Raw genomic sequence first — 51,149 nt, 5'->3', positions numbered from 1 at the left:
ACTGGTTACGCTCTCTTTTTGTCTTTTTTTGCTATATGGTTTTACTTACGTCTTCAAGAAAAAAATAGTCTACCAAGAAACTTAAATTGAGCAAGTTAAAACTTAAAAAATGAAACTTTTTCAGCAAACCCTAAATAGGCCCGTATCAGCTTCAGGACACGCTTGTCCTTTACCCGGCGTGCCACCCGGCTCATCAGGATGTCATGGTGAACCCGGTCAAAGAATTTCTCCAAGTCAATGTCCACGACGTATTTGTACCCCTCATGGGTATATCGTTGGGCTTGCCGGACGGCATCATGGGCCCGGCGTTGGGAGCGAATCCATAACTGTGGGACGAAAAGTGAGGGTCGAAGATGGGTGTGAGTACTTGGAGAATGGCTTGTTGGATGAATCGGTCTATCACGGTAGGGATACCCAGCAACCTGACACCTCCGTCAGGTTTCGGGATTTCGACCCTTCGGACAGGTGCTGGCTGGTAGGTCCCCTCCAGCAGCTTTTGTTTAATGGCTGGCCAGTGCTCCCGGAGATAATCTCGGAGGTGTTCAGTTGAAACCCCGTCGATGCCGGGAGCGCCTTTGTTAGCCTCCACACGTTTGAGAGCTTTGGTTAGATTTGACCGTGATAAGATGTTCTCCAACAAAGCCATCGAGATATTTCTCCTTTCGCGGGATGAGGTGTCAGGTCTTACCGGGCAATGCTCAGCCCTCATTCCAAGGCCCTCCGGGCTTCACCCATCTTTCCTTGGAAGAGTTCCGTCAGGAATTCTGCTTCAGCGCATTGCGTCTCGAAAAAGTCTGATTCATCCCTGAATTGACGTTCGGTCCTTCCCTTTTCAGGCGTCCCTTACTCAGGTACTATGACCTCTGCTGACTCCTGTACGTTCAGCAAAACCTTTCGGTTTTGGTTACCATCTTCAGATGGCGTGCCGTACAGGCCTCCCCGGATAAGAGCACGGACTTTCCACCCATGTACCTGCCCAATATACTGCCACAACCCTTGGCGGCTTTGGACTTCGTCTTGTTTGGCAGACTCATCCGATTGTGACAGCCTCAAATTGGGTTCGTGTACCTCAGGTCGAGTGTTTGCCTCCAGCAACACCAGATTCCGCCTCACGGCGGACACCCTTGCTTTCAGCTAACGGTAGGCGCTTGATGAGCCCCTGTTCGGGACTTTCACCCTATAGTCACGCACCCATGCCGGGCGTACCAAAAAAGACAGAAACCTGAGTGGCTTCTGCCTCAATATAAGCTTATTATATTATAAACTGAGCGCCCGCAGCATAAACACATCAACGTCATTTTCCGGCCCAACAAACTCAATATCCGTCCCAATTGCTTCAAAGTGTTTGCGGGCAAACTCGATTTTTGCCGATTCGCCCGGACGCAAATCTCCTTCCCATTCCTGTCCTTTGGTCTCAAGGACGAAGTACAGCTTTTCTTCCCCGTCTTTCTCAATGACAAGCGCCCAGTCAGGGTTGTAGGAGCCAATTGGCGTGTCAATTTTAAACCAGCTTGGTAGCTTCACATATACTTTTACTTTTTCGTTGTTTTCAAAGCGTTTGGCAAAACGCTTTTCCACATCTGAATCATAGACGACATGGTCAAACAGCGATTTTTCACTCGGAATTGCGTTGTCATTCAAGTAGGCAAGCAGTTCTTCGTTTTGGAATAGTTCCACCGCATAATACGCATCGTCGCCGATTTTATAATATTTCACCCCGTCTTTTAACAGTTGCTTCATTTCACGCTGGATGATCTTTGTCACTTCTTCGATAAATTTTTGCGGATTGTTTTTGAAATCGTCAAGCCGCTTGCAGCCGGTTAAGATGCGGACGATCGTCTTACGTGTTAAATTCGTGCGGTTTTGCAGCTCGGTAATGACGTCTGGAAGCGTATGATGCAAGCTGACGTAATCTTCGACGCTTTCGCTTATCGTTTGCGCCTGTACTCCTGTCACGCGGTCGATTTCCACTTTTCCCTTGCGGCTTAAAATTCGAATTTTCTCTATGCGCGGCATCGTTTGAATGCTTTCGATGCACTTTTGAATCAAATGTTCGCTGTCGAAATCGACGGAATAGACCGTTTTATACTTGATTTTGTCCCATAACTGTCTGAATTCTTCCTGATTGAATACCGAGATATTTAATTTTACTTTTTGCTTTTTGGTCGCGTCTTTGATCGGCAATGCTTGTAAGTGGCGTTTTATTTCTTTGACGATTGCCGGAAGCCATGGCTGAAACTCCGTGCTTAAGCACAAGTCATAGTTTTCTATTGCTTTCTTTAATTCAGAGGTAACCATGCTATGCTTGTCAATATAACCGTTTTGCTTCAATTCATCATATAATTTTACCGATAAGTCATAGCCCATTTGCACCGGCTCTTCCGTCTTCTCGTCGATATAAATAAGTTTGGCAAATATATGTTTTTCAATTTTGCCGAATTTGACTCCTGTTTGTTCTTCGATTTCTTTTTGCAGCGTCGCAACAAACTCTTCGTACGATTCGTTCGCCATGACCGTTAGCGTGTTGATATGATAGTCCTGCACACGCTCCCCGTTTTGGTTGACAGCCAGACGCAATCCGCGTCCGATTTCTTGGCGTCTCGATACGTACGTTCCCGCGGAGTCTTTCAACGTGCAAATTTGAAAGACGTTCGGGTTGTCCCATCCTTCACGAAGCGCCGAATGGGAGAAAATGAAGCGAAGCGGCTCATTGAGGCTAAGCAGCCGTTCTTTGTCTTTCATAATAAGGTTGTACACATCGGTGTCCGCTTCTGTATTTCCTCTTGTATCTTTCAGACGCCCCTTTTTATCTTGTGCGAAATACCCGTTGTGCGCTTTTTCCACGTCCTTATCAATGCCTGGGTCATCCCACAGCTTTCGGTATTTCGGTTTTTGGATCAAATCCTTATATTCTTCCTCAAACATCACCGCATATTTTCCTTTAATCGGATTGCCATCTTTATCATAATCACGGTAATGGGCGACTTTGTCGATAAAGAAAAGGCTTAACACTTTAATTCCGCGCGGGCGAAGCTGCAGCTCTTTGTTCAAATGCTCTTCGATCGTTTTGCGGATTTGATACCGCTTTATCGCATCATCGTCAATATCGCCGATCGCATCACCGACCCGCAGACGATAGCCATTTACTTCAATTGCTTCGTTTCCTTCCGTCCAATCAATCTGCTCGACGATATAGCCACGATACAATTCTCGTTCCCCGGAAATATCGTATAAATCGTCTCCGTATTTCACCGTTTTCGTCGTCCGCTTCACCTTTCCGCGCGATTTGACATCCAGTTCGATCTTCGCTTTTCTTTCCTTTACCTCGATTAGTTTTATGTACGGTACGTTAAAAGACGGCTCGGAACGAACGGACATCACTTCGATTTTTTTGACGAGTTTTTGATTATACGCGTCGACCGCATCGAGGCGATACACCATGTTATATTTATCTACATGCGTCGCAGAATAACGCAACGTACAAAGCGGGTTGAGCGAGGCAATCGCTTCTTTTGATTTCGGCGTCGTATCGACGCTTTGCGGCTCGTCAATAATAACAATCGGGTTCGTCTGTTGAATAAATTCGATCGGGCGATAGCCGTTCAAGCGATCGTTCGGACGGTGAATGACGTTCGCTTTATTTTCTTTTTCCGGATCTTCAAAGCTTTTACGGAACGCGTCAATATTAATGATCATGATTTGGATTGTTGTCGCTGTCGCAAAGTTACGGACTTGATCGAGTTTTTGCGAATCGTAAATAAAGTATTCTACTGGCGTATGGTCATACAGTTCATTGAAATGGTCTCTCGTAATTTGCAGCGACTTGTATACCCCTTCACGAATCGCCACGGACGGAACGACAATGACAAATTTCGTAAATCCGTAATGTTTATGCAATTCGTAAATCGTCCGTAAATAGACATATGTCTTCCCCGTACCTGTTTCCATTTCAACGGTAAAATGCATGCCATCAAGCCGCTCACTGCGCGGCAGGCCGTTTTTCATTTGAATGTCCTGCACGTTTTTTAAAATTTCTTCCGGCGTAAGGTCGAGCCGATTCCCTACGCCTAAATCCGTTTGAATCATTCCCGCGTTTGGTCCATACGAAACGGTGAAGTTGGACTGGATCATTTCTTGCCCTTTAAAAATTTGCACAACGGAATCAATCGCCCGTTTTTGATAATCCAAGTCCGCGATAAACTTCAGCTTCATCGGTTACACACTCCTAACATCCATGATTCCGTGCTTTTTCAATGTTTGAATCGCGTTCGTTTTCACGGCGTCGCTAATAAAGCCAGACTCTTTGAAAATGACTTTCGGCGGCATATGCTCGGATTGATATTTCAACATCTCCTGAACGATATCCAAATCGATGTCATCTTCTAAACATACCAACACGGAACCATAGGCAACGTTATAAATCGTTTTGCCGTTATAATCAATTTCTTCAATCGGTGTGGTGAGCGGCAGGCCGATTTTCAGTAAAATCTCATACAACAAATCTTCTTTCGTGCGGTCTTCTTTAATGTTATCCTGCAAATCGAAAAGGGTTTGCTCCAAGTTGTCGAAATCAGGATCCCATGTTTTTACGTTAGAAGAATCAAGTTTAAATACTTTAAAGCCAATATCCAAATCTGTTTTCCCTGTTTCTTGAACGATTTTTTCACCAGCGCGGCGGATGCGTTCTTTGCCGATTTCACAAATGTTTTTATATCCCGCTTTATACGCCTCTGATTTTTCATCAGTTAACTCAGGCAATTGCACCATGATAAACTTACGATTACCGCCGTCTTCTGCATTTAGCTGCATAACGGCATGGGCGGTTGTTGCTGAGCCAGAGAAGAAATCAAGAATGATGTCATCTTGGTCCGATACCATTCGAATAAACTTCAAAATAATCGTTTCATCTTTAGGAAAGTCAAACACTTTTCCACCAAGCAAATCTCTTAATCGTTTCATCGCACCCCTGCTGTCTTGATAAATCACACTGTAAGGAACTTGGTACTCTGTTTCTTTTAAATATCTTTTAAGGCATGGTACTTTTGATTCATCTTCTCCAAAATGAATCATATTGTTTTTTAACATTTCTTTCATGCGTTCTTCACTAAATAACCAGCCACGGCTTGGTATTTTTACTGGCTTACCTGTTACTGGATGTAATACATTATAAACTGGTCCCCCGCCACCAGGCCAAGATATATTATCAGGAAAATATACACCTTTCTCATCAATATGGTTATAATGACTATGCTGTTTAGAAGGATGATTATCAGGCAGAGATTTAAACCATTCTTTTAAGCACAGTGACGCTTCTTCATAATTAAAATTATGTTTTTTTACCAACTCCTCTGCTTTACTGTAAATCTCATCTAGCCCTTCTTTTCTTTCTCTCCATGTAATCTTATTTTCAATAAGACTATGTATGTTTTTCACATAAACTAAAACATATTCATGTGAGATAGAAATGTATTTCGAATCATTTTTTCTTCCACCAGCCCAAATAAATCTACCAACAAAGTTATTTTCACCATATATTTCATCACAAATCTTCTTTAAATTGTCTACCTCTGAATCATCTATAGAAATAAAAATAGATCCATCTTCCCTTAAAAGGTTCCTCGCCAACTTTAATCTCGGATACATCATATTCAACCAATCGGTATGAAATCTCCCGCTCGTTTCTGTATTCGCCTTTGTCATTTGCTGCGTGATTTCTTTGTAATTTTTGATATTATCACGGAAATCATCTTTGTACACAAAATCCTTCCCTGTATTATACGGCGGGTCGATATAGATCATTTTAATTTTTCCGAAATACGATTTTTGCAACAGCTTCAATACTTCAAGGTTATCCCCTTCAATATAGAGATTTTCAGTCGTATCCCAGTTTTTGCTGGATGCTTTATCCGGCCGCAGCGTGCCGGTGGATGGCGTTTGTGCGAGTTTCATTGCCTGTGTTTTGCCGTGCCAGGTGAATTCATATTTTTCATTGCGTGTTTCGATCTCTTCCCCAAGAATCAGTTTTAGTTTTTCAAAATCGATTTTTTCTTCGGTGACCACTTCTGGGAATAGTTGCTTTAACGCCTCGATGTTCGCTTTTACAATATCCATCGATTTTCCATCTAGTTTTTCCATCGTGCTTCCCCTCTTTCATCGCAATTGTTGTTTCCACTGCTCGATTTGCTTCGTTAATTGCTGAATTTTCATGTTGTACTCTACTTTCCGGTTAAACTGCGTTTCTTTCTTAATTTGATTTTTCCATTTCGCGATTTCCGCTTCCGCCTGTTCAATTTGCGCAATCAGTTGGCGCGATTCTTCATCGGTAGCGATGTAAAACGCGCCAACCGCTTTCGCGTGTTGAAACGCCTGTACCGCGATATGAATGTCTTGATAAAACCGGAAGAAGTTAGAAAAAGATAACGCTGTTATGTGAACCGCATCAATAAATTGCCGAACCGTTTCATCGTCACTGTCGGATGAAAACCACGGAGTATACGCAAATTCCTCCAAAACAACTTGCGTTTTATCGATTTTGTTTAATCGCTTTAAACACGTACCAACCTGAACGTTTCCTTCTTTTTCAAATACGATGACGACAGGGTTTGGCAACGATCCTTGAATAATCTCTCCAATGACAGGAAGGCAAGCGTCTTTTGTTTCGTTTCTTAATCGAATCGTGATAAACATAACTCCTTCATAATGATAATCTTCATTAATAAATGGCTGGATATTAATCACACTTGGAGTTAATAAATACGTTAGCTCAATCCGATCGACGTATTTCGTAATATAGTCTTTTTCCTTTTTCGTTAAATCAGCGAAATCGTAAAACATTTTTTTATCCAACTTCTTATGTAAAGGGCGGACTTTATCGTCCAGCCCTATTCTAGCATAAAATGTGAATCCAGCCACCGCTCTCACCCTTTAATGATAAGATAAGAGATAATTTCAAAGTCTTGCAAACTCGTATTCGCGTTCGTCACTAAGCTGTCCAAGTTTCCGAGGCTAAATATGTTCAGCGTTATTTGCTGATCGATTTTGCCAACGATATCTTCTACCGCTTTTTCCAGCAGCGCCTTATATCGCCCCATGTCTTTTCCGTTTTTCGTCTCTTGGTAAAACGTTTCGTATAAATCCCACTCCACTTCTTTTTTTCCGTTGCATAGCGAACGGTATAAATCCAAAATTTTCTTTACGTGGACATGGTTATACAACACCGTGCCGTCTTCCCGCACATACACTAAGTAATATGGATGGAGCGCGTTTTGTTCGTTCGATGATGTGACGTGATCGATTTGTTTTAGACAGAAAATAACCCCAGGCTTAATTTCGTCTTTTAGTTTTTCATTTTTGTTCACGGTAATGCTAAAAAGCCCTAGCGGCGCTTTTTCCACCGCTTCTTTATGTTCCTTCATAAAATTTAATAAATCCATGCGGAAGTCGTCTAACGTAAAATCGGTTAAAGAAATATTTCCGGAAATGTCCTCTAAATCAATGACTTCGTTTTGCAGTTTTTCGAGTTGTTTGCGGCGGTATTCCAAATCTTTCATTTCATTGCTGTTGTCGGCAATAACATTTTCTTCCCCGGTGGAAGAAATATCGAGAATCGTCATTCGGTCTTTTACCCTGTTGACGAGATTAATATATTCATCGAGTTCCAGCGACGGCCAAAAGTTAACTAGTTGAATCCGTTCATTTTTGCTGCCAATCCGGTCGATACGGCCAAAACGTTGGATAATGCGAACCGGATTCCAATGGATATCATAGTTAACGAGATAATCACAGTCTTGCAAGTTTTGCCCTTCGGAAATACAGTCAGTAGCAATTAGTATGTCAATTTCCTCTTTCATCTCCGGCATTACTTTTGCCCGCTCTTTCGAAATAGGTGAAAAGTTCATTAAGACATTATTGAAGTCGACTTTCTTCATTTTTAATGTAGTTTTTGGGTGATCCGAGCCAGTTACTACGGCAGAGTGCAAGCCAAATTGACGATAAATCCATTCATGCAAGTTTTCATACAAGTATTTCGCCGTATCCGCAAACGCAGTAAAAATGAGCAATTTCTTGTTTTGGCCGTTAATCGGATTCTCGATTTTGTTTTGAATGACTTTTTTCAATGCCAATAATTTTTTATCGCGATCTGACGTTATCCTTCTCGCTTGCGCAAGCAACTTCGCCAAAATTTCGCGGTCATATAATAAATCTTGCTTCCAGCGGATTAAGTCCATATCTTTGATGAAAATTTTCACTTTCGAGCCGATTAACGCGTCTTCTAAGTCAGGATCTTCGATGTCAATGTCGTTAATATCTCCGATCATTTCGTTTTTCGGATCATAGTGATCTATTTTTTGAATGTGCGAATCAATCTGATGAATGATGTTTTCCAATGTTAAAGAAAAGGAATGAATGCTGCTTTCTAATCGTTTCAACAAGTTAGATTTCATTAAATAGACAAGGTTATTTTCCCGGTCGGTTTGTTTAAAAATTCTTCCGTTTGCCACTTTCGTATCGTACTTTTCGTTATAAATAGCCCTTTTATGAGGCAAAATATATTGCATCGGCGAATATACCGCCAACCGCAACCGCAATATTTCATTATTGATCTTCTCCAGCGGCGGAAATTCGTCTTTAGCGTCAATTGTTTCTTTAATATTGATTGGCTTCAGGCGGATCGGAAACGAACCGATCGCATTCACATTGTAATATTTTTCAATATGGCGGCGCGAACGGGCGATTGTTAATGAGTCAAGCAAGGTGAAATAATCCCAGTTTAGCATATCTAACAACCGCTCAGTAGTCCGCTCTTCTTCAGGAAGATTGCTCCATTTGTTGAACTGGGACTGTGCGCGGCGAATCGTTTGGCTGATGCTTTTGATGTTCGCCGTTTCCGCTAGCGCTTTGTCATTTCCTTCCGTAATGAAGGCAATCTGGTTCTTTAAGTCATCGAGCTTGTTATTGACAGGAGTGGCAGAAAGCATTAACACTTTCGTTTTCACTCCCGCTTTAATAATGTCGTTCATCAAGCGGGAATATCTCGTCACCCGGTCGTTGCGCGGATCGTTGTTACGAAAATTGTGCGATTCGTCGATAACAACTAAATCATAATTTCCCCAGTTCACATGTTCCAAATTAATATCGCCGCTATATCCGCGCTCACGCGATAAATCGGTATGGTTGAGCAAGTCATAGGAAAAGCGGTCTTCCGCTAAAATGTTGCGCTTATCGTTTAAACGGTAAATCGCCCAGTTTTCCCTCAATTTTTTTGGCGCCAGCACGAGAACGCGATGATTGCGCAGTTCGTAATATTTAATGACCGCTAACGCCTCAAACGTTTTTCCGAGCCCGACGCTGTCGGCGATAATGCATCCTCCATACGTTTCGATTTTATTGATGGCGCCAATTACCCCATCGCGCTGAAAATCGTAAAGTTTGTTCCAAATGACCGTATTTTCAAATCCCGTTCTTGTTTGTAGCGATTCATAGTTATTCGCGTCTTGCAAGAAGCCTTTAAATAAATTGTAAAGCGTCACGAAGTAAATGAACTCTGGCGAATTTTCTTTATACATCACTTCTAAGCGCCGCAATATTTCGTCTTTCACATCTTGCAGTGCTTGTTCATCTTGCCAAATGGCGTCAAACTGACGAAGCAGGTGGGTATTTGAATGCTCATCGTCGACAATATGGTTAATATAAATATTGGAAGAGTTGCTGTAGCCTAGACCTGGGCTGGAAAATGGCGCACCGCCGATTAAGCCGATTTGCGTTCCATCGTTGTTTTTGACATGATACAAACCGCCTTGAATGCGCTGGTTGATGACTGATTTAATTTGTGCTTTTCGTTTCAGCCATTTCGCTAATTCTTTGGCTATGTATGCTTGACTCAACTCTACTTTATATTTTCGTTCTTCTTCCACTCCATACAGTGCCGCTTCATTTTTCTCCATTAGTCCTTTTAACGAACGGTTTCCACGCACAAAGGCAGGCTCTGTGAAAATGAAACGGAATTCATCGAGTTGTGACAGCTCTTTTTTCAGCTCCACAAACGCATATAATGTCAAATGTGCCGCGGCAATCGACAGCTTACTTCCTTTAGTTATATATTCTTTTAAAACATCCCCCACTAAACCACTCTGCTTATTGTCAATCATTCCTTTAGATCCCATGCGTCCATGCTCCTTCAACAATTAATGACATAATCCTATTTTACTAAACAAAAAAGAATGTTGTCTAATTTTGTCATAATATAATCAAATCTTCCTAACCTATCCAAAGTAACAAAAAAACAAGCCGGCTCCCGTTCAGCCGTTCAGTGAACGGGAGACAGCTTATCTGGGCAAAGATAAATTCACAATGCCCCTTTTAGTTGATTAATCCAAGGCTTTCTTCTTATTTTTTGAATGGTTTAACTCATGATCTATTATTGTATACCTTTATTGTCTGAACGCGTTGCAAAATGCATAACGAATGTATATTTTTCCACATCAATCCCTAATTCATGTGATAGCAGGAGTGCTTGACCACTCCCCATGCCTAAAGGCAGGGGATTCTTAGGTTTTTGACTTCTTTGTTTTGATAGCCACATTCAGAGCAAAGTTGTGAAGATGGAAATTGCTTTGTTCCAGTTAGATCCGCCTTTTTGGCGGCGAGATAGGATTCATTGCCACCTAGCTAGCTTCTTTTCATACTTTCTAAAGTATTTCGGAGCATTGATTTTTTTGCCAGTAGAGAGGATTACAAAATCTTTTAATCCTGGGTCAACACCCACTGCCTTTTCGGAAGTTGGTAACGATTTAATCTCCGTTTCACAAGAAATAGCTACAAAATATTTGCCTGATGGATTGCGGCGGATCGTAGCAGAAATGATTTTTCCTTTGACTTCTCTTGATTTTGCAAATGTTACCTATCCTAACTTGGGTAGTTTAATTTGATATCCAACTACTTCGATCATTGGTCTTCCTTTTTTTGGATAATTGCATTGGCTAGTGTAAGATTGGACAGGATTTTTCTTGCTTTTGAAGCGTGGACGGTTATTCTTCTTTTGAAAAAATCGTTTAAATGCGTCATCTAAATGTTTCAATACATTTTGCAATATTGTAGAATTTGCTTCTTTTAACCATTCCAATTCCTTTTTTAATTGGGTTAACTGGTTGGCACAGGCGTTATAGGTTAATCCTTTGCCTGTTTGTTCAATGGATAGCGGGAGATTCTCCAACAGCTCTACAAAAGAGGCGTCAAGGAAGTGCTTATGGGCGTATTCGATGGACTACCGGGGTTGGAGGAAGCCTTTAAGGCGGTGTATCCGCAAGCCGATGTGCAGCGTTGTGTCGTTCACAAAGTCCGTAATACCTTAAATCGTGTTCGGAAAAAAGATCAATTCGAAGTGGCAGAGGACCTCAAGCTGATTTATCGCGCGCCGAATAAGGAGATGGCATTACAGATGTTTCAACAGTTTGAGTCGAAATGGTCAAGCAAGTATCCGAGAGAAGTTCAATCTTGGGCCAATGAGTTGGATGTCCTCCTTACATTTATGGATTATCCAAGCAGTATTCGAAGTGTGATTTACACGACGAATGCCATTGAACGCACGATCAAGGAGATTCGGAAACGTCTAAAGCCGATGAACAGTTTGAGCAGTTTAGAAGCTGCGGAAAAAGTCGTGTATTTAACCATTCAAGATTTTAATGAGAAATGGGCAGGGCGAAAGTTAAGAGGATTTGCCGAAGCGCATGAAGCCCTCGAGCGAATGTTTGAAGAACGTTATCATCAACCAAATACTGTAAATAAACAAAATAGGGGGATTCTCCCTTTCCACACAAGAGACTGAATATTCAGTCTCTTGTGTGGAGGAAATATCCCTCCTCTATTCTAAATCCATTTCAGAGATACCCCATTTATCTTACATTACACAAAATTCTTGGATTTGAGTCAATATCCTGGACACAAAAAAGTTAAGTTCGTCAGCGATTTGGCAAAGGAATAGCCAACGATTTTTTGGGTATGTAAATCCATCTCAGAAGCTAAATAACACCATCTATCTTTAAGGATATGAATGTAGGTGATATCGGCGACCCACTTCTCATTGATGGTGTTGGTGGTGAAATCCTGTTTGAGCAGATTGTCCCGTTGGATCACCTTTTCCTTGCTTGGATAGGGTTTGTATTTCTTTTTCACAATGGAACGAATACCTGACTTCTTCATTAAACGCTGTACTCTCTTGAGGCTGACTTGAAATCCTTCCTGCTTCAACAGATGATGGATTTTGGGAGCGCCACAGCGCTGTTTGCTCTTTTGATGAATGCTGATAATTCTTTGGGTGATCTCCCGGTTTTCACGTTCGCGGTTTGACTCTTTATGATTCAGTCTTTGATAGTACGTGCTTCGGGGAATCCCCAGCACTTTACACAGGGTATGAACTGGAATAGACTCATCTCCAGAACCCACTGGAGTAAACTGCTTAATCCATCTGTAAACCGTCACTTCAGATACGCCATATTCGCCGGACAGATCTTTAACAGAAGTTCCTGAATGGTAGAGATCCACAATCATTTTTTTAAAGTCGTCATTGAATTTCTTTCGGTTCATATTGGACACATCCTCTCCCAATTTTTATTGTAAGGGACTTAACTAAAATGTGTCCATGAAACTATACTAACACCATAAACTATTAAAATGAACTGCCATGCCTCTGTCGTGATAAGCTCCCATCTCCCCCATGTTAAACATAAGCTCGTTGTCGTTACACAGATCGTCTCTTCTCTTCTCAGTTCCTCTTTTCATCAGCGCTCCTGATTTCAAGGCAGTCAATGGTTTTCTCACGGCGGGCTTTGATAAGCATGATAAACCCAATGACAAGCAAGAAGAAGTAAAATTGCCGGGGCTCTATCAGTCCCAAAAGTGGCATCTGTTCACGCGCGGCAGTGCTGATCAACAGTTGGCCGCTGCTGAATCCGGTCAAGGCTTGGCCCAACCAACGGACGGATTGGGGATGAAAGCCTTGCCAGACAATCCACATCAGCAATAAGACATGCCAAAACATTTGATAAAGATGCACAGGATGTGCTTCTAAGGACAACAGGTCTGCTAACCAGGTCCATTCTATCTGGTTTCCTCTCTGGCGGGTCAACACTGATTGGATGAAACCCGCCACAATTGTGATCAGGATCAACAGATTAAGCTGATTGACAAGAGGGAGACTTTGTTTTTTCGTTTTAAAGAGCAAGTAAACACTGAAAACCAGAACAGCCACCCACAGCTCTTTGTACCCACCCCGGTAAAATAGCAGGAGTACTGGATCTTGCAGAAAAAACAGAGGTCTGAACAAAAGCGGACTTAGCTTCCAGGCCAGTAAAGCATAGAAAAACGCACTGAGCAAGATATCAGTACTCAACCTCTTCTCCCTGTCTGCAACCGCTGTGTGCCATTTGAGATAATAGAGCAGGACAGCAAAAATAGCTAAACCATAACTCACAAAGTTGACGGGTATTACCAGCGGACCGATAATCACACTCTCATTCATTATCAAAATCTCACCTTCTGTATCTCAAATTGCCCCAGTTCTTAACGGCTCTTCACCAGCAGTTGAATCGCTTCTTGAATTATCTTGTCTGCGCTTTCGCCCTTTTCCATCTGCTGCAACATGCACTGTTCCATATTCTTTGGGCGAAGTTTTTTGCTCATCTGCTTCAAATCCGTAATCGTCCGTAGCAGCAGCTCTTCCATTTTCTCGTAAAGACTGCAATATTGCGTTTGATTAATAACTGGTCTTAAACTTTGTAATCCTAAATAAATGCTGAACACATTTTGCCCGATGACATCGTGTAATTCCTGCGAAATACGTTTTCTTTCAGCTTCTTGAGCCAATAGTGTTTCTTGAATTAACAATTTTCTAACTTGCCGTGTCTCTTTTTCAGACGGGTCCTTAATCATTAACACCATCATTTTTTTTTCCATCTTGAAGATGCATCGATGATAAACGCATTTCAAAAGGCATGTACTTCCCTTGATATACGGGCATTTCTGCTTGAAAGTAATCCATTGACTCTTCAGTCGCTAATAAACAACGTTCTTGGCCATCCAAAACAGTACGCGATTGACAATATGTGCAGTAAGGGACCTTTTCCCCAACCTCCCAGCCGGTCATTCTTTGCCCTTTTTCATTTACGTAATGAATACGCCTGTCTTCGTCCATGATGACAATACCAACTTTTAACTTATTGAGAAGATGTCGATAAAAATCGATATGATGAAACGTCATTTCCTCTAGCCTCTCCTTGTTACACCTAGATAGCTATTATAGTAGTCTACATCACATGTAAATGCCAGTAAATCAGGCATTTCCCTCAAAAATAGTGCTTAATCACGATTGTCGGTTTTTCGTCAAAAGATTTCCACACATTGTTCAAAGCGAGCATACTCTAAAAACATTTGACGGTGTTAAGATAATCACAGATAGATATGATTTTCTGTATAAAGCTTAAATCGTGTTTACCTGCTTGAAATTGAACTGCATAGGAGGGAAAAACCATGTTGCTCTTTGAGGATCCCGTATTTGCCAGCAGGATGCTCTCCTTATTAACGCTTTCCATTCACGCCATTTTTGCCACCCTGGGCGTCGGCTTGCCCTTGATGATCATCATTGCCCACTGGCTGGGCATTAAAAAGAATGATGAACATTATCTGTTGATGGCTCGGCGCTGGGCCCGGGGGTTCGTCGTTTTAGTGGCGGTTGGGGTGGTGACCGGCACAGCCATTGCCTTGCAGCTGGCCTTGTTGTGGCCCAACTTTATGGAAATGGCTGGTCATGTCATTGCGCTGCCCCTGTTTATGGAAGTGTTCGCCTTTTTCTTTGAAGCGATTTTCTTGGGCATTTATCTGTACACGTGGAACCGGTTTGATGATCAGCGCAAGCATCTGTTACTCCTTATTCCCGTCGCCATAGGGGCCACGATGAGTGCCTTTTTTATCACCACAGTTAATGGCTTTATGAACGCCCCGACCGGCTTTCAAATCATCGATGGCCAAATGACGGGAGTGAGCCCCATCGAAGCCATGTTTAATCCGGCCACACCGACGAAAGCGGCTCATGTGATCAGCACGGCGTTTATGACCTCTGCCTTTGTTTTGGCCGCTCTTGCCGCTTACCGGCTTTTGAAGGGCGCTCAACATGTTTACTATAAAAAGGCGCTCCATCTCATGATGGTCGTCGGCTTGATTTTCGCCATCGCCACCGCTGTAATTGGTGATTTTGCCGGCAAATATTTGGCCAAGCATCAGCCGGAAAAACTGGCTGCTGCCGAATGGCATTTTGAAACGATGGAAGGCGCCCCGCTCGTTTTGTTTGGCATTTTAGATGACGAACAGAACGTGCGCTTTGGCCTGGAGATTCCTTATGCCCTAAGTATTTTGGCCCATAACCATCCCCAGGCTGAAGTGATTGGATTAAACGAATTTCCTCAGGAATGGCATCCGCCTTTATTCATTCACTATCTCTTTAATCTGATGGTCATCATCGGTGTGTGGCTAGTGCTCTTCTCCTTTGTCTACTGGTGGGGTATGCGGCGAAAGTGGACGATCGTCACCAGCCGCTGGTTCCGCCGCTTGATCGTGGCCAGTGGACCCTTGGCCATGCTGGCTATTCAAGCGGGCTGGTGGATGACCGAGTTCGGTCGCCAACCGTGGATTTTACGAGGCGTGATGACCGTTGAAGAAGCAGCCACCCAAAGTCCCTATGTCGGTCACTTGTTCTTCTTTTTTCTGGCCCTGTACCTGATCTTAGTCATCGGGGTTGTTGTGGTGTTGCGTAACATTAATCAGCGTTTTCCGCTGGAGCAAGATCTGGCTCATGAAGGGGGTGAGCGTCCATGGATTACGAAGTGATCGGCATGACCGTATTGTGGACCTTTTTGTTCGGCTATGTGATCGTCGCTTCTATCGATTTTGGCGCTGGTTTCTTTAACGCCTACAGTTTATGGACCGGACAGCATCAGGTGCTCTCCAATGTGATTCAGCGCTATCTGTCGCCCGTATGGGAAGTGACCAATGTTTTTCTCATCTTTTTCTTTGTCGGCATGATCGGTTTCTTTCCTTCCACGGCTTACTATTACGGCAGCGCGCTGCTCATTCCGCTGAGCATTTCCATTATCTTGCTGGCCATTCGTGGGTCGTACTATGCGTTTGAAACGTACGGCAGCAAAGGACACCGGGGTTACGCTTTCTTGTACGGGGCCACAGGCCTGGTTTTGCCCGCCTCGTTGTCCGTGGTGTTCACCATTTCTGAAGGCGGGTTTATCCAGCTGACCGAACGGGGACCGGTCCTTGATTACTGGACTTTGTTCACCAGCCCCTTATCATGGAGCATCGTGGTGCTTGCTGTTGCCGCCGTGCTGTACATTTCCGCCGTTTTTCTGACCTGGTACGCGGACCGCGGGGGTCACAGCCAAGCGACTGCCCTGTTTCGCCGCTATGCCCTCATTTGGGCTTTGCCAACCATTGTGACGGCGATGGGCATCGTATACGAGCTGAGAAACCATAACCCGGATCACTTTGCATCACTGTTAAACTTATGGTGGATGTTTGCCATCAGTCTGCTGTTCTTTGTGGCCAGCGTCTGGCTGATTTGGCAAAAAAAATACTACGGCACTGCCTTTTTGTTGCTGGTCGGCCAGTTCGCCTTTGCTTTTTATGCGTACGGCATATCCAAATACCCGTACTTGTTGTATCCCTATTTAACCGTCTATGACGGCGCCACCAATGAAGCGATGGCCATCGCCTTGATTGTGGCCTTTGTGGCTGGGCTGTGCCTGTTGGTTCCCTCCTTGTACCTGTTGTTACGCTTCTTCGTCTTGGATGACCAGTATGTGGCGGGAAAAAAATAATGCGGGGGGATGCAGATGAATGATGTTCTCATTTATTATGCACCGTTTATCGTCTTGGGCTTGAGCATCGTTTTCGCCTTTTATGCGGCTTTAAAACAATCACCTGAAGATTAAGGCTGGCAAGGAAGCATACAAGCACACGGTTCTCTCTGCAAAATGTATTGGGTGGCATTGACGCCAAACAGTGAGGACCTGTCCCGCATATGAGACAGGTCCTGTTCTATGTCTGCTTTTTTTATGTCTGCTTGAATAAGGAGATGTCGTTTAAATGTCCTCATCTTTAGTGGGCACAAATTTAACGCTATCATAACGGTAAATTTGCGCTTCCTCCACGGGTTGAGCACCGATAAAATGCTCACGGACGATTCGGTTCTGAATTTTTAATTTTTAGGCGGATAGAGTCCTTGTTCATACGCATAGCGCGTTAATTGTACGCGATTATTGAGATGCAGTTTTTGCATGATGTTCTTCAGATGATTTTTCACCGTATATTCAGAAAGGTGAAGCTTCCCGGCGATCTCTTTGTTTGTCAAACCTAATGCTACCAGATGCAGCACTTCCCGCTCCCGGTGGGTTAAGGGCTGTCGCTCCTCACTCGTCCCTTCTTTTTTTCGGTTAAATTCATTCAGAATTTGGCTGGCCAACGTCCGGGACAGAGGGACTTCGTCACGGATAAACGCTTGTAAACATTCATACCAGGTCGATGACGTCAGGTGTTTGAGGAGATAGCCTTGAGCACCGCATTTGAGGGCCTCCAGCAAATTGGCGGCATCATCGGAGACGGTGACGATCACCACCTTGATTGCTGGAAAATGTCCTTTTATGATACGCGTGGCGTGCAACCCATCGATATCAGGCAGATGAATATCCATGAGAATCAAATCGGGCATCAGCTGTTCAGCCAAGGTGATGGCTTCTTCCCCGCTTTTGGCTTCCCCGATCACGACCATATCGTCATGCATGTCGATGATGTTGCGCATCGCTTCCCTGGCATGTTTCGCATCATCCACGATCAGGATGTTTAACGGACTGTCTCTGTTTGGACGCATCGCCTTTTCCTCCTTGACCCTCTTTTCTGATGATCACTTCAGTACCGGTCTCACGGGAATGCCAGGTGATCGTCCAGCCCATTTCAGCGGCCCGGTCACGCATAATTTTCGTTCCAAACCCCCGTTCCGATTCAAACGGCGGATTAACGGACAGCCCGCGCCCGTCATCGGTCACACGACACAGCCAGTTGCCATCCTCCTCATAAGCCTCGATATTGACCATTGAGGCCTGAGCATGCTTGTGAATATTGACCAGTGCCTCCTGCAGACAGGCATACAGTTCAACTTTCTCCTTGGCACTGAGATGCTCCTCTGCCAAGCGCCAATCGAGCTGCACGGTCAGGCCGGATTCCCGCTCAAACCGTTCAATTAATTCATGTACTGACTGGGTCCATGGCCATTCTTCGACAGATATGCCTTGCCGCAGACTGACGATGGCTTGACGCACATCATCATGGATGTGCCGGATGAGCTGGCGGATGTGACAGTAGGTTTGATCACCAGAGAGCTCCGGCACACGCGCTTGCCACTGTTCGCATTTGACACCAAGCAGAAACAGCGATTGGGCGACGCCGTCATGCAGTTGTCTGGCCAGCTTCTCCCTTTCCTCCAACATCGCTTTTTTCGTTTTTTCTTCTTCCAATTTGTGTTGTAACGTTTCCAGGGCCTGAAACAGCCGGCGCACAAAGATCATCGTCACGGCGAAGACAATGACGGGAGTCAGCCAGTTTCCTGCTTCCATCGACAACCGTTCCAACATGTACGGCGTGTGTCGCACCAGTTCCCAAATACCTACCGTGATGGTCGGGATGAGCAGGATCAACCATTTAATGCGTTGATAGGATTTGAGCTCATGATTCATCATTTTCCCACTTTCTGCACCGGTTTATTTTTGCTGTTCCAGATCAAGTACCATCGTCTGGAAAATCTCATACAAGTCTTCAGTTCCATACTGCTCAGTAAAATACTTCACCGTTCCGTCGTCAATAATATTTCCTTTGTGTATAAACACGATCCGGTCAGCGATCTCTTTAGCGATGTGCAAATCATGGGTGGAGAAAATAACCGTATGACCGTCTTCTTGCAGGTGGAGACAACATTCAGCAAAAAAACGGGTCCACAGCGGATCAAGTCCGTTCGTCGGCTCATCAAAGAGGAGGAGCGGCGGTGAAGCGAGCAATGACTGAGCCAACAAGAACCGCTGGCGCATTCCTTTTGAAAGCTGAGTAAATTTTTTCTGTTTATGTTCCGACAATTCCACAAGGTCAAGCAAGCCGTCCGCTTTATGCTCCGGTTCTCCGAGCAAGCGGGCGTAGAAGTGCAACAGTTCGCTCACTGTTAGGGGAATGTTGGCCTGGAAATCATCGGGCATGTAGCCAATCTGTTTCAAGTATTGCTTTTTACGGTCCGGTTGGCCGACTTGGGAACGGCTCAGTCCATTGACGATGACATCGCCCTGTGTCGGCTGAAGTATGCCAGCTATCATTTTGAGCAAGGTGCTTTTTCCGGCGCCGTTGCCTCCGCACACCGCTACAATTTCCCCACGGTCAAGCTCCAAGTGCGGAATGTTGAGCACCGTTTGTCCCCCGTATACTTTTTGTAAATGGTTGATGGAGACAAAAGATGGCATCATGATCACCTATTCATGAAATCTCTGCTATGGCCGGACGGCCTATAGCCAAGTCCTACTTCGCGTTTCGCTTTTTCTCCCAAAAATATATCCCAACGCCTAAATGGATGCCACACCATAATAGAGCAATACCGGCAAACTGCAACGTACCGAATGGTGAGTGTATCCATGACATCCAGTCATAATAGTGTGGACCGAACATATATCCGCCACCATGGTGAACAGTGGTGTACAGACGCACTAGTTCAGCCGGGTTTAACATTGTCAAGATTTCGAGAGCCGGTTGTGTCCACAAATACGGCAACTGATTGACCATGGCTAGCACTACAACAGGCCAGGCAATGATCAACACAAACCATAATCCAACGCTCATACTGAAGGCTTGCCAGCGGTTTTTGGACACGGCACCGACCATGATCGCCAGCGCTAAAAACAAAACCGATAGCAAAATGGCAAAAATAATGGCCGCCATAAATAATGTTGAGGCGACAGGCCGGTCGAAGATGACGCCGAGCAAGCTAAACAAACCGAGAACGAGCATGCTGTAGGCTGACAGCAACAGGCTTAAGGCGATAAACTTGCCCAGTAAAAAGGAGAACGAGGAAATCGGATAGGAGGCTAATAAAGACCATCTCCCGTCTTCCCATTCACCGGCCACAGAAAACGAACCGGTTAATAAGGCAAACAGGGGGACAATGTACAGGAGTAAATTGATCATCGCCCCTGCTGCCTGCGTATAGGAGGCAATCGCTGCGTCTCCTATCCCAAGTTGAATCAGCCAGATCGCCAGCGCAAAGACAAGCATGATGGCTACAAACATATATCCCCACATCTGGCGCAAAGCAATTTTTAATTCATAGAGAATAAACGTTTTTAAAACCAACGCTTGCCATCCTTACCCACGTTTAGTTTTGATCCTCATGATCATCATCATGGTCATGTGCATCATGTTCGTTAGGCTCGTCATGGTCGTGGCTGTGGCTGTGATCGTGATGTTCGTCTTGATGCTTTTTCTCCATCATTTCCCCGTGTTCACCGTGCTTGTGGTCTGTATGACCATGTTCCTGTTTTAACTGTTTCATCATCTCCATGTTGCGTTCCCAATGATGGTTATACAGATCGTCAACAGTCAACAGGACGCCAGTGCCTTGTTCCTCTATAAATTGCTCCGCTTCATCTTGATGTTTAAACGATAAAACGTTGTAGGCCATTGCAGTTACAAAGGATGAATCATAGGCAAAAACGGCTTCTTCCAGCACGATCCATTCCTCGGTCAAATAATCACGCACATAGCGTACGGCGATATCATCATCACCATGTGTTTTTTCCCATTCAAACATACAGCCGATGTCGTCAAACTTAAGCACGCGACCGTTTTCTAAAATGATTTGTGTCGTGTTATAATCGTCAGGCACCATCATGTGGCAAACTTCACATTGATCCAGCTCAGTGATCGCTTGTGGCTGTGGTAATTCCTTTTCCTGACAGGCGGCTGTAACCAGAATCAATGCTAGTAAACTAAGTACAAGGACTGCTTTTTTCATTTCCGCCAACCTCCTAAGTAAATAATAAGCATCCCGGATAATACAAATATGATGCTGTACAACCAAGGCTTATGGTTCCATTCGCCGACGGATGGTTCAGCCGATCGGGCAGGAAACTCAAGATTAGTCGGTTGAGTTAAAGGCTGTTCATCACGCAACCAGCCGCTCGTATCCGTTTTGAACAGTTGCTGCAAGAAAGGCAATCCGGGTGAGCCGACCAATATTTGAGCTGCCGGGTGTTGATCCACCATTTGCTGCAGAAACGGATCAGCTTCAAAGGGCACCTCACTCAACCCATCGCCGGTTATATCGATGCCTTGAACATCCCAATAATTGGCGTACACCACATTGTTTGCACTTTGCTGCGCTTGAGCGGCAGTGACATTAGCCATAATCGTATTGTTGAAGATCTTGTTGTCGTTAGCGCCGTCTAACTGTAAACCAATGACGTTGGAGGCAATTTGGTTGCTGTGAATGGTGTTGTGCTGCGAATCATCAATGAAGAGGCCGACAAGATTGTGTTCGATAAAGTTATGGCTCACTTCTGTTTCCGTTTCGTCGTAGAGCAATAGCCCCTTTGCATTGACATGAAAGTAGTTCCAGCGAAACTCGTTGTGTGTGACTTTGGAGCGTTGGGTTCCCATGATCATTCCGCCGACAATGTTATGGTTGGCCCGGTTGTGAGAAACGACCGTATCCTGAGTAAACATGAGATGGATACCGTATCGGGACCGCTCGATATCGTTGTTTTTAATTTTTACAGCTGAGCTACGTTCCACATACACCCCGTCACGCACCCAGCGAAGAACGTTGCTGTGCACGTGTGTACCGTGTGAGAACCAAATTTCAACGCCATGTCCACGCCGGCTCATGTCACTCGATTTTTCGCCAACGATTTCATTATGAGCGATAACGAAGTTCTGTGTGCCTTCTGCCCTAATACCTGTGCCTTGCGTTTCAATCCGCAAATGATGGAACCTGTGATTATTTCCGTAGGCTAAAATGGCCGTGGCATCAGCAGCAGTAACCGGTTGAATCAGCACAAGACCGGTCACCTCAACGTGATCCGTTTCAATTGTCATGACGGGTTGTTTGTCCACGGCGGTAATAATCACTTCCCCGTCTCCTTTGAGCGTCAGCGGTTTCGTAATGACAAGCGACTCGTTGTAAGAGCCGGCCGGTATGCGCACCGTGTCATAAGGTTCAGCCGCATCAATCAGGGCTTGGATACTTGAAAGTCCCGCATGTTGTTCAGCGCTAACGGTGAGCCGTCCGAGCGTAAGCAGCGCGCCAGCGATCATGAGTACAACACATATAGTCCGCAAGTCATGGCACATGATGACAAACAACCTTTCAAACGCTGTTTAATCATAAGTGGTCTGAATAAAAACTGGTGCACCCATTCACGTTCGACAGCACAAAACATCACATGGATGAACCTAAAAGAGCTAGCCCTAAACAAAAGTATAGACAAAGACCAATCTCTTTAACATGACTCTTTCGGGCTATGACTGTAACGAAACTGTGAACAAATCCTGGTTAACGGTCATTCAGTGCATCCTGTTCCACTTGCTTCAGCCGATAAAACATTCCTCTTTTGTTCATCAATTGCGCATAGGTGCCTTGTTCTTGGACGGAACCTTCGTCCATAACCACAATCTGATCCATCATGTCCAAGTTGCTTAAATGGTGACTGACGTAAATAAAGGTTTGGTCTCGAGCGGCATCGAGCAGCTGAGCCATCAGCTTTTGGGCCCTCGGGTAATCCAAGGATGAGAAGGGTTCATCCAGCAACCACAACTGGCCCTGACGCAAAAGCACTCTGGCGATGGACAAACGCTGTTTTTCACCCCCGGATAAGTTAGCCCCTTGATCAAAGACAGGCTGATCGAGCGAAAAAGTATCAAGCCCGGCCTGGCGTAAAGCGGCGATTAATTTGTCGTCCTCCACATCAGCCAGCAAATTATCCCGTATTGTGCCGCTAAAAAAGTGCTGCTCCTGCAGAACGGCATTCGTTTTTTGCCAGATGACCTCCGGTTGGAGCTGGTCAATCGGTATGTCGTTCAACAAGATCTGGCCGGAAGAAGCCTGTTCCAAGCCCAGGATTAAGTGCAAAACGGTCGATTTCCCCGATCCGCTGGCCCCTACAATAGCTGTTTTTGAACCAGCCGGTACTTCAAAAGTGACGTTGTTTAAAGCGGGACGCCCTTCCCCTGGATAAGTAAACGAAACCGCTTCAAAACGAATAGCGACCGGCCCCTCAAGAGACACATGTGCCGGTTGGGATACCTGCACAACGTTATCCGGTTTGCAGGTCTCTTCTTCCTGCTTCCGCTCTTCTTCTTTTTGCTGGCCAATGCTGAATACCCGCCTGGCTGCTTCTTTATTTTCCCGAAAGTAATTGGGAAAGGCGGCCATCGGTGCCGTATGTTCAAACAAAGTTAACGTCAAAAGCAAAAACATGGCCAAATAGACACCTTCCAGCTGACCGTTGGTGATGAGCCATCCCCCCACTGCCAAGACCGCAAAACCCGTCACCATGCCGACCCACTTGTCTGCCACTTGTTGAAGCAGTTCGTGCTTTTGTATCTGGGCCTGGGTTTGAATCAGCGTGTCATTGGCCTGCTTAAACTGCCTCTCTTTTTCCGCCAGTTGACGATAAATCTTAAGCTCCTGAAAGCCGAACAACAGCTCCGTCGCTTCTGCCGACAATTGACTCTGCTGTTCTAGAGCCGTTTGCTCCCTCTTTTGGCGCAAGACATGAAAGAGAGCAGGCAAGATCACCGTTGTCATGATCAGTCCGACCAAAAGCAAGAGTGCCAGCCACCAGGAAAAGTAAAGGGTAAACGACACAGTGGCCAGGAAAATGAGCACCAAGACAACGGGTGGGTAAAAGATTCTTAAAAAAAAGTGTTGCAACGCTTCCACATCGGTCACCACCCGGGACAGCAAGTCTCCGGAGCGCAACCGTTGCAGACGAACGGGAGAGAGGCGTTCCAATTGTGCAAAAAAGTGTGTGCGGATGCGGCTCAAAATGGTAAACGTGGCCCGGTGGGAAACGTAGCGCTCCAGATAGCGGGCAATAGCCCGGATAAAACCCAACAACTTCACCGAGGCAATGACCACCATTAAAGCGTAGACAGGGACGCTTAAAGCCGCTTGGGAAATCAGGTAACCGCTGGCTGTAAATAAGCCGACGGCCGCCAGTCCAGTGACCCAACCAAACAAAACCGTCAAGAGCACATCCCGCTTTTCTTGCCAGATGTGTCGCAAAACGGGCTGTAAGTCTCTCATTCCTTTCTGCCCCCCTCAACACGAACTTCTTCTAAACCCAATAACTGCCGATAATGGGGACTATGCGCTTCTAAATCAGCATGGGTTCCTTGAGCAACCACTTCACCTTGATCCAAAACGAGTATCCAGTCGGCTTGTTTGACGGTGTGAAGGCGGTGGGCCACCGTGATCACCGTGGCCGTTTTAGCCAACTGGGACATGGATTGCAAGAGGATTTGCTCTGTTTTCAGATCCAGCCCTTTGGTCGGTTCATCAAAGAGCACCAGGGATGGTTGTTTGACAAAGGCCCGGGCCAGCGCGAGGCGTTGTTTTTCTCCGCCAGATAAACCCCGTCCCCCTTCACCGATCGGTGTCTGGATCCCTTGTTCCAAGAGAGCGACGAGCTCAGCCAGACCCGCCTGCTCAATGGCCTTGAGCACCTCTCTCTTGGAGGCACCCTTTCTGTTGGCCAGGGCGACATTGTCATAGATGGACCCGGAAAAAATGTACGGATGTTGAGCAATATAGCTCAGTTGATCAAACCACGCTTCTTCCCGGACGTTTTCCCGGGACTGACCATTGATCAAGATCTGACCGTCTGTGACGGGAACGAGGCCGGCGATCACCCTTAAGAGCGTGGTTTTCCCCGCTCCGCTCGGACCAACAATGGCTACCATACGGCCGGCAGCAATGGTTGCGGTGATGTTTTTTAAAACCGGCCGTCCTTGATAGGCTACGCTCACCCCTTTCAATTCCAGCTCTGGAGGTAAACGATCCAGTGGCTGATCCCCCCAGCGGACCTCCTCCTTGGCTTCACCCAGTTTTTCTTCCAAGGTTTTGGCCGCAGTGATACTTTCCCGCCCGGTGTGAAAGGCACTGCTTAACTCTTTTAAGGCCAGATAAAACTCAGGGGCCAACAATAAGACAAAAAACGCGTTTTGAAAGCTGATGGTTTCAAACATGATCAGACTGATGGCCAGTTGCAGGGCAATGAGCCCCATGCTGAGCATGGCAATCAATTCCATCATGAACGCAGATGTAAAGGCGACCGAAAGCACCCCTAAAGTGGCCTCGCGGAAGCGGATGCTGTGGGCCTTAATTTTCTGTTTTTCCTCTTTAGCCCGGCCGAACAGCTTCAGCGTGGGCAAACCTTGTAACGAATCGAGAAAACGGCCGGAGAAAGCAGCTAAAGCTTGCAATTGTTGCTCTGACTGTTCTTTGGTCCTCTGGCCGATAATGGCCATGAAAATGGGAATAAAAGGGGCGGTGATGACTATAATCAGGGCAGAGGGCCAGTTAGCCACCGTGATGGCGGTCAACAGGCACAAAGGCACAACAGTGGCCCGAATCAGATTGGGCAAATAATCCCGGTAGTAAGGGTCCACTTTGTCGACGACGCTTAAGAGCACACTCACTTTTTCTCCGGTCCGGCCTTGGCCGGCCAGTTCAAAGGGCGTTTGCAACAGGTGCCGAAGCACATGCTGGCGCAGGCCTGTTTTGGCCACCTCCGCCAACTGGATACCCACCCGGCCGTTAAGATAGGCGAGCACCGCACGCAGGGTGATCACGACAAACAGCAAGAGCAACAACGAACCGAGCGCTTGAACAGGAGCACCATCTAAGAAGAGTGCGCTGATGATCCCCACGATCAGATACGCCTGGCCAATGATCACTAAACTTAAGCCCAAGGAAAGCATCCCCATCAGAATGACCTGGCGCCGGACAATAAAGGTTTTGATCAAGGACATAGAAAACCACCCCTTCTGCTGCCCCATGCACAAAGATCAGACCTGTCCCCGGGGCACGAGTGAAACGTTCAGCTTGCTATTAGCTATAGTTTAGCTCAATTGTGTATGATGATGATCACTTTTGCTGAGTTTTTCACACAATCCTCATTTTCTGGACAAAATAAGTTCACGAATTCTCACATGTATGACGTGAAGCGTTAGTGTGTACATTTAGGGGTTTTCCCCGATAGTATCTCGTTGCCACCCCGCTTATACTGGTATTGGGCACTCGTGTTAGTCCTAACTCACTAGACGAGTGAGGTGGATGACAGCAGCTTTTTTTGAAACCGTTTACTACTTGAAGGAGGTGACAACATGCCTGTGCAAACAGGATACGAAATCGTCATTGTCGGTGGAGGAACTGCCGGCATTTCAGTCGCCGCCCGACTGAAAAAGAAAATACCCCACGGTAAAATAGCGATTATTGATCCTGCTCATAAGCACTATTACCAACCATTATGGACGCTCGTAGGAGGCGGTATCTATCCAAAAGAAGCGAGTGTAAAAGATCAGCTGAGCCTCATTCCATCCGGTGTAAAGTATATTCAAGAGGTGGTTACTGAAATCGACCCTGATCGACAACTCGTTTTGACGAATGAAGATTCTCAAATCAGTTACGACTATTTAATTGTTTGTCCCGGCCTAAGTATCAACTGGGATGGCGTCAAAGGTCTGAAAGAAGCGATCGGCAAAGACGGGGTCGTTACCATTTATTTTTACGATTTTGTGGATAATTCGCAATTTCAAGGGGGGTAATGCTGTTTTTACCTTTCCCAATACACCGATTAAGTGTGGAGGGGCTCCGCAGAAAATTATGTATCTCGCTGAAGAGCATTTTCGTAGGGCGGGCATTCGTTCAAAATGCAGCGTCAAGTTTTACACGGCGAAACCTGAGATGGGACCAGTAGCATTCTTGAAGAACAGTGCTATCGTTGATCAGGCGGGTTGGGTCGATGTCGATCCGCATACCCTTCAACATAAAAAATACGAGACGATTTTTGCCCTCGGTGATGCGGCCAATTTACCGACGTCCAAAACAGGCGCTGCGATCCGCAAACAAGTACCCGTCGTCGTTCATAACCTGCTCGCTCTGAAGCAGGGGCGTGAGTTAACCGCCAAGTATAACGGTTATACGTCTTGCCCGATCGTGACTGGACGTGGAAAGCTCATCATGGCAGAGTTTGATTATGCGAAACAACCGCAAGAGACGTTTCCGTTTGATCAGTCGAAAGAGCGTTACAGTATGTTTCTTGTTAAGAAACATGTCTTACCACGCTTATATTGGTACGGCATGTTAAAAGGTAGAGCGTAATTCATGAGTGAAAACATAGCGGGGGGTATGGTAAATGCTACTGCGTTACTTTTATGATGAAAAGCTTGCGCAGGCTTCTTATCTGGTAGGATGTCAAGCAACCGGTGAGGCCGTCGTCATCGATCCTTCTCGCAATATTGATCCTTATCTCGAAACAGCCGCTAAGGAAGGAATGAATATTGTCGGCTCTCTCGAAACGCATATTCACGCGGATTTCCTTTCCGGTACACTGGAACTTGTGACACGTACGGGGGTTGTCGCCTATTTATCCGATGAAGGTGGGCCGGACTGGAAATATCAATTTGTTGACCACATTGATCATAGGCTGTTAAAAGACGGTGATACGTTTACGATCGGGAACCTTCGTTTTGAGGTGATGCATACACCTGGTCATACACCAGAACACATTTGCTTTTTGTTAACGGATAAAGAAGGCCAACAACCGGTAGGCCTCTTTACCGGGGACTTCGTTTTTGTCGGTGATGTCGGACGGCCGGACTTGCTTGAGAAAGCTGCTGGCGTGAGCGGGACCGCTGAGAAGGGAGCCCGTCAAATGTTCCGTTCATTAAAAAGGTTTAAAGAGTTGCCGGATAGCGTGCAAATTTGGCCCGCTCACGGTGCAGGCAGTGCCTGCGGAAAAGCATTAGGTGCTATACCTACAAGTACTGTTGGTTATGAAAAACAACATAACTGGGCGCTTCAATACACCGATGAGGAAGCCTTTGTCCAAGATTTACTGGACAATCAGCCTGAGCCGCCAAAATATTTTGCGATGATGAAAAAAATGAACAAGGATGGACCCGCTTTGCTTCAACAACAAAACGTTGTGCTTCCTTTATGGCCAACGAAAAAAACCTTTGAAAAGTGGCTGAATGATGATCATGTCGTCATTATTGATACCCGCCCTTTCCAAAGTTACGCCCAAAGCCATATTCCGGGAACGCTGAACATCCCTTTTGAAAGCTCGTTTACAAATTGGATCGGCTGGCTGGTCAACTATGAGCAAGAGGTGTATTTGATTGCCGAGCAAAAGCACATTCAGGATCTGTTACTGGCATTTTATTCCATCGGGCTCGATACGGTAAAAGGTTACATGCCGCCATCGATCATTACTAAACTTAATCGTGAAGGACTAAAGGCTGAAAAATATGCTCAGGCGTCTCCTAAAGAAATAGCCGAGCAAATTTTAAGTGGTCTTATGCCGGAGCGGTTTAAGAGCGGGTATAGCCGCTAGTATTCTAAAAGCCAAGGGTATTCAACAAATCATTCATTTAACCGGAGCTTATCAAGCCTGGATCGCTGAAAATTTACCGATTACAGCAGAAAAATAAAGGCCTGTTGAATTAGGGCTTGTTGATTGATCCTCAAATAAAAACAGAGGCTGCTTTTTGGCGGCCTCTGTTTTTATTGGTAACGATTTCTGTACGCCATTTGTCACTGCCCTTAAACTTTATGATCTTCTTCGGGACTATCTGCTTCTAATTGATGGCTGTCTGATTGATTTTGTTTTTTCTCACGGGCTATCACAGCCAAAAAGAAACAAATAACTGGGATCAGATAATAGTACCAGGGTATGATTTGTAGCCTAAGATCATTCAAATGGACTTGGGTCTATATCCTGACATAAAAAGCGAGATGTTCCACTTACTGAGATGTTTTTGTAGGCCATATAACCTTGATCAGGTGCCACAAAATGTTCGGTAAGGTTTGTCGGAGGGCTCTGGCAAGGTGGCATATTCATCTTGATCAGGAGTATAAGCGTAAGGTTGGGACAGAACCTGAAGCAATTTCTCCATCACAGTGTAGTCTCCGTCTTTGACCGCTGCTTCCAGCGCCTCTTCAACCCGGTGATTACGCGGGATAATGGCAGGATTGGTGGTGCACATCAGCTCGTGAACCGCTTCAGGCGACGCTTGTTGGCTGTCTATGCGCTGCTTCCAGCGCACATACCATTGTTTAAAACCCTCCGTCTCAAAAAACGGTTGGTCATTTAACTGTCCTGTCGTCAGCGCGCGAAACGTATTGGTATAGTCTGCCTGATGTTGACGCATTAGCTGCAGCAAATCATTGATCAACGATTCATCTTCCGGCTCTTCATTGATGAGACCTAATTTCGCTCTCATGCCCTTTAGCCACTGGTCATAAAAATATCTGGGAAAATCTTCGAGCACATCTTCGGCCATCTGCACAGCTTGATTCTGATCATCAGCAAGAAGCGGTAATAAAGATTCTGCGAACCTGATCAGATTCCATAAGCCTATGTGCGGTTGATTGCCGTAAGCATAACGCTCTTTGGTGTCGATGGAGCTAAAGACAGTGGCCGGATCATAAGTATCCATAAAGGCACAAGGACCGTAATCAATCGTTTCCCCGCTAATGGTCATATTGTCGGTGTTCATCACACCGTGAACAAAACCAACCAACTGCCAGTGGGCAATCAATCTGGCCTGGCGCTTGACCACTTCTTTAAGCAATAAAAGATATGGGGATCCGTCAGTTATGATGTTTGGAAAGTGCCGATTAATCGCATAGTCAGCCAGGTTTTTCAGTTCTTCTGCACTGCCCCAGGTTGCCGCATATTGGAATGTCCCTACACGCAGATGACTGGCAGCAACACGGGTCAAAACAGCACCGTCCAGCGGGGTTTCACGGATGACCTTTTCCCCTGTCGTAACCACCGCTAAACTGCGGGTCGTGGGGATTCCAAGCGCATGCATCGCTTCACTGATGATGTATTCACGCAACATCGGCCCTAACGCCGCCCGGCCATCACCACCGCGGGAATATGGCGTTCGCCCCGAACCTTTGAGTTGAACATCAAATCGTTCACCCTGGGATGTAATCTGCTCACCTAATAAAACTGCCCGCCCGTCTCCCAACATTGTAAAATGCCCGAATTGGTGGCCGGCATAAGCCTGAGCAAGCGGTTGGCTGCCTTCAGGAACTTTGTTTCCAGCCAGCATGGCAACATGATCAAAGGTCCGCAACACATCAGGCTTTAATCCCAATTGGACTGCTAATGGATCATTAAGGATGATCAAGCGAGGCGCAGGCACAGGTGTTGGCTTGACAAAGCTGTAAAATGATTTCGGCAAACGGGCATAACTGTTATCAAAGTGCCATCCTGCTTTGGTCACAGCATGATTTGTCATGGCCATCTCCCTTTCATGACTGACGCAACCATTTCCATATTTCCCCCACTGTCGCATTTTTCCCATACATCAAGATATAAAAAAAGGGCTTAATAACAGTGAACATCATTTTTCCATGTTATTAAGCCCCGTTGTCACAAGATTTAGCTTGCTGTTAAACGATGACAGGCTCTTTCGCTTTGAGATTGAGATCAAAGCGGTCGGCATTCATCACTTTTACCCAAGCAGCAATAAAGTCGCGTACAAACTTCTCCTGATTGTCATCCTGGGCATAGAATTCAGCGTATGAGCGCAGCACTGAATTGGACCCGAAAATGAGGTCGACACGGGTTGCCGTCCACTTCACCTCACCACTTTTACGGTCGCGCAGCTGATAGATGCCCCCTTCTGTTGGCACCCACTCATAATTCATGTCTAACAGATTGACAAAGAAATCATTGGTTAACACACCGACACGATCTGTAAACACGCCGTGTGGCAGATTTTTGTAGTTGGCCCCAAGCACCCTTAAACCACCGATCAAGACGGTCATTTGCGGTGCGGTCAGATCAAGCAGCTGTGCTTTGTCCAACAATAACTCTTCCGGACCGACGCTGTATTCTTGCTTTTGATAATTGCGGAAGCCGTCAGCATACGGCTCCAGTACCTCAAAACTTTCTACATCAGTCTGTTCCTGAGTTGCATCTCCTCGGCCGGGAGCAAAAGGCACTTTGATATCAAAGCCGGCGTCACGGGCCGCTTTTTCCACCGCAGCGCTTCCCCCAAGCACAATAAGGTCGGCGATACTGACAGGTTTAGGCAGTTGTTTCTGGATGTCTTCATAGACCGCTAACACTTTGGCCAGCTGTTCCGGTTCATTCACTTCCCAATCTTTTTGCGGAGCGAGACGGATGCGAGCCCCGTTGGCCCCACCTCGCTTGTCCGAATTGCGGAAGGTGCTGGCTGAAGCCCATGCCGTTTTCACCAGTTCACTGACCGTTAAACCAGAGTTTAAGATGATTGCTTTAATCTCTTCGATCTCAGTGTCACTTAACTCATAGTCCACGCTCGGAACCGGATCTTGCCAAATAAAGTCTTCCTCCGGTACTTCGGGACCTAAATATCTTGATTTAGGCCCCATGTCACGGTGCAACAGTTTAAACCAAGCGCGGGCAAAGGCGTCAGCAAATTCATCCGGATTCTCGTAGAAACGGCGGGCAATTTTGGCAAACTCCGGATCTTCCCGCAAAGCCATGTCCGCAGTGGTCATCATCGTTGGCACTTTAACACTGGGATCTTCCGCATCAGGAGCGAGATGCTTCTCTTTCGGGTTAACCGGTCTCCACTGATAAGCACCAGCCGGACTTTTAGTCAGTTCCCAGTCATATTCAAACAGGAGTTCAAAGTAGGTGTTATCCCATTGAGTCGGTGTTGGTGTCCAAGCTCCTTCTATACCGCTGGTGATCGTGTCACGCCCTTTTCCTTTGCCATAGGTGCTCTGCCAACCCAGACCTTGAGCTTCGATCGGTGCTGCTTCCGGTTCAGGACCAACATGGGCAGCGTCACCGGCACCATGCGCTTTACCAAATGTGTGTCCCCCAGCCGTTAAGGCCACAGTTTCTTCATCGTTCATGCCCATCCGTCTGAATGTTTCCCGGATATCACGGGCAGCTGCTTTCGGATCAGGTTTGCCATCCGGTCCTTCGGGGTTGACATAGATCAGACCCATTTGCACAGCGGCCAACGGATTTTCCAGCTCGCGGTCTCCGCTGTAACGTTCGTTCCCCAACCATTCTTTTTCGACACCCCAGTAGGTATCTTTTTCAGGATGCCAGATATCTTCCCGTCCAGCACCGAAACCGATCGTTTTACCACCCATAGATTCAATGGCCACATTTCCAGCCAGAACCAACAGGTCCGCCCAGGAAATTTTGTTGCCGTATTTTTGTTTGATGGGCCACAACAGACGGCGCGCTTTATCCAAGTTGGCATTGTCCGGCCAGCTGTTTAAAGGCGCAAAACGCTGTGCACCTGTTGAGGCACCGCCACGCCCGTCACCAATCCGGTATGTACCGGCAGCATGCCAGGACATGCGGATGAACAACGGACCATAATGGCCATAGTCGGCAGGCCACCAATCCTGACTTTCAGTCATCAATTTCTTCAAATCTTCTTTCAGTGCCCAATAATCCAGTTTTTGAAATTCTTCAGCGTAATTAAAGTCTTCATCATGAGGATTGGTTTTCCTGTCGTGCTGGTGCAAGATGTCCAGATTAAGCTGGTTAGGCCACCAATGTTCATTTGTCGTTGCCTTGGACGACTGGTTCGTCACACTGCCATGAGAAAAAGGACATTTGCCAGTGTTTCCGTTGTTTTTATTTTCCATCACGTTTCCCCTTCCCTCATCATTTTTTTTAATCATTATCCTAGCTCTTGCTCACATGATTTAGAGCATCACTAGTTGATAATGATTATTACATTATAATTATACTAAATTAGATGGTGGAAGTAAAGTGTCTGATTGACCAGCAAGCATCATCAATCGCCTTGACTCACGCTCATGACTGTGATGACAAAGCCTGACGAACTGCTTGCAAAACGGCATCGTAGTCTGGCTGTTCGGTTACCTCGGGCACGTATTGGGCATGAATGACAGTGTTTGTTGTATCGATGACAAAAACCGCCCGAGCGAGCAAGCGAAGATGTGGAATCAGCACGCCATAAGCCTTGCCAAAAGACAATTCCCGATGATCCGACAACAGAACCACACGGTCAATACCTTCCGCTGCACACCATCTTTTTTGGGCAAAGGGAAGATCGACACTAATGGCAACCACAGTCACATCATCCAGTTGGGAAGCTTCTTCATTGAAGCGGCGTGTTTGTTGTTCACAAACAGGCGTGTCAATAGATGGCACCGCATTGATGATTTTGATTTTGCCATCCAGTTGGTCAAGCGTCACTTCGGATAAATCATTGGCCACAACAGTAAATGACGGTGCTTGGTCACCAACTTTGACCTCATTTCCTTTCAGGATGACCGGTTGTCCTTTAAACGTGACTTGAGGCATACAAATCCCCTCCCTTAAATCTTTCTTTTGACTATTTATGCTTGGTTTGATCAGTGTATATCACCTACTAAATAGTCTAGCAAAATAATAATTTTCAATCTACAATAAAGCATATCTATACATAATATTTAAAAAATTTTTATAATAAATAATAGAAACACTTCTGTTCGATGACACCAAATGATGACACCTGATACATCATATATATTTAAAGAGGTGGTGCGCTTTGACTTTTAAGTCAATTCCTTATACACCTGTAACGAAGCGATTACAGGACATGGAGATCGCTCTCGTGACGACAACCGGGATTCACCTCAGTCATCAACGCCCTTTTTATTATGACGCTGATGATCCAGATACGAGTTTCCGTGTCATTCCAGGATCTGTAGATGTTCAGCATTTAAACGTTTCCCATTTCGCCCCAGCAAATGAATTTAATGTTCGTCCTATACAAATGGACATCAATACCGTATTTCCTATTGAACGATTACGTGAACTCGCCCAACAACAATTGATAAAAAAGGTGGCTCCCGTACATTATGCTTTTATGGGCTATATCTATCGGCTTAAAAAAATGTCCGAAGCGCTTCCCGAATTTTTAACGATGTTAAACTTTTTCACCCCTGATGCCATCGTATTAACAGCCGGATGTCCATATTCCCACCGCACAGCTGTCCTCATCCAAAGAGCGATAGAATCCCAAGGCATACCAACGGTTCTCATAACGATTGATCTGATCAAAACCCAAAATTACAGACCGCCTCGCTGTATATACCCCGTTCATTTACAAAGAAAAACTCCGCTTGGAGCCCCGCATCATGTTGAAGAGCAAACAAGTATATTAAAATCAGCACTTCACCAATTAACACTGCCTCAAGAGCCAGGTCAGATTATTAAAATATATCCAAAGCAACAATCTTAAACTATCTTAATTTTAACCTGAATCCGTGACATATGGGCGGGATTGGTTTAAATGTTTGCCACATGATGACTTATAGACATTAAAATGATCACAAAATATTTGATTATCACCTTAAATACCTATATATTCCAGCCCATCCCCCGCCCAGCAGATTTCGATGGCATGCCAAAGACGCCCTGGTCACAGGGCGTTTGAGTGACAGGTCAAATGTCTGGGCGAGGTTTAGGCAAAAGCCTGATAGAGCCGTTTAAACGGTGTTAACCAAGCCCGTGATCCAATATACAGATATTGCCGGCGGGCATGTGTCACCATTTTTGCTGCCAGGGTGATCAACGTCTGGATCACCGTCCGGATCCGGCGCCGCTGCACTTTTTTGCGCAGGGGGCTGTCATTCACCCGCAAACTCTCCTGACTGATGATCCGCAGCAGGGTATAGGTAAACAGCCCCAGACATAAGACCAGATCATTGGTGGCAAACTTACCGGACGGTAAGCGTTCCAAATCCAGATCGGTCTTGAGTTCACTATGAAACTGCTCGCAGGTGGCATGATCATGGTAGAGGTCAATGATATCGGCCACGTCCTCATCCAGATCCGTCCAATAAACATCCACCGTGATCTCTGGGATTAAAAGAATCTGGCCATCTTTGGCGATCGTCGTTTCCCGCACATCAAACACCTGATAGACCGGTTGGGGCAATCCCGGATCGGTCACACGGATTTTACCCGTATAGCGTGTGCACCCCTCCCGGATCACCGTGGCTTTTCCCTGATCCTGAGCAATGGCCAGCCAGGCTTCGGGGGATTCCCGGCGCAAGTTGCGTTTAATGATAAAATGCACCCCTTCTTCCTGACAAACGGCCAGGTTGTTCAGGGCATCGTTGCCGGCATCCATCCGTAACAACAAGGGTTTCTCGGTCATGCTTTTGGCCCGGGGAATCATCTCCCGCAGTTTTTGGTCCACCTCTTTCTGGACATGGGTGCGCCCTTCGCGCAACTCGGCATACAACCCGTACCCTTCCCGGCCAATATAGGCCAATAAGGGGGCATAGCCATCACAGCCTTTGTAGGTCCGGCTCACGCCTTCTTTGTGGGTATCGGTGTTATCAAAAGGAGAGACATCCACGTCGATCGGCACATAGCAGGTGCCACTGTTGAGTTTAATCGCACTGGGCTCAAGACCTACCTTTCTGGGAAGCCGGACCATTTCATCCAGCAGGATATTCCGCCACTTTCTGATCTGGGCCAGCCCATCCAGACGCTGGCGGAGCCGGGCTCGAGACGGTACACTTTTGAGCTGAAGGGCATATTGGAAGAAGTCATCCTCACGAAAGGCTTCGATATGTTCAAAATCGCTTTTACCCTGAGCCAGCAATCCGATCATGGCATAAACAATGTCACTGTGGGACAGTAAGGGATACTTCAATCCTGGGATCTTGAGTTGGTTCAACTTGGGGCGTAAGTCTGTTTTTTCCAAGAGCAATCCAATTAATCCCAATCCACTATGGGCTGTTAATCGTTCATGAGAGGCTTTAATAATAAACCGCATCCTTTTCACCTGCCAGGTGGGAAAATCTGATTATACTTATTCCCATTGTACCAAAGCAGGTGAGGGATTAATAGATGAATCCTCACGGATTCAGGTATATGTGTTCATTTTATCTGCCACCTATGATGTTTTAGTTTCGAACGACTTCAACTGTCTTTATTCAGTGGGTACAAAATATTCCCTTTATCAGCGTTTTCTTAAATTATATAAACCATCCTCTTTGCTGCACCATTTTTTCAGCAAGGGCTAAGGTTTGTTCTGCTTGATCTTGCCAGCCAATAATCGCATCTATAAACGGTTTTACATCCACAGGCGCAGCTTCCCTCATGATTTGGAGCCCCTCTCTTACTCCCTTGTCTTCTTGCTTGGCATTATTAATACAGGAAACCAAGGTTTCTACAATGGATTCGTGATGTTCATCACTTTGCAAACGGTAAGCGGAACCGGCCGCGGTAATACGGTGGTAAGAAGCTGGAACAAGATGATTATGCATTTCTATATTCCCTTCCAAATCTTGAGTTCTTGGGATAAAAAATAGCTGTGTACTCATGGAACAAACCATTTGCTCTGCAAACAAACTATTTTGTAAATGATGGTACACAACAGACCAATCTTGTCGTAGCGCCATTTGATACACAATAAATCCCTCCGTGGAATATAGTCGATGCATTTTATGCTAACACCCAGCCAAAAGTAACCCTTTGCAAACGAACAAGCGCTACAGCAGGTTTGGATGTGTACTCCTGATAATGTGGCGGTGAAACTCCCTGATCATTGCTAATGTGTAAGAGATCTTTGTTAAGTTAAAGTTTAAATGTTAAAACGCTCGATTTGATCGTATTGACGGTATTTATATAATATCTTCCTTTGCCATTCTGAAATGAGATCGAAATGTGGATACCGGGGATGCGGATCAATCCATTCTGGATCCAAACCTTCTTTTTTACCCCAGGCAATTAATTTATCCATGTCTGCACAACCCACTTTTGTTACTGTCTTTATTTGAGGATATCTGGGGTGAACCCAATAATGGGTGATAAAAGCGATTTCACCTTTTTCCACTTTCCTTTTCCAAAGGTTTAACTCTTTTCTGGTGATGCCAAAAGCCATATCAAAATTCCCCCGCTGTTGATAGCTTTTTTCCATAATTTTTTGCCGCTGTTTAAAGGAATTACCGTTAATGATCAAGAATACATCATATATAATTTATATAATTTTTTGAAAGGATGATAAGCATGTCAAAAAAATTACCTCCTCAGCTTGCCGGTCAGACCGTACTTCCCGTGATCGCAGCTCCCATGTTTCTTGTCTCCAGTCCCAAATTGGTGATTGAAAGTTGCAAAGCTGGCATCATTGGTTCATTCCCTTTGCTGAATGCCCGCACAGTAGATATTTTAGAAGACTGGATGCAAAACATTATTGAAGAACTGGAAAAAACACGGCAGGAAGAGCCTGATCGGTGTGTGGCTCCCTGGGCAGTCAATTTTATCGCCCATCGGACCAACAAGCGCTACGAGGAAGATTTAGAACTGATTAAGAAGTACCAGCCACCGATTGTGATTACCTCTCTTGGCGACCCGGAACCGGTAGTCAAGATCGTACATAAATATAATGGGCTTGTATTTGCAGATGTGGCCAATCTGGTTCATGCCCGAAAAGCCGCTCAAAAAGGGGTTGATGGACTCATTCTTGTCTGTAACGGAGCCGGCGGACATGCTGGAACCATTAACCCAATGGCCTTTATGGGTGCAGTCAAGGAATTCTGGGGCGGAATTACTGTTCTCGCGGGTTGTATCTCCAGCGGCCAAGATATTCTGGCGGCAGAGGTGCTTGGTGCAGACTTTGCCTATATGGGTACCCGTTTTATTGCCACACACGAAAGTTTTGCCAGCTCAGACTACCAAAAAATGCTCATAGAATCCACAGCTGAAGATCTTATTTATACTGATGCGTTTAGTGGCATAAAGGCTAATTACCTTATCCCCAGTATCCGCAAGGCCGGGCTAGATCCCGGTCAGTTACAGAAAAAAGAATCCATCGATTTTTCAAAGCTTAATCAGCCTGAGGCTAAAGCCTGGAAAGATATCTGGTCGGCAGGACAGGGCGTAAGCACAATTAAAGAGGTGCTGTCCGTTGCCGAATTAGTGGAAAAACTCAAAGCAGAATATCATCAGGCGCTTGATTCTTTATGCTCTAAACGTTCAAATTTACAATGTGATACAGAGATCATCCCCTAGAAAGCTGGTAATCTGTGGTTCTATGAAATATATGGGAATCGAAGAGATGAAGAGATAAAGAGCAAACCAAAGGTAAAGGCACCGATCTATTCACTTTTTTATACTTTACTTTAGAAGTTTTGCACAGCTTGTATCCTTTTGTCAATTAAACCAAAAAAACAACGCAGCCGTGCCCCAATGGCATATAGGCTGCGCTATCCTTGGTTAATAACCTCTCTCTTTTATTTACTGATAAAACATTTGGGTCCAGTAATGGCCATTTTCATTGTAGCCAACACCAATTGGTGTAGCCAACACCAGTTGGTGAAGTTTCCGTTTAAAAATTGGCACGGTGGCCTGCACTGTTCATCCATGCTTGAACCACTTGCTCAGGGGTTGCCGACCCTGGGCAATGTTTTCACCTGCTGCATTAAAAGACACACCGAAGTCCCTCATCATATCGAACGGTGATCCGTAGGTTGGGCTTGTATGGGAGAAATACGATTGGTTTGCATGTCATTCGACTTTTCGCGGGCAACGTGACTCAAAGCTGGATCTGTTTGCAGGTCAGGTAACCCATTCCTTCTTCTTTCAGCAGCGGAAACTGGTCACTGGGTATGGTTGTGCTTTCACTTGACATTTGGCCGGACGGGACCTCGGAATCATTTGGAATGTTTTTCGTCTTGACTGATTATTGCCCAACTGTTTTAAAAGTTCTAATGATGCTTCTGTTCCATAGGGCTCATCTCCATGAATCCGGCTATGAATCCATACTTTCAGATTGACCTAGTCGGTATGACAGGCTGCGGCTAGGGTCATCAAAACCTTTGCTTAGTGTTCAAAGGCTTCAGCATGGCCTCTATCTGTGCCCGTTGATCTTCGAAGTAAGGCGGCAGGGCCAGACTTTCACCCAAGTGCTCGAACGGTTCATCCACTTCGAAGCCAGGACCGTCGGTGGCTAGCTCAAACAAAATCCCGTTAGGTTCCCTAAAGTACAGGGACTTGAAGTAGTAACGCTCAACGACACCTGTATTGGGGATCCTCAATTCTTTTAACTTGGCAGCCCATTGACTAAGCTCTTCTCCGTCTTCAACGCGAAAGGCCACATGGTGCACACTGCCACGCCCTTGTCTTTCCGGTGGCAGATCGGAGCGTTCCTCCAGATGGACCTCTGCCCCTGTCCCCCCTTCTCCTGTTTCAAATACATAAATATTATGCGTGCCTTTAGTAGGAGAAGGATATTTTCCTTTTTCACGAAAACCTAAAACTTCGGTCAACACTTTGGCGGTAGGGTCGAAACGGGAGACTGTCAATTGAACGGGTCCAAGCCCTCGAATCCCGTACTCTTGGGGAACAGGGCTCTTATCCCAAGGCCTTCCTCCTCTCACACCCACATTGTTTTCATCTGAAACAAGGATCAGACGTTGTCCTTCAAAATCACGGAAAGCTAGCGTGGCCCGTCCGTTACGTTGGTTGATTTCATCGTGTTCAACCCCAAACTGTCCAAAGCGTTCTTTCCAATATTCCAGGGACTCATCTGTCGGCACACGAAATGAAGTAGCCGTAATGCTGTTTGTCCCCGGGTAACTTTGTCCTGCATTGGGAATGTCAAAAAATGTTAGATCGGTACCCGGATTTCCCCTTTCATCTGCATAAAACAAATGATAAACTGAAGGATCGTCTTGGTTAATGGTCTTTTTAACCAGCCGCATGCCGAGTGTTTGAGTATAGAACTCATAATTTTTCCTGGCATTGGCTGTGATGGCCGATACATGATGAATGCCTTTAAGCGCTTTAAGGCTCAAGTTTATCATTCCTTTCGTGTGTTTTAGAGATAACCCCGCTTACTTTTTTATCTTCTTTTTCAAACCGCTTTCAGAGTAAGCTGCCTTTTGTTCAAGTTCATAAACCATGGCTAAAATCTCGGCGATCACAGTGTACAATTCTTCAGGAATTTGCTCATTGAGCTCGATCTTGCTTAACAGTTCCACTAATGACGGGTCTTCATAGATGGGAATATCATGTTGTTTGGCCAGCTCAATGATCCGCTCGGCAACCGGCCCTGTTCCTTTTGCTTTCACCACAGGCGCAGCGTGCTGCTCAGGATCATAGTGCAGAGCAACCGCTTTTTTCGGCGGTTTGTTTTCCGGTTTCATATGCGAATATCCACTCCCTGATAATGCCCCCAGCTCATGCCTTGTTTTGCCTTGACCGGTGCAGTGCGCAAAGCTTGCCACTTTTTCGCAACAAGACTGGAAAGTTTGTACTGCTGAGCGGCTAAACCTTGCTGAAGAAGGGGTTTGTAGGAATCCAGCCAGCTTTGCCGGATAAGATCATTAAACAATTTTACCGTTATCAAGCGATTTTGAACATATACATCAACACATGTTTCCCCTAAACGTTGCAGATTAACATATAACAGTAACCGGCAGTGGTCAGAACTCAGCTTTCCTTTTTGGTCTTTATAGCCTTGCAGTTCACCGTAGACTGAGTCAGTCCGCCCATGCTGCCGGACAAGCAGTTGAAAAAGCGCATAGGAAACAGGCAAATGGCCATCTCCCTGCATCAACAGGTGTTGTCCCGCTAATTGATATAGGATGCTTTCTGCCTGGTTTCGGGCAGACTGGCTTAATATTTCTCCTTTCAGCCAGGTTTGCAGAAGAGCAGGTAAGGACATAACAGACATATTGTCTGGAGAGACTGTTCCCTGACTTTTAGCCCGGGAGATATGAAAAGACATTCCTTGGAAATAATGCTTCAACTGTTGTGCACTGAACTGATGGACAGCCAGGCGGGATAACAGGGCTTGCAAAACGTCACGTTGGCCATCCCCCACCATTTTCTCCAATTGAGCCAAAGTATCGGCCAAACTGGGTTGGTGAAGAAACATCCCCACTGAGCGAACGATCGTTGCAGTTGGTGTCCATCCATTCTGTACGGCCATCAGTACAGCCTGCCGCTGCCACTCTCCTTGCCCCACTTGGGCCAAGGTCTCTTGGACTTGTTGAAACAAAGAGCGGGTCACAGGCAGATGATGGGTCAGAAAGAATTGAAGCAGTTGACGGTTGGGAGCAGTGTCATCAACACCAAGCCAGCGTAAGACGGGTTGCCATTCATGATCAGTGCTGCTTTGGCCTGTACCGTTAATGGATGGATTTCCAATCACTTTTAAAGTCATCGGACGGGATACGTCTAGCACTTGAAACCATTCAGTTTGACCAGCAGTCAATGGAACTTCCAGGCGGGCTAACACCTGGAATTTCCCCAATTGAACCCAGGCTGTTTGCTGGGGTAAAAGCTGAATGACCTTCCCTTTCAACACTTGTCCGGGTCGCAGGACAAGTTGATGGTCTATAGACCCAGCAAATTGGCTGATAAGAGGTGAAACCCATTCTCCGGCCATGGTGAGTTGCCACTTCCTTTATACAAAATCAACAAAAAAGCCCTTTTAAGAGGGCCATCATTTACCGCATCTTCTTCACTTTAATTTGATCAGGATCGAGTCCGTTGCCTAACGAGCCATATACATGGCCGCGATATGGATCTATTAACTCCTTAGCGTTGTAATAAAGCCGCGGTGTTTTCCATAACGTCAGCAGCGCTTTGACCATCGGCATTTCATGATAGCGATCTGGCCACATCTTTTTAATATGCTCCTTTACTAAGGGATAGTACTTTGAACTCATCGCAGGGAACAAATGATGCTCCGTGTGATGTGAAAAATTAAAATGGAGCAAATCCACCCATTTGGGAACCGTTACAGTGAGTGTGTTAGCTAAAGGGTCATTAACCGGCACCAGCGGATTAAGGCGGTGGTTTGTGGAAATATAGGCTATTACAATAAAGTTGGCTATCAATAGGGGAATTAAATAAGCAAACAACCACTTTTCAAATCCAATCAGGAGCAACAATCCTATCCATGTGGCCCAAGGGAGTACAAATTGCAATATCACCTTTAACCTGGCTTTCAACTTAAATTCACGAACATAGCGGAAAAACATGCGTAACGAATGGATGGTAAAGGTGAGGGTAAAGAAAGTGAAACTGATGGTTGAACGAAACCACAAGGGTAATTTATAAACCCATTTTAAGTATCTACGTTGATAAAACTTCTCTAAACTGGCCCAGGCATCAGGATCTGTCTCCTCATGCTGTGTGTGGACATGGTGTTCGATGTTGTGCCATTTTCTCCACAATATTGGCCCCGTGCATAATGGCCACAGGGCAATGGCGCCCAGTAAATTTCGGAGCCAGGGTCTCCGAACGACTGCACCATGCAAAATTTCGTGACCTAAAAAACCAATGCCAGCAAAACTGAAACCCAATACACATGAAACGATAAAATGGATCCACCAGCTAAAGTTACCAACAGTAATCAACACAATACCAGAGATAATGAGCAGGAAATAAGCAGCCCCTCCCCATAACCTTCCAGGTACAGGCTGAAAAGCTTCCGGTGGTAGAAACGGGGAAATTCGGGCCGCATACCACCCATAACTACGAAGTTCCTTCATTGACGATCTCCTTTTATTCTTTTAATGGAATTCAAAATGATTGGATATCTATTTCTATGTTACCCTAACTCCATCCATTTTGCACCCTTTATTTTTAAATTATCAACATAATTGAACAAAAGCATAAGCTGACCAGTTAGGTCAGCTCACTAAACCTTATTTTTCAGGCGGGTTAAACATTTTTAACAGGCCAGACAAATTGTTAGGAAGGCGGTCGTTCATAATAGCCTTGACAATAAACTCTTCTTTTTCCTTTGACACCGGCATATTGACCATCCGGGATATTTTCGCGATGAGTTTGCGAATGGTTTTTTCATCTTTTAAATTTTCTTTTTGCAAAGAATTGGCCAGTTTGATGATCTCTCCCATATCCACATTCGCTTGTTGTTCAATTTGTTGGAAGAATTGTTTTTTTCTATTCAACTGTTTCCCCCCTTCCGTGATAACATTCGGCAAAAATCCTTGTACTAACAGTTTATGAAGTAAAACTAAAATGGAAAGGGAGGCAAATATGGATTTGTGTTAACTTTTTCCGCTCGACAGAAGATCACAGTCCACACTCCATCGTTCCGCCGGAGAAGGACGCATTAAGGTAAAGGTGAGCTGTCTTGTATCTTTTCCTCGGTTTTTCCAATACAATTGAATCTTTACAGGCACTTCTAAGTACAATAGGTCATGGGCCGGCTTCTTTTCCAATTTGGAAACCTTGTAGACATATTGCAGATCTGCCCAGTTGTTGAAAAAAACGCCCCATTTGGTCTGTTCATCCGGGGGCAGTAACTGTTGCAGTAAGTACTGATCATGCTGATTAAGAGCCATGATAAAAATATCTACCAGATCATATGGATCTGCCTTACTTAAGTACTCTGCCAATTGCCCGGCCGCTTTATAAACCATCAGCTGATGAGTGGGATCCAGTGTTTGAGTACGGTGTGTGGTACTTTCCAAAAAGTGAACGCAAAAGTGACCAGGAAAACCATTTCTCAAGGCTCCTCTGCCATGGGGCATGCCATGCATCGATGCCGCAATCAAGCGGTTATCGATATGTACAAGAATCGCCCTCCTTTTCCAACTCCACTTCCCCTGATAAATTTCCTTCATGATTTTGGTATCGTGGCGGGTCAGCGGCTGCACGTCCGCATGTTTGCTTCCTGCCCGCCGCTGGGCCCGGAAGCGAAGCCCTGTTTCAAGATCAATGATCTCAAACGTGGCTTTCCGGGGCAGCAGGGTTTGAACCTCTTCCCACGGCAGCAACTCTCCATAATGTTTTTTTTTCAAAAGCTGGAGATAAGCTTGCAACTTTCGGCGGGTATTATGACTGATTTTCAGCTGCTGCTGTCCGGTTGCGTCAAAGATGCAGCCTTGTTCATCGGCCAAATAATGGATTGTATTTCCTTCGGAGTAAAAGCTAAGGTAAGCTGCCGGAAACGTACACGTTCTTGATGACTGCTCGAACGACGGGTTCTGAAACAGGTCGACCCAATAGCGTTGTTTAATCGTAAGGGAAGTTGAACAGGTGGCAGCGGGAGATGATTTAACTGAAATGGTTAAATAAGCATTTGAATCAGCTGCTGCCTGGGTTAAGGAAGGAGATATCCATAATCCTAATACGAGCAGACAGCAGCTCCAGATGACGGCTTGACGAATCATTGCACGTGTTCACTCCTCTTACACCCTTATACTCAAATTAGTTTAGTGACCATTACGGATCAGCTGTACGAGAGAGATCATGCCCTCGTCCATTCAATCTCCTCTCTACGGTAGGGTTCCAATTGGATCCTTTGCTTATTCAGCATTTAAAAGTATAGAAAAAACGCCCACCATGCAGTGGACGTCGCCTTTAACGGTTTAAGATTGTGCTCATCTGTTTACCCAGCAAGTAAGCGGCAAAAGCATATGCTTCAATCAGATCGCGCACATAAGCCATTCCCATGGGAGGATCGATCACCTGTAATCGATAAGGTTGAGCCTCAAGTTTATCATAAAAGGCTCGGCGCAAGAAGGAGCTAGTCTCGTCTAATCCGTGTCTGCCCCTGTACATGACTTCATAAAACGAGATAAAACCGTGCATCACACCCTTGTAGCGCAGTGCTTCTACTGTCACCCCGAACTCAGCCAGACGCTCGGCATACGCTTCCCCTTCATCACGCAGCGGGTCGAACTCAGCTGTAATGATCAGGGCCGGAGGAAGGTTGGAAAGATCAGCGGCATGAAGGGGCGAAGTATACGGACTGGACCACATGGATTCATCCGGCGTATATTTTTCACGAGCAAGATACATCACTTGACGCGAAAGTAAATAATAGCCGCTATCGTAAATTTCCCGGGATGGAAAGGAGACTTCCTGAAATGTGGTCACCGGATAGAGCAAGACTTGCGCTTTCAGTTCGGGACCCTTCCTGTCACGGGCCATTGCCGCCACTACTGTGGCGATGTTTCCACCGGCACTGTCACCCGCCACAGCGATACGTGCAGGGTCTCCGTTCAACTCTTCAGCGTGTTCAACCACCCAGAGGAGCGCTTCATAACTATCTTCGATGGCAATGGGGAACGTATAGCTGGGGGCAACCCGGTATCCCACTGAAATGACAACACTTTGGGTTTGGGCGGCGAGTGAACGGGTGATATTATCATGGGTGTCAATACTGCCGTAACCTTCAAGGAATGCGCCCCCGTGGTAATACACAATCATGGGATAGGGCCCTTCTCCCGATGGACGGTGAACACGGACGGGAATGGTTGTCCCGTCAGAAACAGGAATCTGCTGGTCAAACTTGTCCAACATTGAACTCCCTTTTTTAGCGAATATCCGGGGAGGACTCATATCAATTGTCACCAGATTTTGATTGACTGCATGCAATATCACAGCAGTTTTAGGCGGCAGCTTGCCTTGTTCCGTTGACGCCCAATAATGTACAAAACCTATGATAATCATAACAGCAGCAAGAGAAAGTATAACCACACCAACACATAATTTTTTGATAATTACAAACACTTCAATCTCAAGCTGTCTACAGCTGCGACAGCTTCATCCTCCTCTCGCTGTTTTACTCAGATGCCATTAGGATGCTTGCACTGCTTTTCCGCCTGTTACTCATATTATATCAAAACAAGGGCGCTTGGTTACGGATTAATTTTGTCCAATCATTTCCATCTAAGCTCAGCTGTAACCCATCATAACAAATAAAAAAGCCCCACTAAGAATCGTGGGGACATGCAAACTTAAAAAACGTCATGTCACAAGCCGGCTGAACGCTGCAAGCGCTTGGCTATTTCAATGAAGTCTTCTTTAGAAATACCAGGAGCAAATTCTTCTGGCAGTGCTTCAAGATCAGGGACCGGTGCTCCTTCAGGAGTCCCTTGGATCACTTCTAATGGTTGGCCATCGAGGGGATGCTTCCCTTTCCAGATCAGGGCAATATCCTTATAATCCGTATCACTGAACGTATATAAGCGGCGATGAACCCCTTGTGCCTCATATTTTCGAGCTGTTTCAAACCGGCTGTTTTCCAAATTGGGGATGGGCAGCATTTTGGTCATATCGACACCGGTGATGATTTCAATCGCTTTGGCATAGGCCATAATATGCACACCGCCGCGGACGAGCAAATAACCGATCATCTCCCGTGCCACCGGGTGATCCGTCATTTCATAGACCCGCATTTTGTGGGTTCGGGCGCCGCATTCCAGGAAGAAATTGTGCAACAGGTCCAGCAACAGGTTGCCGCTGTTAAAAACATAATCCCCATTCCAAGCTTTTCCCATCGAATCACCAGGAAGGGCCGTTTGGGCATTGACAATAAAGTGATAGGTGTTACGTTTGTCAACAGCGTTACGCATCGGCGCAATATCTGGATCGCCAGGAAAAGTGGACCCGGTCAGCATAAGGTTGATGGTATAAGAAACCAGCTCTACATGGCCCACTTCCTCCGCCGTTATACTGGCCACCAAATCATAAAATGGCTTCAGTTTCTTTTTTTCCCTGAAATTGAAAGACTGAAATAAATAATTGTTCAGTGTGGACATCTCACCAAACCGTCCACCCAGCAGTTCCTGTACTGCTGCCGCAGCGTTGGCATCGGGATGGTCAGGAACAGGCAGTTCAATTGCGAGCTTGTTAATGCGTTTAAACATGGTGATCCCTCCCACAATCACTCATTTACAGTAACTATGCTTATGAGCGGGCAAGTTTGTCTCATGCCAACATTTAATTAGGTTTCTGCTGTCATTGCAGGTTGGAATTGATGGTCATCTTGCCGAAAAGCCGCCTGGGGCATCACCCAAACAATCTGCGGTGTGCGAATAAAGAACAATGTATGGTGGACATTAACGGTAACATGATCAGGCTTTACATCGGTGATGATGCCCCTGACGGAACGCTGTGATGTTTGCACAACCACGTGATGCCCGACCAAGGATTGCAAAACTTGATAAAAATAGGGGTCCTCAGACGGCAGCATTGGAGAGATTCTAGGATAGTAATGACTCATGTAATCATATGGATATGCCATAAGTAACGCCTCCTGTCTCTTGATTCTCTTTACTCACCTTTAGTATATGATCACAGTAGCGGGCGAGTGCATAAAAAAACCAGGCCAAATATAGGCCTGGCTTCAATTACATTGACTATTTTGTACTTGTAATGAATTTGGCATATTCCAAAATCCCTATGATCTCAAGCTTACCCTTGCCGTTTCTTTGTACCTCCGCTCTGAGATCAGCTATACTGTTTTTGTATTCGATCAAGTCAATCCCTTGTTGCACAATAACCTTGCGCCCTTTATAGGCCTCACGGATTTTTTCAGCCAGCTCTGCTAGGGTTTTGCCCCGGTGGATCACTGTCTGCCTTGAAAAAGACCGGGTTTCAAAGTTGCCCTGTCCCAGCTTGGTTATGCGCATCACACCTCTGCCCCGACCTCCCCGGCGCGGTTTAACATAAATGTTATGATAACGATCCAACATTTGTTTCAGATCATCCTGATCTTTAAATAGGATGGCTTTTGGTACATAGAAATTGACCGCGGAGTCCTGAAACAGATGTTGATATACATCCCACTTATTAAAACCTTCGAGGTAATTGAGTGGTTTAATCCCATGCTCATCTATCTTTTGACGCAGTTTAACATACTTGGGCCTATTCAGGCTGTCTGTTCTCCTGTATAAAACATCCGGAAATGGAAAATAGCTCTGTTTCCAGAGTCCTTCTTTTGTGTCGAAATAGGTTCCTTTAATTTTGTTAAGTTCATCATCCACATCCCCCTGGCAAAAGAAATATAAAGTGGTCTTTGCTGTCAAATTGGCTTGTGACAGTTCAACATACCTGTAATGGGGTTTTTGTTGGATTAGCTTTTGGATTTGTTTGGGAAAAACAAAAACACCAACAATTGGTTTGCTTAAAGGCCCGAACGTTCCATCTACACTCATATTACTGTCACTTCCTAACAACAGATAATTAAAACATACGGACTGCTCATACTTTATTGCACCCTTGATTGCACCTTACCTTATTATACGGGCATTACACTCTCCAAGATTGTACCTTAGTCCCTATATAACAATAAAAAAACACAGCTGTGAAAGCTGTGTCAGTTAAAGCTGTTTCAGGGCGCTGGAAGGATAACCTTTCAAGTTCTTTGACGCTTTTAACTTACCTCCGACAGAAGTCTCCCACTTCTAAGCGAAGCGAAAGTGGGAGATGAATGTCGGTTTGATGTAGCCTCAATATGATGATTGTGGTAAAATAAAATCAAACAAACGTTCGTATTGTGGGCAGGTGATGCGGATATGGCCAACAAAGCCTACAAATTCCGTGTGTACCCAACACAAGAACAAGCACAACTGCTCGCCAAAACGTTCGGTTGCGTCCGCTTCGTCTATAACAAAATGCTTGAGGAACGCATACAAATTTATGAAAAGTTCAAAGACGACAAAGAAGCTGTGAAAAAGCACAAATTTCCCACTCCGGCCAAGTACAAACGGGATTTTCCATGGCTTAAAGAAGTCGATAGCCTTGCCTTAGCCAACGCTCAATTAAACTTGCAAAAAGCCTTCACCAACTTCTTCTCTGGCCGGGCGGGATTTCCCAAGTTCAAAAGCCGCAAGGCCAAACAGTCGTACACCACAAATATGGTGAATGGCAACATTAAGCTTGCCGATGGCTACATCAAGTTACCCAAGCTGAAATGGGTCAAATTGAGGCAACATCGGCAGATTCCTGTTCACCACATTATCAAGGCTTGTACGATCACGAAAACGAAAACAGGAAAATACTTCATCTCCATTCTGACTGAGTATGAACACCAACCGGTGCCAAAAGAAATAGAAAACGTTGTTGGGCTCGATTTTTCCATGAATACGCTGTATGTCGATAGCGAGGGTAAGAGAGCCAATTATCCTCGATTCTATCGGCAAGCCTTAGAAAAACTGGCTCAAGCCCAACGGGTGCTGTCACGCCGCCGGAAAGGTTCCAACCGTTGGCACAAACAGCGGCTGAAAGTCGCCCAGTTGCACGAAAAGATTGCCAACCAACGTCAGGACTTTTTGCACAAGACTTCACGACAATTGGCCAACCGGTATGATGCGGTCGTGATCGAAGACCTCAACATGAAGGGGATGTCTCAAGCCCTCCATTTCGGTCAAAGCGTTCATGACAACGGCTGGGGCCTGTTCACTACTTTCCTTCAATACAAGTTAGCAGAACAGGGGAAGAAACTGATCAAAATCGACAAATGGTTCCCCTCATCCAAAACGTGTTCACATTGTGGACGGATGAAGGCATCTCTGTCTCTCACAGAACGCCAGTTCCGTTGTGAATGCGGTTTTGTGGCAGACAGAGACACCAACGCCGCCATCAATATCAAAAAGGAAGGTCTGAAACAGTTAGGGACTGCCTAACTGGATCTCGAACCGTGGGGCACACGGGGATCGCTCGGTCAATTTTCCTTCGTTAGAAGGAATTACCCGAGAAGCCCCCACCTCTAAGCGTTAGCGTAGGTGGTGGGAGTATGTCACACCCCCTATATGAAAAAAACCTCTGAATGGGATTCAGAGGATAACAAATGAAAGCTATGCTATGTATGGAGTTAGATCAAGACAATATATCACTTTATATTAATATGGTGGAGGGGGACGGATTCGAACCGCCGAACCCAGAGGGAGCAGATTTACAGTCTGCCGCGTTTGACCACTTCGCTACCCCTCCACGATGGTGACCCGTAGGGGATTCGAACCCCTGAATGCCGGCGTGAAAGGCCGGTGTGTTAAGCCACTTCACCAACGGGCCACGTCACAGACAATGATCTATATTGTTAACATGTTATTGTTGTAGTGATCTGGCGGAGGAGGAGGGATTCGAACCCCCGCGGGCCGTGAGGCCCCTGGCGGTTTTCAAGACCGCTCCCTTCAACCACTTGGGTACTCCTCCGCAAGTCATATCATGGTAAGTCATATCATGGTAAGTCATACCATGGTGGCGGTGGCGGGGATCGAACCCACGACCTTACGGGTATGAACCGTACGCTCTAGCCAGCTGAGCTACACCGCCACTAGAGAAAGTAAAACAAAAAAATAGAGAAAAACGAGGGTAGAAAAAAATGGTCGGGAAGACAGGATTTGAACCTGCGACTTCCACGTCCCGAACGTGGCGCTCTACCAAGCTGAGCTACTTCCCGAAAGATGGTGCGCCCTGAGAGACTCGAACTCCCAACCTTTTGATTCGTAGTCAAACGCTCTATCCAGTTGAGCTAAGGGCGCATGTATTATTATTTAATCTTTGAGAGAATGGAGCGGAAAACGGGATTCGAACCCGCGACCCCCACCTTGGCAAGGTGGTGCTCTACCCCTGAGCTATTTCCGCTCACTGAGATGTGATTTAAAAACATTGGTGCGGGTGAAGGGATTTGAACCCCCACGCCCGTAATGGGCACTAGACCCTGAACCTAGCGCGTCTGCCAGTTCCGCCACACCCGCACATTGAGGAAATGGTGAGCCGCGAAGGATTCGAACCTTCGACCCTCTGATTAAAAGTCAGATGCTCTACCAACTGAGCTAGCGGCTCACGATAAGATTTATGGTGCCGGTGAGAGGAGTCGAACCCCCAACCCACTGATTACAAGTCAGTTGCTCTGCCAATTGAGCTACACCGGCACGTTGTGACTGCCTGGCAACGACCTACTCTCCCAGGGGCTTTCGCCCCAAGTACCATCGGCGCTGGAGGGCTTAACTTCCGTGTTCGGAATGGGAACGGGTGTGTCCCCTCCGCTATCGTCACCAGACAGTG

General features: G+C 45.7%; 38 protein-coding genes, 10 tRNA genes, 1 rRNA gene and 7 pseudogenes. 9 read left to right on the top strand and 47 right to left on the bottom strand.

Going from position 1 to position 51,149, the window contains the following annotated elements:
- Window positions 1-131: 131 nt before the first annotated feature.
- The 7 genes and pseudogenes from IEW48_RS10080 to IEW48_RS17070 form a co-directional block, all read right to left on the bottom strand.
- Window positions 132-646 (bottom strand): annotated as a pseudogene (locus IEW48_RS10080) (reverse transcriptase domain-containing protein); the annotation flags it as partial.
- 197 nt (window positions 647-843) lie between these two features.
- On the bottom strand, window positions 844-1,113 hold the full coding sequence (locus tag IEW48_RS10075; RefSeq protein ID WP_188623643.1) for a hypothetical protein: 270 nt from the start codon (window positions 1,111-1,113) through the stop codon (window positions 844-846).
- A 144-nt stretch (window positions 1,114-1,257) separates the two neighbouring features.
- Entirely contained in the window at window positions 1,258-4,212 is a 2,955-nt protein-coding gene (locus IEW48_RS10070; RefSeq protein ID WP_188623642.1) for a type III restriction-modification system endonuclease, read from the bottom strand.
- Window positions 4,213-4,215: 3 nt separating this feature from the next.
- Complete coding sequence (locus IEW48_RS10065) at window positions 4,216-6,135, bottom strand: site-specific DNA-methyltransferase (RefSeq protein ID WP_188623641.1); 1,920 nt, start codon at window positions 6,133-6,135, stop codon at window positions 4,216-4,218.
- 15 nt (window positions 6,136-6,150) lie between these two features.
- Entirely contained in the window at window positions 6,151-6,912 is a 762-nt protein-coding gene (locus IEW48_RS10060; RefSeq protein ID WP_188623640.1) for a DUF4391 domain-containing protein, read from the bottom strand.
- 5 nt (window positions 6,913-6,917) lie between these two features.
- Window positions 6,918-10,163, bottom strand: coding sequence for a helicase-related protein (locus IEW48_RS10055; RefSeq protein ID WP_188623639.1), 3,246 nt, complete (start codon window positions 10,161-10,163; stop codon window positions 6,918-6,920).
- A gap of 494 nt (window positions 10,164-10,657) precedes the next feature.
- Window positions 10,658-11,260 (bottom strand): annotated as a pseudogene (locus IEW48_RS17070) (RNA-guided endonuclease TnpB family protein); the annotation flags it as partial.
- Between IEW48_RS17070 and IEW48_RS10045 the strand changes: the two are divergent.
- Window positions 11,198-11,824: pseudogene (locus tag IEW48_RS10045) on the top strand (IS256 family transposase); the annotation flags it as partial. The pseudogenes IEW48_RS17070 and IEW48_RS10045 sit on opposite strands and share 63 nt — an antisense overlap.
- Before the next feature lie 131 nt (window positions 11,825-11,955).
- Here IEW48_RS10045 and IEW48_RS10040 read toward each other — a convergent pair.
- The 4 genes and pseudogenes from IEW48_RS10040 to IEW48_RS10025 form a co-directional block, all read right to left on the bottom strand.
- A pseudogene (locus IEW48_RS10040) lies at window positions 11,956-12,582 on the bottom strand (IS3 family transposase); the annotation flags it as partial.
- Window positions 12,583-12,760: 178 nt separating this feature from the next.
- Window positions 12,761-13,516: a hypothetical protein gene (locus IEW48_RS10035; protein ID WP_188623636.1), complete on the bottom strand. Its 756-nt coding sequence runs from the start codon at window positions 13,514-13,516 to the stop codon at window positions 12,761-12,763.
- A gap of 41 nt (window positions 13,517-13,557) precedes the next feature.
- Entirely contained in the window at window positions 13,558-13,938 is a 381-nt protein-coding gene (locus IEW48_RS10030; protein ID WP_188623635.1) for a histidine kinase, read from the bottom strand.
- Window positions 13,919-14,254 (bottom strand): PAS domain-containing protein, encoded by a 336-nt coding sequence (locus tag IEW48_RS10025; RefSeq protein ID WP_188623634.1) that lies wholly within the window; start codon window positions 14,252-14,254, stop codon window positions 13,919-13,921. Before IEW48_RS10025 ends, IEW48_RS10030 begins: the two co-directional genes overlap by 20 nt.
- A 269-nt stretch (window positions 14,255-14,523) precedes the next feature.
- Here IEW48_RS10025 and IEW48_RS10020 point away from each other — a divergent pair, with 269 nt between their 5' ends.
- From IEW48_RS10020 to cydS, 3 genes are read left to right on the top strand one after another with little or no spacing between them, the layout of a single operon-like run.
- A complete protein-coding gene (locus IEW48_RS10020) occupies window positions 14,524-15,876 on the top strand; it encodes a cytochrome ubiquinol oxidase subunit I (protein WP_188623633.1) in 1,353 nt (450 codons plus the stop codon).
- Window positions 15,861-16,874, top strand: coding sequence for a cytochrome d ubiquinol oxidase subunit II (locus IEW48_RS10015; protein WP_007505427.1), 1,014 nt, complete (start codon window positions 15,861-15,863; stop codon window positions 16,872-16,874). The genes IEW48_RS10020 and IEW48_RS10015 overlap by 16 nt, the downstream gene beginning before the upstream one ends.
- A gap of 15 nt (window positions 16,875-16,889) precedes the next feature.
- Window positions 16,890-16,988 (top strand): cytochrome bd oxidase small subunit CydS family protein, encoded by a 99-nt coding sequence (cydS, locus tag IEW48_RS17645; protein WP_007505425.1) that lies wholly within the window; start codon window positions 16,890-16,892, stop codon window positions 16,986-16,988.
- Between the two features lie 266 nt (window positions 16,989-17,254).
- Here cydS and IEW48_RS10010 read toward each other — a convergent pair whose 3' ends face one another.
- The 8 genes from IEW48_RS10010 to cydD form a co-directional block, all read right to left on the bottom strand.
- A complete protein-coding gene (locus tag IEW48_RS10010; protein ID WP_188623632.1) occupies window positions 17,255-17,923 on the bottom strand; it encodes a response regulator in 669 nt (222 codons plus the stop codon).
- Window positions 17,877-18,785, bottom strand: a complete 909-nt coding sequence (locus IEW48_RS10005) for a sensor histidine kinase (protein WP_188623631.1) — start codon at window positions 18,783-18,785, stop codon at window positions 17,877-17,879. The genes IEW48_RS10010 and IEW48_RS10005 overlap by 47 nt, the downstream gene beginning before the upstream one ends.
- Window positions 18,786-18,809: 24 nt before the next feature.
- Window positions 18,810-19,553, bottom strand: a complete 744-nt coding sequence (locus IEW48_RS10000) for an ABC transporter ATP-binding protein (protein WP_188623630.1) — start codon at window positions 19,551-19,553, stop codon at window positions 18,810-18,812.
- A 55-nt stretch (window positions 19,554-19,608) separates the two neighbouring features.
- Window positions 19,609-20,436 (bottom strand): ABC transporter permease, encoded by an 828-nt coding sequence (locus IEW48_RS09995; protein WP_188623629.1) that lies wholly within the window; start codon window positions 20,434-20,436, stop codon window positions 19,609-19,611.
- 22 nt (window positions 20,437-20,458) lie between these two features.
- Window positions 20,459-21,097, bottom strand: a complete 639-nt coding sequence (locus IEW48_RS09990; protein WP_188623628.1) for a nitrous oxide reductase accessory protein NosL — start codon at window positions 21,095-21,097, stop codon at window positions 20,459-20,461.
- Window positions 21,094-22,398 carry a right-handed parallel beta-helix repeat-containing protein gene (locus IEW48_RS09985; protein ID WP_188623627.1) on the bottom strand — a complete coding sequence of 435 codons (1,305 nt, stop codon included), beginning with the start codon at window positions 22,396-22,398 and terminating at the stop codon, window positions 21,094-21,096. The genes IEW48_RS09990 and IEW48_RS09985 overlap by 4 nt, the downstream gene beginning before the upstream one ends.
- A gap of 238 nt (window positions 22,399-22,636) precedes the next feature.
- Window positions 22,637-24,391 carry a thiol reductant ABC exporter subunit CydC gene (cydC, locus tag IEW48_RS09980; protein ID WP_188623626.1) on the bottom strand — a complete coding sequence of 585 codons (1,755 nt, stop codon included), beginning with the start codon at window positions 24,389-24,391 and terminating at the stop codon, window positions 22,637-22,639.
- Window positions 24,388-26,118 (bottom strand): thiol reductant ABC exporter subunit CydD, encoded by a 1,731-nt coding sequence (gene cydD / locus IEW48_RS09975; protein WP_188623625.1) that lies wholly within the window; start codon window positions 26,116-26,118, stop codon window positions 24,388-24,390. The genes cydC and cydD overlap by 4 nt, the downstream gene beginning before the upstream one ends.
- 354 nt (window positions 26,119-26,472) lie before the next feature.
- Between cydD and IEW48_RS09970 the strand changes: the two are divergent.
- Window positions 26,473-27,469 (top strand): annotated as a pseudogene (locus IEW48_RS09970) (NAD(P)/FAD-dependent oxidoreductase).
- 34 nt (window positions 27,470-27,503) lie between these two features.
- A pseudogene (locus tag IEW48_RS09965) lies at window positions 27,504-28,800 on the top strand (MBL fold metallo-hydrolase).
- 348 nt (window positions 28,801-29,148) lie between these two features.
- Here the strand turns inward: IEW48_RS09965 and IEW48_RS09960 are convergent.
- The 3 genes from IEW48_RS09960 to tpx form a co-directional block, all read right to left on the bottom strand.
- Complete coding sequence (locus IEW48_RS09960; RefSeq protein ID WP_188623624.1) at window positions 29,149-30,621, bottom strand: protein adenylyltransferase SelO; 1,473 nt, start codon at window positions 30,619-30,621, stop codon at window positions 29,149-29,151.
- 154 nt (window positions 30,622-30,775) lie between these two features.
- Window positions 30,776-32,986 carry a catalase/peroxidase HPI gene (gene katG, locus IEW48_RS09955; RefSeq protein ID WP_188623646.1) on the bottom strand — a complete coding sequence of 737 codons (2,211 nt, stop codon included), beginning with the start codon at window positions 32,984-32,986 and terminating at the stop codon, window positions 30,776-30,778.
- Window positions 32,987-33,158: 172 nt separating this feature from the next.
- On the bottom strand, window positions 33,159-33,671 hold the full coding sequence (gene tpx / locus IEW48_RS09950) for a thiol peroxidase (RefSeq protein WP_007505413.1): 513 nt from the start codon (window positions 33,669-33,671) through the stop codon (window positions 33,159-33,161).
- A 226-nt stretch (window positions 33,672-33,897) separates the two neighbouring features.
- Here tpx and IEW48_RS09945 point away from each other — a divergent pair, with 226 nt between their 5' ends.
- Window positions 33,898-34,593 carry a glycine/sarcosine/betaine reductase selenoprotein B family protein gene (locus tag IEW48_RS09945; protein WP_188623623.1) on the top strand — a complete coding sequence of 232 codons (696 nt, stop codon included), beginning with the start codon at window positions 33,898-33,900 and terminating at the stop codon, window positions 34,591-34,593.
- A gap of 222 nt (window positions 34,594-34,815) precedes the next feature.
- Here IEW48_RS09945 and IEW48_RS09940 read toward each other — a convergent pair whose 3' ends face one another.
- From IEW48_RS09940 to IEW48_RS09930, 3 genes are all read right to left on the bottom strand, one after another.
- A complete protein-coding gene (locus IEW48_RS09940; protein ID WP_188623622.1) occupies window positions 34,816-36,141 on the bottom strand; it encodes an IS1380 family transposase in 1,326 nt (441 codons plus the stop codon).
- A gap of 202 nt (window positions 36,142-36,343) precedes the next feature.
- Window positions 36,344-36,769: a hypothetical protein gene (locus IEW48_RS09935; protein ID WP_188623645.1), complete on the bottom strand. Its 426-nt coding sequence runs from the start codon at window positions 36,767-36,769 to the stop codon at window positions 36,344-36,346.
- Between the two features lie 182 nt (window positions 36,770-36,951).
- Window positions 36,952-37,251, bottom strand: coding sequence for a hypothetical protein (locus IEW48_RS09930; protein ID WP_188623621.1), 300 nt, complete (start codon window positions 37,249-37,251; stop codon window positions 36,952-36,954).
- Between the two features lie 125 nt (window positions 37,252-37,376).
- Here IEW48_RS09930 and IEW48_RS09925 point away from each other — a divergent pair, with 125 nt between their 5' ends.
- Complete coding sequence (locus IEW48_RS09925) at window positions 37,377-38,378, top strand: NAD(P)H-dependent flavin oxidoreductase (protein ID WP_188623620.1); 1,002 nt, start codon at window positions 37,377-37,379, stop codon at window positions 38,376-38,378.
- A gap of 225 nt (window positions 38,379-38,603) precedes the next feature.
- Here the strand turns inward: IEW48_RS09925 and IEW48_RS17065 are convergent.
- The 11 genes and pseudogenes from IEW48_RS17065 to IEW48_RS09875 all read right to left on the bottom strand — a co-directional run.
- Window positions 38,604-38,953 (bottom strand): annotated as a pseudogene (locus tag IEW48_RS17065) (CAP domain-containing protein); the annotation flags it as partial.
- A gap of 222 nt (window positions 38,954-39,175) precedes the next feature.
- Window positions 39,176-40,162: a ring-cleaving dioxygenase gene (locus IEW48_RS09920; RefSeq protein ID WP_188623619.1), complete on the bottom strand. Its 987-nt coding sequence runs from the start codon at window positions 40,160-40,162 to the stop codon at window positions 39,176-39,178.
- 39 nt (window positions 40,163-40,201) lie between these two features.
- Window positions 40,202-40,513 carry an EscU/YscU/HrcU family type III secretion system export apparatus switch protein gene (locus IEW48_RS09915; RefSeq protein WP_188623618.1) on the bottom strand — a complete coding sequence of 104 codons (312 nt, stop codon included), beginning with the start codon at window positions 40,511-40,513 and terminating at the stop codon, window positions 40,202-40,204.
- Window positions 40,510-41,760: a TP0910 N-terminal domain-containing protein gene (locus IEW48_RS09910; RefSeq protein WP_188623617.1), complete on the bottom strand. Its 1,251-nt coding sequence runs from the start codon at window positions 41,758-41,760 to the stop codon at window positions 40,510-40,512. The genes IEW48_RS09915 and IEW48_RS09910 overlap by 4 nt, the downstream gene beginning before the upstream one ends.
- A 61-nt stretch (window positions 41,761-41,821) precedes the next feature.
- Window positions 41,822-42,871, bottom strand: a complete 1,050-nt coding sequence (gene desB / locus IEW48_RS09905) for a Delta(10) desaturase DesB (protein ID WP_188623616.1) — start codon at window positions 42,869-42,871, stop codon at window positions 41,822-41,824.
- A gap of 156 nt (window positions 42,872-43,027) precedes the next feature.
- Entirely contained in the window at window positions 43,028-43,294 is a 267-nt protein-coding gene (locus IEW48_RS09900) for a stage VI sporulation protein F (protein ID WP_188623615.1), read from the bottom strand.
- A gap of 99 nt (window positions 43,295-43,393) precedes the next feature.
- Window positions 43,394-44,521: a hypothetical protein gene (locus IEW48_RS09895; RefSeq protein ID WP_188623614.1), complete on the bottom strand. Its 1,128-nt coding sequence runs from the start codon at window positions 44,519-44,521 to the stop codon at window positions 43,394-43,396.
- A 190-nt stretch (window positions 44,522-44,711) separates the two neighbouring features.
- The gene (locus IEW48_RS09890) at window positions 44,712-45,656 is read right to left on the bottom strand and encodes an alpha/beta hydrolase (protein ID WP_237700213.1); all 945 of its coding nucleotides are present in this window, start codon (window positions 45,654-45,656) and stop codon (window positions 44,712-44,714) included.
- Between the two features lie 452 nt (window positions 45,657-46,108).
- The gene (locus IEW48_RS09885) at window positions 46,109-47,005 is read right to left on the bottom strand and encodes a manganese catalase family protein (protein WP_188623612.1); all 897 of its coding nucleotides are present in this window, start codon (window positions 47,003-47,005) and stop codon (window positions 46,109-46,111) included.
- Between the two features lie 77 nt (window positions 47,006-47,082).
- Window positions 47,083-47,382: a YuzF family protein gene (locus IEW48_RS09880; protein ID WP_229704011.1), complete on the bottom strand. Its 300-nt coding sequence runs from the start codon at window positions 47,380-47,382 to the stop codon at window positions 47,083-47,085.
- Between the two features lie 115 nt (window positions 47,383-47,497).
- Window positions 47,498-48,295: a YheC/YheD family protein gene (locus tag IEW48_RS09875; RefSeq protein ID WP_188623611.1), complete on the bottom strand. Its 798-nt coding sequence runs from the start codon at window positions 48,293-48,295 to the stop codon at window positions 47,498-47,500.
- 360 nt (window positions 48,296-48,655) lie between these two features.
- Between IEW48_RS09875 and IEW48_RS09870 the strand changes: the two genes are divergently transcribed.
- Window positions 48,656-49,765 (top strand): RNA-guided endonuclease InsQ/TnpB family protein, encoded by a 1,110-nt coding sequence (locus IEW48_RS09870; protein ID WP_188623610.1) that lies wholly within the window; start codon window positions 48,656-48,658, stop codon window positions 49,763-49,765.
- A gap of 222 nt (window positions 49,766-49,987) precedes the next feature.
- On the opposite strand, the gene IEW48_RS09865 is transcribed toward IEW48_RS09870, so the two are convergent.
- From IEW48_RS09865 to rrf, 11 genes are all read right to left on the bottom strand, one after another.
- Window positions 49,988-50,072, bottom strand: a tRNA-Tyr gene (locus IEW48_RS09865).
- Between the two features lie 4 nt (window positions 50,073-50,076).
- Window positions 50,077-50,153: transfer RNA gene (locus tag IEW48_RS09860), tRNA-Glu, on the bottom strand.
- A 50-nt stretch (window positions 50,154-50,203) separates the two neighbouring features.
- A tRNA-Ser gene (locus IEW48_RS09855) sits at window positions 50,204-50,294 on the bottom strand.
- A 43-nt stretch (window positions 50,295-50,337) separates the two neighbouring features.
- A tRNA-Met gene (locus IEW48_RS09850) sits at window positions 50,338-50,414 on the bottom strand.
- A gap of 50 nt (window positions 50,415-50,464) precedes the next feature.
- Window positions 50,465-50,541 (bottom strand) — tRNA-Pro (locus IEW48_RS09845).
- Window positions 50,542-50,546: 5 nt separating this feature from the next.
- Window positions 50,547-50,623 (bottom strand) — tRNA-Arg (locus tag IEW48_RS09840).
- A 28-nt stretch (window positions 50,624-50,651) separates the two neighbouring features.
- Window positions 50,652-50,726, bottom strand: a tRNA-Gly gene (locus tag IEW48_RS09835).
- Window positions 50,727-50,751: 25 nt separating this feature from the next.
- Window positions 50,752-50,839 (bottom strand) — tRNA-Leu (locus tag IEW48_RS09830).
- 12 nt (window positions 50,840-50,851) lie between these two features.
- Window positions 50,852-50,927: transfer RNA gene (locus IEW48_RS09825), tRNA-Lys, on the bottom strand.
- Window positions 50,928-50,940: 13 nt separating this feature from the next.
- Window positions 50,941-51,016: transfer RNA gene (locus IEW48_RS09820), tRNA-Thr, on the bottom strand.
- An 11-nt stretch (window positions 51,017-51,027) separates the two neighbouring features.
- Window positions 51,028-51,144 (bottom strand): 5S ribosomal RNA (rrf, locus tag IEW48_RS09815).
- Window positions 51,145-51,149 lie beyond the last annotated feature (5 nt).

It is taken from the genome of Caldalkalibacillus thermarum (assembly GCF_014644735.1).
GTDB classification, from domain to species: Bacteria; Bacillota; Bacilli; order Caldalkalibacillales; family Caldalkalibacillaceae; genus Caldalkalibacillus; species Caldalkalibacillus thermarum.
This window is presented reverse-complemented; position numbering and strand designations above follow the sequence as displayed.

Coding starts and splice junctions, on each gene's coding strand:
- IEW48_RS10070 (WP_188623642.1), bottom strand. CDS start 4,212: ATGAAGCTGAAGTTTATCGCGGACTTGGATTATCAAAAACGGGCGATT.
- IEW48_RS10065 (WP_188623641.1), bottom strand. CDS start 6,135: ATGGAAAAACTAGATGGAAAATCGATGGATATTGTAAAAGCGAACATC.
- IEW48_RS10055 (WP_188623639.1), bottom strand. CDS start 10,163: ATGGGATCTAAAGGAATGATTGACAATAAGCAGAGTGGTTTAGTGGGG.
- IEW48_RS10035 (WP_188623636.1), bottom strand. CDS start 13,516: ATGAATGAGAGTGTGATTATCGGTCCGCTGGTAATACCCGTCAACTTT.
- IEW48_RS10030 (WP_188623635.1), bottom strand. CDS start 13,938: ATGATGGTGTTAATGATTAAGGACCCGTCTGAAAAAGAGACACGGCAA.
- IEW48_RS10025 (WP_188623634.1), bottom strand. CDS start 14,254: ATGACGTTTCATCATATCGATTTTTATCGACATCTTCTCAATAAGTTA.
- IEW48_RS10020 (WP_188623633.1), top strand. CDS start 14,524: ATGTTGCTCTTTGAGGATCCCGTATTTGCCAGCAGGATGCTCTCCTTA.
- IEW48_RS10015 (WP_007505427.1), top strand. CDS start 15,861: ATGGATTACGAAGTGATCGGCATGACCGTATTGTGGACCTTTTTGTTC.
- cydS (WP_007505425.1), top strand. CDS start 16,890: ATGAATGATGTTCTCATTTATTATGCACCGTTTATCGTCTTGGGCTTG.
- IEW48_RS10010 (WP_188623632.1), bottom strand. CDS start 17,923: ATGCGTCCAAACAGAGACAGTCCGTTAAACATCCTGATCGTGGATGAT.
- IEW48_RS10005 (WP_188623631.1), bottom strand. CDS start 18,785: ATGAATCATGAGCTCAAATCCTATCAACGCATTAAATGGTTGATCCTG.
- IEW48_RS10000 (WP_188623630.1), bottom strand. CDS start 19,553: ATGCCATCTTTTGTCTCCATCAACCATTTACAAAAAGTATACGGGGGA.
- IEW48_RS09990 (WP_188623628.1), bottom strand. CDS start 21,097: ATGAAAAAAGCAGTCCTTGTACTTAGTTTACTAGCATTGATTCTGGTT.
- IEW48_RS09985 (WP_188623627.1), bottom strand. CDS start 22,398: ATGATCGCTGGCGCGCTGCTTACGCTCGGACGGCTCACCGTTAGCGCT.
- cydC (WP_188623626.1), bottom strand. CDS start 24,391: ATGAGAGACTTACAGCCCGTTTTGCGACACATCTGGCAAGAAAAGCGG.
- cydD (WP_188623625.1), bottom strand. CDS start 26,118: ATGTCCTTGATCAAAACCTTTATTGTCCGGCGCCAGGTCATTCTGATG.
- IEW48_RS09960 (WP_188623624.1), bottom strand. CDS start 30,621: ATGACAAATCATGCTGTGACCAAAGCAGGATGGCACTTTGATAACAGT.
- katG (WP_188623646.1), bottom strand. CDS start 32,986: ATGGAAAATAAAAACAACGGAAACACTGGCAAATGTCCTTTTTCTCAT.
- tpx (WP_007505413.1), bottom strand. CDS start 33,671: ATGCCTCAAGTCACGTTTAAAGGACAACCGGTCATCCTGAAAGGAAAT.
- IEW48_RS09940 (WP_188623622.1), bottom strand. CDS start 36,141: ATGCGGTTTATTATTAAAGCCTCTCATGAACGATTAACAGCCCATAGT.
- IEW48_RS09935 (WP_188623645.1), bottom strand. CDS start 36,769: ATGGCGCTACGACAAGATTGGTCTGTTGTGTACCATCATTTACAAAAT.
- IEW48_RS09930 (WP_188623621.1), bottom strand. CDS start 37,251: ATGGCTTTTGGCATCACCAGAAAAGAGTTAAACCTTTGGAAAAGGAAA.
- IEW48_RS09925 (WP_188623620.1), top strand. CDS start 37,377: ATGTCAAAAAAATTACCTCCTCAGCTTGCCGGTCAGACCGTACTTCCC.
- IEW48_RS09915 (WP_188623618.1), bottom strand. CDS start 40,513: ATGAAACCGGAAAACAAACCGCCGAAAAAAGCGGTTGCTCTGCACTAT.
- IEW48_RS09910 (WP_188623617.1), bottom strand. CDS start 41,760: ATGGCCGGAGAATGGGTTTCACCTCTTATCAGCCAATTTGCTGGGTCT.
- desB (WP_188623616.1), bottom strand. CDS start 42,871: ATGAAGGAACTTCGTAGTTATGGGTGGTATGCGGCCCGAATTTCCCCG.
- IEW48_RS09895 (WP_188623614.1), bottom strand. CDS start 44,521: ATGATTCGTCAAGCCGTCATCTGGAGCTGCTGTCTGCTCGTATTAGGA.
- IEW48_RS09890 (WP_237700213.1), bottom strand. CDS start 45,656: ATGTTGGACAAGTTTGACCAGCAGATTCCTGTTTCTGACGGGACAACC.
- IEW48_RS09885 (WP_188623612.1), bottom strand. CDS start 47,005: ATGTTTAAACGCATTAACAAGCTCGCAATTGAACTGCCTGTTCCTGAC.
- IEW48_RS09880 (WP_229704011.1), bottom strand. CDS start 47,382: ATGGCATATCCATATGATTACATGAGTCATTACTATCCTAGAATCTCT.
- IEW48_RS09875 (WP_188623611.1), bottom strand. CDS start 48,295: ATGAGTGTAGATGGAACGTTCGGGCCTTTAAGCAAACCAATTGTTGGT.
- IEW48_RS09870 (WP_188623610.1), top strand. CDS start 48,656: ATGGCCAACAAAGCCTACAAATTCCGTGTGTACCCAACACAAGAACAA.